52 protein-coding genes (2 of these 52 running past the window's edge) are annotated in these 56,310 nt (G+C 72.1%); 38 read left to right on the top strand and 14 right to left on the bottom strand.

What is annotated here, in order from left to right; all coding sequences use genetic code 11:
• A protein-coding gene (locus BM362_RS24340) for an AMP-binding protein (protein ID WP_093574660.1) crosses the window boundary here: on the bottom strand, positions 1 to 827 show its 5' portion. The gene continues 805 nt to the left of window position 1, outside the view; only the first 827 of its 1,632 coding nucleotides appear in the window; its start codon is at positions 825 to 827; its stop codon lies off the left edge, out of view.
• 193 nt (positions 828 to 1,020) lie between these two features.
• Here BM362_RS24340 and BM362_RS24345 point away from each other — a divergent pair, with 193 nt between their 5' ends.
• The 24 genes from BM362_RS24345 (at position 1,021) to BM362_RS24460 (ending at position 25,992) form a co-directional block, all read left to right on the top strand.
• Positions 1,021 to 2,715 carry a carbamoyltransferase N-terminal domain-containing protein gene (locus tag BM362_RS24345; RefSeq protein WP_093574661.1) on the top strand — a complete coding sequence of 565 codons (1,695 nt, stop codon included), beginning with the start codon at positions 1,021 to 1,023 and terminating at the stop codon, positions 2,713 to 2,715.
• The gene (locus BM362_RS24350; protein WP_167545415.1) at positions 2,712 to 3,908 is read left to right on the top strand and encodes an acyl-CoA dehydrogenase family protein; all 1,197 of its coding nucleotides are present in this window, start codon (positions 2,712 to 2,714) and stop codon (positions 3,906 to 3,908) included. Before BM362_RS24345 ends, BM362_RS24350 begins: the two co-directional genes overlap by 4 nt.
• A gap of 45 nt (positions 3,909 to 3,953) precedes the next feature.
• The gene (locus BM362_RS24355) at positions 3,954 to 4,250 is read left to right on the top strand and encodes a phosphopantetheine-binding protein (protein WP_067588350.1); all 297 of its coding nucleotides are present in this window, start codon (positions 3,954 to 3,956) and stop codon (positions 4,248 to 4,250) included.
• A 7-nt stretch (positions 4,251 to 4,257) separates the two neighbouring features.
• Complete coding sequence (locus BM362_RS24360) at positions 4,258 to 5,976, top strand: carbamoyltransferase N-terminal domain-containing protein (protein ID WP_093574663.1); 1,719 nt, start codon at positions 4,258 to 4,260, stop codon at positions 5,974 to 5,976.
• On the top strand, positions 5,973 to 6,995 hold the full coding sequence (locus tag BM362_RS24365) for a methyltransferase (protein ID WP_093574664.1): 1,023 nt from the start codon (positions 5,973 to 5,975) through the stop codon (positions 6,993 to 6,995). Before BM362_RS24360 ends, BM362_RS24365 begins: the two co-directional genes overlap by 4 nt.
• A gap of 51 nt (positions 6,996 to 7,046) precedes the next feature.
• Positions 7,047 to 7,778: a 3-oxoacyl-ACP reductase FabG gene (fabG, locus tag BM362_RS24370; RefSeq protein WP_067588347.1), complete on the top strand. Its 732-nt coding sequence runs from the start codon at positions 7,047 to 7,049 to the stop codon at positions 7,776 to 7,778.
• Positions 7,775 to 8,179, top strand: a complete 405-nt coding sequence (locus tag BM362_RS24375; RefSeq protein WP_067588345.1) for an ApeI family dehydratase — start codon at positions 7,775 to 7,777, stop codon at positions 8,177 to 8,179. The genes fabG and BM362_RS24375 overlap by 4 nt, the downstream gene beginning before the upstream one ends.
• A complete protein-coding gene (locus BM362_RS24380; protein WP_067588343.1) occupies positions 8,176 to 8,664 on the top strand; it encodes a 3-hydroxyacyl-ACP dehydratase FabZ family protein in 489 nt (162 codons plus the stop codon). Before BM362_RS24375 ends, BM362_RS24380 begins: the two co-directional genes overlap by 4 nt.
• 8 nt (positions 8,665 to 8,672) lie before the next feature.
• Positions 8,673 to 8,936 carry an acyl carrier protein gene (locus BM362_RS24385; protein ID WP_067588342.1) on the top strand — a complete coding sequence of 88 codons (264 nt, stop codon included), beginning with the start codon at positions 8,673 to 8,675 and terminating at the stop codon, positions 8,934 to 8,936.
• A 52-nt stretch (positions 8,937 to 8,988) separates the two neighbouring features.
• Positions 8,989 to 10,191, top strand: coding sequence for a beta-ketoacyl-[acyl-carrier-protein] synthase family protein (locus BM362_RS24390; RefSeq protein ID WP_067588340.1), 1,203 nt, complete (start codon positions 8,989 to 8,991; stop codon positions 10,189 to 10,191).
• A complete protein-coding gene (locus BM362_RS24395; protein ID WP_067588338.1) occupies positions 10,191 to 11,279 on the top strand; it encodes a beta-ketoacyl synthase N-terminal-like domain-containing protein in 1,089 nt (362 codons plus the stop codon). The genes BM362_RS24390 and BM362_RS24395 overlap by 1 nt, the downstream gene beginning before the upstream one ends.
• Positions 11,260 to 12,366, top strand: a complete 1,107-nt coding sequence (locus BM362_RS24400) for a beta-ketoacyl synthase N-terminal-like domain-containing protein (protein WP_067588336.1) — start codon at positions 11,260 to 11,262, stop codon at positions 12,364 to 12,366. The genes BM362_RS24395 and BM362_RS24400 overlap by 20 nt, the downstream gene beginning before the upstream one ends.
• Complete coding sequence (locus tag BM362_RS24405) at positions 12,366 to 13,175, top strand: beta-ketoacyl synthase N-terminal-like domain-containing protein (RefSeq protein ID WP_093574665.1); 810 nt, start codon at positions 12,366 to 12,368, stop codon at positions 13,173 to 13,175. Before BM362_RS24400 ends, BM362_RS24405 begins: the two co-directional genes overlap by 1 nt.
• The gene (locus tag BM362_RS24410) at positions 13,172 to 13,969 is read left to right on the top strand and encodes an alpha/beta fold hydrolase (protein ID WP_067588329.1); all 798 of its coding nucleotides are present in this window, start codon (positions 13,172 to 13,174) and stop codon (positions 13,967 to 13,969) included. The genes BM362_RS24405 and BM362_RS24410 overlap by 4 nt, the downstream gene beginning before the upstream one ends.
• Positions 13,966 to 14,835 (top strand): thioesterase family protein, encoded by an 870-nt coding sequence (locus tag BM362_RS24415; RefSeq protein ID WP_067588326.1) that lies wholly within the window; start codon positions 13,966 to 13,968, stop codon positions 14,833 to 14,835. The genes BM362_RS24410 and BM362_RS24415 overlap by 4 nt, the downstream gene beginning before the upstream one ends.
• The gene (locus BM362_RS24420; RefSeq protein ID WP_093574666.1) at positions 14,832 to 15,521 is read left to right on the top strand and encodes a 2-hydroxychromene-2-carboxylate isomerase; all 690 of its coding nucleotides are present in this window, start codon (positions 14,832 to 14,834) and stop codon (positions 15,519 to 15,521) included. Before BM362_RS24415 ends, BM362_RS24420 begins: the two co-directional genes overlap by 4 nt.
• A complete protein-coding gene (locus BM362_RS24425) occupies positions 15,518 to 16,741 on the top strand; it encodes a cytochrome P450 (RefSeq protein WP_067588324.1) in 1,224 nt (407 codons plus the stop codon). Before BM362_RS24420 ends, BM362_RS24425 begins: the two co-directional genes overlap by 4 nt.
• Positions 16,738 to 17,898, top strand: coding sequence for a steroid 3-ketoacyl-CoA thiolase (locus BM362_RS24430; RefSeq protein ID WP_093574667.1), 1,161 nt, complete (start codon positions 16,738 to 16,740; stop codon positions 17,896 to 17,898). Before BM362_RS24425 ends, BM362_RS24430 begins: the two co-directional genes overlap by 4 nt.
• A gap of 7 nt (positions 17,899 to 17,905) precedes the next feature.
• Complete coding sequence (locus BM362_RS24435) at positions 17,906 to 18,784, top strand: LLM class flavin-dependent oxidoreductase (RefSeq protein WP_093574668.1); 879 nt, start codon at positions 17,906 to 17,908, stop codon at positions 18,782 to 18,784.
• Between the two features lie 104 nt (positions 18,785 to 18,888).
• A complete protein-coding gene (locus tag BM362_RS24440) occupies positions 18,889 to 20,067 on the top strand; it encodes an acyl-CoA dehydrogenase family protein (protein ID WP_067588317.1) in 1,179 nt (392 codons plus the stop codon).
• A 28-nt stretch (positions 20,068 to 20,095) separates the two neighbouring features.
• Positions 20,096 to 20,359: an acyl carrier protein gene (locus BM362_RS24445; RefSeq protein ID WP_067588314.1), complete on the top strand. Its 264-nt coding sequence runs from the start codon at positions 20,096 to 20,098 to the stop codon at positions 20,357 to 20,359.
• A gap of 31 nt (positions 20,360 to 20,390) precedes the next feature.
• Positions 20,391 to 22,124 carry a carbamoyltransferase N-terminal domain-containing protein gene (locus BM362_RS24450; RefSeq protein WP_067588312.1) on the top strand — a complete coding sequence of 578 codons (1,734 nt, stop codon included), beginning with the start codon at positions 20,391 to 20,393 and terminating at the stop codon, positions 22,122 to 22,124.
• The gene (locus BM362_RS24455; RefSeq protein WP_143132473.1) at positions 22,121 to 23,566 is read left to right on the top strand and encodes a class I adenylate-forming enzyme family protein; all 1,446 of its coding nucleotides are present in this window, start codon (positions 22,121 to 22,123) and stop codon (positions 23,564 to 23,566) included. Before BM362_RS24450 ends, BM362_RS24455 begins: the two co-directional genes overlap by 4 nt.
• The gene (locus BM362_RS24460) at positions 23,563 to 25,992 is read left to right on the top strand and encodes an alpha-L-rhamnosidase-related protein (RefSeq protein WP_143132474.1); all 2,430 of its coding nucleotides are present in this window, start codon (positions 23,563 to 23,565) and stop codon (positions 25,990 to 25,992) included. Before BM362_RS24455 ends, BM362_RS24460 begins: the two co-directional genes overlap by 4 nt.
• Positions 25,993 to 26,663: 671 nt before the next feature.
• Here BM362_RS24460 and BM362_RS24465 read toward each other — a convergent pair.
• The gene (locus BM362_RS24465; RefSeq protein WP_093574671.1) at positions 26,664 to 28,964 is read right to left on the bottom strand and encodes a CoA transferase; all 2,301 of its coding nucleotides are present in this window, start codon (positions 28,962 to 28,964) and stop codon (positions 26,664 to 26,666) included.
• Positions 28,965 to 29,052: 88 nt separating this feature from the next.
• On the opposite strand from BM362_RS24465, the gene BM362_RS24470 reads away from it, so the two are divergent.
• A complete protein-coding gene (locus BM362_RS24470; RefSeq protein WP_067588303.1) occupies positions 29,053 to 29,355 on the top strand; it encodes a hypothetical protein in 303 nt (100 codons plus the stop codon).
• A 55-nt stretch (positions 29,356 to 29,410) separates the two neighbouring features.
• On the top strand, positions 29,411 to 29,749 hold the full coding sequence (locus BM362_RS24475) for an MmcQ/YjbR family DNA-binding protein (protein ID WP_167545416.1): 339 nt from the start codon (positions 29,411 to 29,413) through the stop codon (positions 29,747 to 29,749).
• Between the two features lie 84 nt (positions 29,750 to 29,833).
• Here the strand turns inward: BM362_RS24475 and BM362_RS24480 are convergent, their stop codons facing one another.
• Together BM362_RS24480 and BM362_RS24485 are read right to left on the bottom strand one after the other, a co-directional pair.
• Positions 29,834 to 31,270, bottom strand: coding sequence for an amidase (locus BM362_RS24480; protein WP_093574673.1), 1,437 nt, complete (start codon positions 31,268 to 31,270; stop codon positions 29,834 to 29,836).
• 4 nt (positions 31,271 to 31,274) lie between these two features.
• Positions 31,275 to 32,318: a methyltransferase gene (locus tag BM362_RS24485; RefSeq protein WP_093574674.1), complete on the bottom strand. Its 1,044-nt coding sequence runs from the start codon at positions 32,316 to 32,318 to the stop codon at positions 31,275 to 31,277.
• 214 nt (positions 32,319 to 32,532) lie between these two features.
• Between BM362_RS24485 and BM362_RS24490 the strand changes: the two genes are divergently transcribed.
• Positions 32,533 to 33,891: a cytochrome P450 gene (locus BM362_RS24490; protein WP_067588290.1), complete on the top strand. Its 1,359-nt coding sequence runs from the start codon at positions 32,533 to 32,535 to the stop codon at positions 33,889 to 33,891.
• Between the two features lie 55 nt (positions 33,892 to 33,946).
• On the opposite strand, the gene BM362_RS24495 is transcribed toward BM362_RS24490, so the two are convergent.
• On the bottom strand, positions 33,947 to 35,248 hold the full coding sequence (locus BM362_RS24495; protein ID WP_167545417.1) for a condensation domain-containing protein: 1,302 nt from the start codon (positions 35,246 to 35,248) through the stop codon (positions 33,947 to 33,949).
• A 99-nt stretch (positions 35,249 to 35,347) separates the two neighbouring features.
• Here BM362_RS24495 and BM362_RS24500 point away from each other — a divergent pair, with 99 nt between their 5' ends.
• From BM362_RS24500 to BM362_RS24515, 4 genes are read left to right on the top strand one after another with little or no spacing between them, the layout of a single operon-like run.
• Entirely contained in the window at positions 35,348 to 37,006 is a 1,659-nt protein-coding gene (locus BM362_RS24500; RefSeq protein ID WP_067588287.1) for an FAD-dependent oxidoreductase, read from the top strand.
• 21 nt (positions 37,007 to 37,027) lie between these two features.
• Entirely contained in the window at positions 37,028 to 38,413 is a 1,386-nt protein-coding gene (locus BM362_RS24505) for an NAD(P)/FAD-dependent oxidoreductase (protein ID WP_244287271.1), read from the top strand.
• A 26-nt stretch (positions 38,414 to 38,439) separates the two neighbouring features.
• The gene (locus BM362_RS24510) at positions 38,440 to 39,750 is read left to right on the top strand and encodes a cytochrome P450 (protein WP_093574677.1); all 1,311 of its coding nucleotides are present in this window, start codon (positions 38,440 to 38,442) and stop codon (positions 39,748 to 39,750) included.
• Positions 39,747 to 40,157 carry a VOC family protein gene (locus BM362_RS24515; RefSeq protein WP_067588281.1) on the top strand — a complete coding sequence of 137 codons (411 nt, stop codon included), beginning with the start codon at positions 39,747 to 39,749 and terminating at the stop codon, positions 40,155 to 40,157. The genes BM362_RS24510 and BM362_RS24515 overlap by 4 nt, the downstream gene beginning before the upstream one ends.
• A gap of 20 nt (positions 40,158 to 40,177) precedes the next feature.
• Here the strand turns inward: BM362_RS24515 and BM362_RS24520 are convergent, their stop codons facing one another.
• Together BM362_RS24520 and BM362_RS24525 are read right to left on the bottom strand one after the other, a co-directional pair.
• Positions 40,178 to 41,032 (bottom strand): thioesterase family protein, encoded by an 855-nt coding sequence (locus BM362_RS24520; RefSeq protein ID WP_093574678.1) that lies wholly within the window; start codon positions 41,030 to 41,032, stop codon positions 40,178 to 40,180.
• 4 nt (positions 41,033 to 41,036) lie between these two features.
• Positions 41,037 to 42,476, bottom strand: a complete 1,440-nt coding sequence (locus tag BM362_RS24525) for an MFS transporter (protein WP_067588277.1) — start codon at positions 42,474 to 42,476, stop codon at positions 41,037 to 41,039.
• 83 nt (positions 42,477 to 42,559) lie between these two features.
• On the opposite strand from BM362_RS24525, the gene BM362_RS24530 reads away from it, so the two are divergent.
• Positions 42,560 to 43,018 (top strand): VOC family protein, encoded by a 459-nt coding sequence (locus tag BM362_RS24530; protein WP_067588604.1) that lies wholly within the window; start codon positions 42,560 to 42,562, stop codon positions 43,016 to 43,018.
• Here the strand turns inward: BM362_RS24530 and BM362_RS24535 are convergent.
• The 3 genes from BM362_RS24535 to BM362_RS24545 are packed head-to-tail and all read right to left on the bottom strand — an operon-like array spanning position 42,993 to position 45,744.
• Entirely contained in the window at positions 42,993 to 43,457 is a 465-nt protein-coding gene (locus BM362_RS24535) for a PaaI family thioesterase (RefSeq protein WP_093574679.1), read from the bottom strand. The two genes, BM362_RS24530 and BM362_RS24535, sit on opposite strands and share 26 nt — an antisense overlap.
• Positions 43,454 to 45,043, bottom strand: coding sequence for a (2,3-dihydroxybenzoyl)adenylate synthase (locus tag BM362_RS24540; protein WP_067588269.1), 1,590 nt, complete (start codon positions 45,041 to 45,043; stop codon positions 43,454 to 43,456). Before BM362_RS24540 ends, BM362_RS24535 begins: the two co-directional genes overlap by 4 nt.
• 17 nt (positions 45,044 to 45,060) lie before the next feature.
• Entirely contained in the window at positions 45,061 to 45,744 is a 684-nt protein-coding gene (locus BM362_RS24545; RefSeq protein ID WP_167545418.1) for a GNAT family N-acetyltransferase, read from the bottom strand.
• Positions 45,745 to 45,951: 207 nt separating this feature from the next.
• Between BM362_RS24545 and BM362_RS24550 the strand changes: the two genes are divergently transcribed.
• The 4 genes from BM362_RS24550 to BM362_RS24565 all read left to right on the top strand — a co-directional run bounded on the left by BM362_RS24550 (position 45,952) and on the right by BM362_RS24565 (position 50,488).
• Positions 45,952 to 46,395: an enediyne antibiotic chromoprotein gene (locus BM362_RS24550; protein WP_093574681.1), complete on the top strand. Its 444-nt coding sequence runs from the start codon at positions 45,952 to 45,954 to the stop codon at positions 46,393 to 46,395.
• Between the two features lie 1,213 nt (positions 46,396 to 47,608).
• Complete coding sequence (locus BM362_RS46910; protein ID WP_143132476.1) at positions 47,609 to 47,851, top strand: hypothetical protein; 243 nt, start codon at positions 47,609 to 47,611, stop codon at positions 47,849 to 47,851.
• 269 nt (positions 47,852 to 48,120) lie between these two features.
• Entirely contained in the window at positions 48,121 to 49,791 is a 1,671-nt protein-coding gene (locus BM362_RS24560) for an Eco57I restriction-modification methylase domain-containing protein (protein WP_093574683.1), read from the top strand.
• Positions 49,781 to 50,488, top strand: a complete 708-nt coding sequence (locus BM362_RS24565) for a PaeR7I family type II restriction endonuclease (RefSeq protein WP_093574684.1) — start codon at positions 49,781 to 49,783, stop codon at positions 50,486 to 50,488. Before BM362_RS24560 ends, BM362_RS24565 begins: the two co-directional genes overlap by 11 nt.
• A 249-nt stretch (positions 50,489 to 50,737) precedes the next feature.
• Here the strand turns inward: BM362_RS24565 and BM362_RS24570 are convergent, their stop codons facing one another.
• Complete coding sequence (locus tag BM362_RS24570) at positions 50,738 to 51,667, bottom strand: PaeR7I family type II restriction endonuclease (RefSeq protein ID WP_093574685.1); 930 nt, start codon at positions 51,665 to 51,667, stop codon at positions 50,738 to 50,740.
• Between the two features lie 626 nt (positions 51,668 to 52,293).
• Between BM362_RS24570 and BM362_RS47605 the strand changes: the two genes are divergently transcribed.
• Positions 52,294 to 52,434 carry a hypothetical protein gene (locus BM362_RS47605; RefSeq protein ID WP_161269793.1) on the top strand — a complete coding sequence of 47 codons (141 nt, stop codon included), beginning with the start codon at positions 52,294 to 52,296 and terminating at the stop codon, positions 52,432 to 52,434.
• A gap of 523 nt (positions 52,435 to 52,957) precedes the next feature.
• A complete protein-coding gene (locus BM362_RS46915; protein ID WP_143132477.1) occupies positions 52,958 to 53,380 on the top strand; it encodes a hypothetical protein in 423 nt (140 codons plus the stop codon).
• A gap of 134 nt (positions 53,381 to 53,514) precedes the next feature.
• Here the strand turns inward: BM362_RS46915 and BM362_RS24580 are convergent, their stop codons facing one another.
• The 3 genes in view from BM362_RS24580 to BM362_RS24590 are tightly spaced (each overlapping or abutting the next) and all read right to left on the bottom strand, a layout consistent with a single transcriptional unit that may run on beyond the window.
• Positions 53,515 to 54,864 carry an MFS transporter gene (locus tag BM362_RS24580; RefSeq protein WP_067588253.1) on the bottom strand — a complete coding sequence of 450 codons (1,350 nt, stop codon included), beginning with the start codon at positions 54,862 to 54,864 and terminating at the stop codon, positions 53,515 to 53,517.
• Positions 54,861 to 55,361 carry a VOC family protein gene (locus BM362_RS24585; RefSeq protein WP_093574687.1) on the bottom strand — a complete coding sequence of 167 codons (501 nt, stop codon included), beginning with the start codon at positions 55,359 to 55,361 and terminating at the stop codon, positions 54,861 to 54,863. The genes BM362_RS24580 and BM362_RS24585 overlap by 4 nt, the downstream gene beginning before the upstream one ends.
• A protein-coding gene (locus BM362_RS24590) for a dipeptidase (RefSeq protein ID WP_067588247.1) crosses the window boundary here: on the bottom strand, positions 55,358 to 56,310 show its 3' portion. 28 nt of this gene lie beyond the right edge of the window; the window shows 953 of its 981 coding nt (coding positions 29–981); its start codon lies beyond the right edge, outside the window; the stop codon is at positions 55,358 to 55,360. The genes BM362_RS24585 and BM362_RS24590 overlap by 4 nt, the downstream gene beginning before the upstream one ends.

A 56,310-nucleotide genomic window follows, 5' to 3' on the forward strand; every position in this document is an offset into this window, starting at 1 on the left:
GAGAAATCGCAGCCGGACAGTTCGGCGGGCCGGACCCGGCGCAGGATGTGTTCGAGGCCGAACGTGGGCATCGCGGTCAGCCGCGCGCCGGATTCGCCGAAGCAGCGCAGGTAGCGCGAAGGCCGCCGGAGGAACTGCTGGGGCGAGCACAGCCACAGGTCGGTCTGGTGGGTCACCGGCGTGAGCAGGCAGCCGATCAGGCCCATGTCGTGGTGCATCGGCAGCCAGGACGCGGTCGGGTCGTCCGGCCCCATCGCCAGCCACTCCCGGATCGCGCGCACGTTCGCGGTGAGCGCGGGGAACGGGACGCGGACGCCGCGCGGGCTGCCGCTGGACCCGGAGGTGAACTGCAGCATCGCGAGGTCGGCGGCGGGGACCGGCGGCACCGGCCCGCCGCCGGGCGCCTCTTCGAGCAGCACCGGTTCCGGGCCGACCGCCTGGCGCACGGTCTCGGCGAATCCCGGTGCGGTGCAGACGAATCGCGGCCGGGCCGTCCCGGTCAGCGAGGCCAGCAGCGTTCGCCACTGCGCGAGATCCTGGCCGAACAGCGGCGGGCTGGCGGGGGCGGGCACCGCGCCGGCCAGCATCGCACCGAAATACCCGGTGAGGAAACCGGGTCCGGTCGGTTCGACCACCAGCACCACGTCGCCCCGCGCCGCGCCGCGCTCCAGCAGTTCGGCGGCGCGCGCGTGCGCGCCGGCGGCCAGCCGCGGGTAGTCCCAGCGGCTCCACTCTTGCTCGTCCCCGGCGAACCGGATCCCGGTGTCCGGCCGCGGTTCCCACAGCCACCGCAGGAGCGCGAGCCGGTCGGTTCTCGGTGCGTCCATGCGGCAATCGTCGCGCACGGGCGTCCCGCGCGTCTCGCGTGCAACCGGGCCGCCCGACGTTGCGGGTGCCGCGACCGGTCCGGCACCGTTCCCTGCGCGCGTCCCGCGCTCGCCGCGGGCGCCCGGCGGGTGTCCGACTGGGGGATTTCCCCACTTGCACGTACCGCCGGCAGTCCTTCAGGGAGGTAGTCAAGTGTCGCGATCGGACGTCGTCTGCGGGCTCAAGCTCACCCATGACGGTGCGGTGGCGGTGATCGGCGGCACCCGGCTGGTGGCTTCGGTCGAGGCGGAGAAGATCGGCAACCGGCCGCGGCATTCGGCGCTCGACGACGCCGCGGAGATCGTGCGGGAGCTCGCCCGCAACGGCTTCGGCCCGGACGCGATCGACCGGGTCGCGGTCGACGGCTGGGCGGCCGAACAGGACGGTCCGCCCGCGGTCGGGTTCACCGTGCTCGACGGGCGGCGGATCGCCCTTCCGGTCGCCGGCTACGCGGACGAACCCGGCCCGCCCGCGCCGCCCGCGGCGTTCTCCGGGACGCGCCCGGTGCTGGGCGAGCGGGGGCCGCGCGGCTACGCCGGCTACACGCACGCCACCGGCCACCTGCTGTCCGGGTACTGCACCAGCCCGTTCGCCAAGGAAGGCCGCGCGGCGCTCGGCATCGTCTGGGACGGCGGGATGCCGCCGTTTCTGTACCTGGTCGACCCGCGCGAGCCGGCGATCACCCCGATCGGGGCGCTCACCGGCGTTTCCGGTGCGCTGTACCCGGTTTTCGCCTCGCACTTCGCGCCGTTCCGGGTGGACCGGCGGACCGCGGACCCGGACCGCCGGTTCGGGATGGAAGCGCTGTTCCCGGTGTCGGGCAAAGCGATGGCGTACGCCTCGCTCGGCAAGCCGATCGAGGCGGCGGTCGACCGGTTCGAAGAGGTCACCGCCGCGACCGCGCCCGCGACCACCCCGATGCGGTGCTACCAGTGGAGCGCGCGGGCCCTGCGCCGGGTGCGCCCGCTCGGGCTGTCCGACGCGGAACTGCTCGCCTCGTTCCAGGAAGCGCTCTACCGCGGGCTCGAACGGGGCCTGCGCGAGGTTTTCGCCGCTCGGCCGGAGCTGGCCGGGCTGCCGCTGTGCGTGTCCGGCGGCTGCGGGCTGAACATCAAATGGAACGCGCGGCTGCGCGGCAGCGGCCTGTTCCCGGACGTGTGGGTGCCGCCGTTCCCCAACGACGCCGGGTCCGCGATCGGGGCCGCCTGCGCCGAAATGGCGCGGACCACCGGGAAATTCGCGCTGGAGTGGACGGAGTTCGCCGGACCGCCGGTGCGCTGGGACGGGGAGGTGCCCGAGGGCTGGTCGGCGCAGCCGTGCGACGTCGCCGGCTTGGCCGCGCTGCTGGCGCGCACCGGGGAGCCGGTCGTGGTGGTCACCGGCCGCGCCGAGCTGGGTCCGCGGGCGCTGGGCAGGCGCAGCATCATCGCGCCGGCGACCGACCCGGCGATGCGGGACCGGCTCAACGAGATCAAGGGCCGGGAGTCCTACCGCCCGGTGGCCCCGATCTGCCTCGAGCACTGCGCGCCGGAAGTGTTCGATCCCGGCACCAGGGACCCGTACATGGTGTTCGACCACACGATCCGGCCGGGCTGGCAGGACCGGGTCCCGGCGATCGTGCACGTCGACGGCAGCGCCCGGCTGCAGACCGTCGGACCGGACAACCAGCCCGCGCACGAACTGCTGTCCTGCTACGAGCGGCTGACCGGGATCCCGGTGCTGTGCAACACCAGCGCGAACTTCTCCGGCCGCGGTTTCTTCCCCGACCCGGGCTCGGCGATGAGCTGGGGCGGCGTCTCCTCCGTGTGGTCGGAAGGCACGCTCTACCGCCGGGACGGGCGGCAGTGAACGGCGAGCTGGCCCCGCTGAGCGCGGCGGGGGAGAAGCTGGCCGGGCTCGCCCACCGGCACGCCGCGGAGTTCGAGCCCGCGGCCGCCCGGCACGACGTGGAAAACTCCTTCGTCGCCGAGAACGTCGAAGCCATGCGGGCGAGCCGGTTCCTGGCCGGCACGGTGCCCGAGAGCTTCGGCGGCCTCGGCGTGCGGTCGCTGCACGACCTCGCGGTCGCGGTGTCGCGGTTGGCGCGCGGCTGCCCGGCCACCGCACTGTCGGCGAACATGCATCTCGGAGCCGCGCTGCTGCTCGCCCGCAGCGCGGACGCGGCCGGCCTCGACCCGGCGCACCAGCGCGGCCTGCGCGGTCTGCTCATGCTGCTCGGCCGGTGCCGGCTGGTGCTTTCGCACGCGGGCACCGAGCCGGGCGCGAGCCTGTTCGCCCCGGCGACCGAGGCGGTACCCGGCCCGGACGGCTACCGGGTGACCGGACGGAAGTCCTTCGCCACCAACGCCGAAGTCGCCGACGTGTTCACGGTTTTCCTGCGTGTGCCCGGCGCCGACGGCGAACCGCGCGCGGGCACCGCGATGATCCGCCGGGACACGCCGGGACTGCGTGTCGAACGCACCTGGGACGCACTGGGCATGCGCGGCACCGGAAGCCACGACGTCGTGTTCGACGGCTGCCCCGTCCCGGCGGACGCGGTGCGGGTGCGCGGCCGGCTCGGGGTCGCCTCGGCCGAGGAATGGATCGGCGTCCTCGCGGTGAACTACCCGATGCTGGGCGCGTATCTCGGGATCGCCGAAGCCGCGGCCGAACGGGCACGGCAGACGGTGCGCGCCAGGGCGCGGCCGGGTTCGGCCGAGCAGCTGGCCGAACTGCGGCTGCTGCTGACCGGGGCCCGCTCCGCGCTGTCGCGCACCGGGCAGCTGCTGGACGAGCACCTCGCCGGGCCGCTCGGGGACGGCGAAGCCGAGCAGCTGATGGCGGAGTTCCAGTGCGCCAAGCTGATCCTCAACCGGGCCGCGGTGGACGCGGCGGACCTCGCCATGGCGGTGGTCGGCGGCCGCTCCTACCGGTCCGGCGACCCGCTTTCCCGGCTCTACCGCGACGCCCGCGCGGGCGGGTTCATGCAGCCGTTCTCGCCGGGCGAGGCGCGCGCCTTCATCGGCGCGGCCGCGCTGGCCGATCCGGGCGAAAAGTGTTGATGCACAGAGGTTTTCGCTGACGCCGGAGGTTCGTAGGATCGCCGTGTGACGACGCGAACCGAAGCGGAGGTCCGCAGCCAGATCCGGGAGATCGTCCTCGAACTGGCTCCGGGCTCGCCGGAAGAGACATCCACCGACCCGATGCTGGTCGAAGAGCTCGAGTACCACTCGCTGGCGCTGCTCGAGCTCGCCTTCGCCCTGGAGGACGAATTCGACCTGCCGCCCATCGACGAGGCCAGCGTGCAGACGATCAAGACGGCGCGGGACATCGAGGACTACGTGCTGAGCCAGCTCGGCAAAGCCGGGTCCGGGGTTCCCGCCGAGCCCGCGCCGGCGGAGTGAGCCCGCGATGGCCGGGCAGGAGATCGTCTGCGGCCTGAAGGCCACCCACGACGGAGCGCTCGCCGTGTTCGAGGGCGACCGCCTGGTGTTCTCGGCCGAGGCCGAGAAACTGGAGAACCGGGCCCGGCACTCGCGGCTGGCGGAGATGTCCGACGTGGTCGCGCTGCTGGCCGCGCACGGGCTCGAAGCGGGCGATCTCGACCGGGTGGCGGTCGACGGCTGGGTGCAGTCGGGCGACGGCCGCAACGCCGTGGAGGTGCTGCACAACGGGCCGCATCTGCTCGACGTCGCCGGATACAGCGTGCTCGGCTCCCCGGAACAGCCGCTGGACGCACTGGTGCGCACCGCGGGCAGCGGGCTGCCGATCGGGGAGAAGACCTTCGAGTACTCCAGCTACCCCCACGCCACCGGGCACGCGCTGGCGAGCTACTGCACCAGCCCGTTCGCGAAGACCGGCGAGCCCGCGCTGGTGCTGGTGTGGGACGGCGGGATGCCCGCCACCGTCTTCCGGTTCGATCCGGATTCGGCGTCGCTGCACTCGTACGGCGCGGTGCTGCCGGTCGCTGGCTCGCTGTACCCGATCTTCGCGTCGTTGTTCGACCCCTTCAAGGTTTCCGGGAAACAGCGCCGGGACAAGGGGGACTTCGGCGATTTCGCCCAGTTGGAGGCGCTGCTGCCGGTTTCCGGCAAGGCGATGGCCTACGCGGCGCTGGCCGAGCCGGACGAGCGCGCGGTCGAGCTGATGATCGAGCACACCGCGAAGGCCGGGCAGATCGGGGTCGCCGGCGCGTTCGTCTGGAGCCACCGGGTGCGCGCGGCGCTGGCCCCGCTCGGCTTGCCGGACGCGGCGGTGCTCGCTTCGTTCCAGGAACACCTTTTCCGGCTGCTGCTGCGCGGGTTGCGCGACGGCCCGGTCGCGCGGATGGTCGCCGACGGCCTGCCGCTGTGCCTGTCCGGCGGCTGCGCGCTGAACATCAAATGGAACGCGCAGCTGCGGGAGAGCGGCGTCTTCTCCGCGGTGTGGGTGCCGCCGTTTCCCAACGACGCGGGTTCGGCCATCGGCACCGCGTGCGCGGAACTGGTGCGCACCACCGGGAATCCGGCCGTGCAGTGGTCGGTGTTCTCCGGTCCGGACGCCGGTCCGGTGCCGGGACCCGAACCGGGATGGCGGGAGCGCGAGTGCCCGATCGAGGACGTCGCCCGGCTGCTGCACGAGGTCGGCGAGCCGGTGGTGCTCGTCAGCGGACGTGCCGAGCTCGGCCCCCGCGCGCTCGGCCACCGCAGCGTCGTGGCCCCCGCCGCGCCCGCGGCGGTGCGCGACCGGCTCAACGAGATCAAGCTGCGGGAGTCCTACCGGCCGGTCGCGCCGATCTGCCTCGAAGCGCACGCGCCGGAGATCTTCGAGCCGGGCGTGCCCGATCCGTACATGCTGTTCGAGCACCAGGTCCGGGCGCAGTGGCGCGAGCGGGTGGCCGCGGTGGTGCACTCGGACAACAGCGCGCGGCTGCAGACGGTCTCGCCGGAACACCCGCTGCTGCACCGGCTGCTCACCGCCTATCACGCGCTGAGCGGGGTTCCGGTGCTGTGCAACACCAGCGCCAACCATCCCGGGAGCGGCTTCTTTCCCGACGCCGCTTCGGCGATGCGCTGGGGCGGGACCCGGTACGTGTGGTGCCGCGACCGGCTCTACCACCGGCCGGACGCGCCGGTGCCGGACGCGCCGTGACCGGCCCGCCGCGCCGGGCGCAGATCTCGCAGCGGCTGGAGATGCTGCCCCCGATCGCGTTGCGGGTGGCCGCGACACTCGGGCTCGCCGACCTGATGGAATCCGGACTGTCCGATGCGGAGGAACTGGCCGCCGCGGCGGGCTGCGACGCGGACGCGCTCGGCCGCCTGCTGCGCTACCTGGCGCAGCTGAACGTGTGCCGGGCCGAGGACGGCGGCTACCGGGTGACGCCTGCGGGGCGGCTGCTGCGCAAGGACCATCCGGCCGGGCTGGCCGGATGGCTCGACCTCGACGCGGCGGGCGGGCGGATGGACCTCGCGCTGACCGGGCTGCTGCACGCGGTGCGCACCGGGGAACCGGGCTACGACGCGGTGTTCGGCCGCTCGTTCTGGGCGGATCTCGGCGCGGACGAGAACCTGTCGGACTCGTTCGACCGGTTGATGGCGGGCAAAGCCGCCGCGGTGGCCGCCGAGCTCGCCGCGCACGCGGACTTCTCCGGCGGCGGCGAGGTGGTCGACGTCGGCGGGGGCAGCGGGCAGACGCTGGCGGCGATCCTGCGGGCCCATCCGGACCTGCGGGGCTGCCTGTTCGACCGGCCCGCTCCGGTGCGCGCCGCCCGGCGGGCGCTCGAAGCGGCCGGGGTCGCGGCGCGGTGCCGGCTGGTCGAGGGCAGCTTCCTCGACGGCGTTCCGGCGGGCGGCGGGGTGTACCTGCTGGTGGACATCCTGCACGACTGGGACGACCGGACCGCGGAACGGATTCTGCGCGCTTGCGCGGCCGCGGCCGGTCCGGGCGCGCGGATTCTTGTTGTCGAACGCATTCCGGACGAGGACATGGGCGGCGACGGCGCGGCCGCGGATCTGAAGATGCTGGTGCTGTTCGCCGGGCGGCAGCGGAACGCTTCGCGGCTGCGGGAACTCGTTGCGGCAGCGGGGATTTCGCCCGGACCCGTGCAACTGCTTCCGTCCGGATTCTCGGTTTTCGAGGGTAGAGTCGAAGCAGCGGCGATCGCCGGCTGAATTCCGCAGAAAACACTTGTCGCGAAGAATTCCGGGGAATGTGAGTGCGCAATGGGTCGAATGCTGGTCACCGGGGCGTCCCGGGGCATCGGGCGCGCGATCGCGGTGCACCTGGCCGGGCAGGGGCACGACATCGCGGGGTGCTTCCGCACCGGGAGCGAGGAAGCCGCCGCCGTCGAGGCCGAGGTGACCCGGCGCGGCCGGCGGGCGTTCTTCGAACCGTGCGACGTCGCCGACGCGGACGCGGCGGACGCGTTCTTCGCCGCGGCGGAGGAAAAACTCGGGCCGATCGACGCGCTCGTGACGAACGCGGGGATCACCCGGGACGCGATGAGCGCGCTGATGTCCCCGGCGGACTTCGCCGAGGTCGTCGCCGTGAACCTCACCGGGGCCTGGAACTTCTGCCGGGCGATGGCGTTCCGGATCGTCAAGCGGCGCGGCGGCGCGATCGTGGCGATCTCGTCCGCGGCGGGCGTGTACGGCCACGCGGGCCAGTCGAACTACGCTGCGGCGAAGGCCGGGATCATCGGCATGACCAAGTCGATCGCCAAGGAGATCGCCCCCTACGGCGGCCGGGCGAACGTGGTGGCCCCCGGATTCATCGAAACGGACATGACCGCCGTGCTCGGTCCGCGATCGCGGGAGCAGGCGAAGCAGGCGATTCCGTTGCGGCGCTTCGGTTCCCCCGGCGACGTCGCCCCGCTGGTGTCCTTCCTGCTCTCGGCGGAGGCCGGCTACATCACCGGCGGGGTGTTCCCGGTCGACGGGGGGATGGTGCTGTGAGCGAGCAGGTCGCCGCGGCGGGCCCGGCGAGCGCGTGGCCGGAGCTGCGCGAGATCGCGGTAGTGCCGGGCGACCCGGTCCGGGTGACCGCGTCCGCGGTCGTGCGTCCCGCCGGGAACCCTTATCTGGAAGCGCATTTCCCGGGCCGGACGATTCTGCCCGGGGTGTTCGTCCTGGAGGCGGTGCGGCACGCGGTGCGCGCGGCGGCCGGCACCGGACCGGAACTGCTGGAACTGACTTCGGCCCGGTTCACGCGCCCGGTGCGCGAGCATGATCGGATCGAGCTGGAAGTGCTGGTCTCGCGGGAAGAATCGGGACGGCTGAAGGTGTCCGCGAGCTGCGGGCTCGCCGCGGGACCGCGCACCGCCACCGTCGAAGCGGTGTTCGGCAGGCGAGCGTGAGCGGCGGCGTGCACCTCGGCTTCGGCGAGATCAGCGCGCTGCTGCCGCACGGGCGGGCGATGGTGCTGGTGGACCGGATCTGGATCGCCGGCGACGGCCGGTCGGCGGTCGCGACGAAAGCCGTCAGCGGCACCGAATACTGCTTCCGCGAGGCGGGAGCCGGATGCGGCTACCCGGAATCGCTGGTGGTCGAGTCGTTCGGCCAGGCGGCGGCGGTGCTGTGGCTGCACGGCCGGGCGGGCGACGGGCGGCTGCCGATGTTCGCCGCCGCCCGCGACTGCGTGTTCGCCGGGCGGGTGCCGCCGGGGACCACGCTCACCCACGAACTGGAACTGGAACACGCGTCGGACGGTTCGGCGATGGTGTCGGGCCGGACGAGGGCGGGCGCGGAGCCGGTCGCGGCCTTCGGGTCGCTGATCGCCGTCGCCCGCGAAGCGCCCGGAACGGACGCGGCGGACGGCCCGCCAGTGCGGGAAGAAAGGTGAGGGCAGGGATGAGCACGGCGAACGAACGGCTGGAGGAACTGCGCGACGTGGTCGCGGAGGTGCTGGAGGTGGAGACCGAGGAGCTCACCGACGAGGGAGACTTCCAGGCCGACTACGAGGCGGACTCGCTGCGCGCGATCGAGATGCTCGCGCGGATCGAGAAGAAGTACCGGATCGAGATCCCGCAGAAGGAACTCGCGGAGATGCGGAACCTGAAGACGGTCTACGAGGTGACGGCCCGCCACGCCGGATGGCAGCCGGTGACCGCGTGAGGCACTGACGGCCACTGCGCGCGCACGCGCGCCGGCGGCGGGCGGGAGGCCCATGAACCGGGTATTCATCACCGGACTCGGCCCGATCTCGAGCATCGGGGTCGGTTCGGCCGCGTTCGAGAGCGGCCTGCGGGCCGGGCACAGCGGCATTTCGCCGATCACGTCCTTCGACACCACGGGTTTCCCGAAGGTGCTGGCGGGCGAGGTGAAGGCGTTCCGCCCGGAGACGGTGCTGCGCCGGCTCGACGTCAAGGCGTGGGGCCGCAGCAGCGTGTTCGCCGCCGCCGGTGCGCGGCTGGCGGTGCGCGACGCGGGCTTCTCGACCGACCAGGCGCGGCCGCACCGGGTGGCCGTCGTCGTCGGCACCACCAGCGGCGAGGCCAAGATCACCGAGGAGTTCGGCCGGGCGCTGGCCGAGGGCGGGTTCCCGGCGGTGCCGCCGGAGGTGTTCGAGCAGTTGCCCGCCGACCGGCTCGCCGCGGCGGCGAGCGAGGAACTGGCGGTCACCGGCGAATCGATCACCTTGGCGACCGCGTGTTCGGCGAGCAACTACGCGCTCGGCTACGCCTACGACCTGATCCGCCAAGGCGAAGCCGACGTCGTGGTCAGCGGCGGCGCGGACTCGGTGTGCCGGTGGGCGCACGCGGGTTTCCTGCGGCTCGGCGCGGTCGCCGACGAGGCGTGCGCGCCGTTCGACCGGGACCGGTCGGGCATGGTCACCGCGGAGGGCGGCGCGATGCTGGTGCTGGAGAGCGAGGACTTCGTCCGGGCCCGCGGCGCCTCGCCGTACGCGGAGGTGCTCGGCTACGCGACCAATTGCGACGCCACGCACATGGTGGCGCCGGACGCCGCGTCGATCGCGAGATGCATGCGGCTGGCGCACGCCAACGCCGGCGTCCGGCCCGACGACGTGGACTACGTGTGCGCGCACGGCACCGGAACTCTGGCGAACGACGCGACCGAAGCGGCGGCACTGTATGAAACGTTCGGCGGCGCGGTGCCGCCGGTGAGTTCGATCAAATCGATGCTCGGGCACGCCATGGGCGCCGCGAGCGGCTTCGGCGCGATCGCGTCGGCGCTGGCGCTGTCGCGGGGATTCCTGCCGCCGACGGCGAACTGGCGGAGCCGGGATCCGGAGATGGCGTGGCTCGATCCGGTGCCCAACAAGGCGCGCGCCGCGGACGTGCAAGTGGCGCAGAACAACGGTTTCGCCTTCGGCGGGAACAACGCGATCGTGATGCTGGGGGCGGTCTGATGGGGGTGCTGGCGATCACCGGGTTCGGCGTGGTGAGCCCCGCCGGGGCGAGCGCGGCCGAACTGGCGGGAGCGGTCGCGGCGGGCCGCTCCACCGCCCGCGCGGTGGAGTGGCCGGAGGTCACGCTGCCCACCGGGACCGCGCACCATCTTCCGGAGTTCAGCGCGCGGGCCGAGCTTGGCCGGCGCGGGACCGGGTTCTTCGACCGGCGCACCGGGCTGGCCGTGGTCGCCTGCGGCCGCGCGATCGAGGACGCCGGCCTGGACATCGGCGAGGACGGCCACCGGACCGGGCTGGTGCTGGGCACCACGGTCGGCAGCGCGCAGGCGGCGGTCGACTACGCGGCGGAGACCTTCACCGAGGATCCGCCTTACCTGGTCAATCCGGCGCTGTTCCCCAACACCGTGCTGAACGGCGCGGCCGGGCAGGCGGCGATCCGCTTCGGATTGCGCGGGGTCAACGCGACGGTCGCGGGCGGGCCGGTCGCGCTGCTGTCCTCGCTTCGCTACAGCGCCAACGCTTTCCGCACCGGCCAGGCCGACGTCCTGCTGGCCGGTGCGGTCGAAGAATTCACTCCGCACGCGGCGTGGCTGTGGGCCGGGCTGGGCGGAGCCGGCGCGCCCGGCGAAGGCGCCGCGGTGTTCGTGCTGCGTCCCCCCGAAGGGCTTGAGCACCGCCCGGACGCGGAGATCCTGGCGACTGCGGCCGGGTTCTGCCCGAGCGGGGAGGACCAGGTGTACGCGCTGGCCGACTGCGCGCGGCGCGCACTGGAGCAGGCTCGCGTCGGAGCGGAGACCGTCCGGACGGTGGCCTCGGCCTCCGGAGCGGACGAGGTGGCCGCCTGGCGGGCACGGAACGAGCTGGAGGGGCTGCTCGGGGTCGAGGGCGCGCACCATCTGGCCGCGGTCGAGCTGGCCGGGAACTCCCCGGCCGCGACGCCCGCGGTCGAGCTGGCGCTGATCCTCGCCCGGCACCGGGCCGAGCCCGCACGCGACGGCGAGATCGCGCTGCTGGTGGCGAGCAGCCCGGCCGGTGCGGTCGCGGCCGCCGTGGTGAGGGGGTGGAGCCGTGGCGACGATCGCGGCTAGCGCGGTGCGCAGCTGCCTCGGCGACGGCCCGGCCACGTTCGCCGCGCTGCTGGCCGGTCGCGGCGGAGCCGCCCCGCTGCGGTACGTCGACGCGGCTCTGGTCAACGTCGGCGCCGCGTACGAAATCGACGAGGAGACTTCGCACCGGAGAGCGGGCACCTGGCTGGCCGGCTGTGTCCGGGAAGCCTTGCGCCAGGCCGATCCCCAGGTGCCGCGGGCTTCGATCCCGGTGCTGGCGGGCACCGGGCTGCGCGAGCTGGGCGCGGCCGAGAAGTGGTCGGCGGGCGCGGTCGAGATGACCGTCGAGGACCTGCATTTCACCGGTGTGCTGCGCGAAACCGACGACCGGCTCGGGCCGGTGGTGACGGTGTGCAACGCCTGCTCGGCGACGGGGCACCTGCTCGCGCTGGCGCAGGACCTGGTCGACAGCGGAGCCGCGCCCGCGGCGGTGGTGGCCGGGGCGGACTCGCTCACCGTGTCGATGCTGGCGATGATCGGGCGGGTCGCGCCGGACCGCACCGAGCGGATCCGCCCGTTCGACGCCGACCGCACCGGTGTGCTGCTCGGCGAGGGCGCGGCCGCCGCGGTCGTGGTGCCCGACGGCGCGGCGGCGGCCCCGCTGGGCCGGTTGCTGGCCACGGGGATGTCCTGCGACGCCGCGCACGAAACCGCGCCCGAGGCCGAGGGCATCGCACGGGCGATGCGCGAGGCGCTGGACCGTTCCGGCCGCAGGGGCGAGGAAGTGGACCTCGTGCTCGCGCACGGGACCGGCACGGAGCTGAACGACCGCGTGGAGGCGCGGGTGCTGCGCGAGCACCTCGGCGAGAACGGCCCGCTGGTGACCGCGATCAAGGGTGCGACCGGGCACACGTCGGGCGCGTCCGCGCTGATGAGCCTTGACGTGGCGCTGCGCTGCCTGGCCACCGGCTGGGTGCCGCCGGTCGCCGGGCTCGACCGCCCGGCCGCGGACTGCGGCGGGGTGCGGCTGGTGCGGTCCGGGCCGGTGCGGGCCCGGCCGCGGCTGGCGCAGGTGGACGCGTTCGGGTTCGGCGGGGTCAACGCCGTGACGCTGGTCGGGGCGGCCTGATGCGGCCGGTCGCGATCCGCGCGTGGAGCGCGCACCTGCCCGGGCGGTCCGGGCCGCTGCCCGGCGGATGGTCGCCGGGCCCGGCATGCCCGCCGGAGCGGGCGGCGGACCTGCTGGGGCGCAAGGGATTGCTGTACAAGCAGCCGGCCGAGCGGCTCGGCCTGTGCGCGGTGCACCGGGCGCTGGGCCTGGCCCCGGTGACCGGGCGCTGGACGCCGCCGGAGCCGGATCCGCGCACCGCGGTGGTCGCGAGTTCCAACCTGGGCAGCCTGGAGACGGTCTGCGCGGTGGCGCGCGCCGCCGGTGCCGGGTCGCTGTCCGAGGTGAGCCCGCTGGACGCGCCGAACGTGTCGAGCAACGTCCTGGCCTCGACGGTGGCGATCCGGTTCGGCTTCGGCGGCCCGAACCTCATGGTGTGCTCGGGACATCCGGCCGGACTGGACGCGGTGCGCCTCGCGCAGCTGCTGCTGGCGGCGGGCCGGGCGGACCGGGTCGTGGTGGTGGGCGCAGAGCCCGCCGACGAGACCGCGGCGGCGCTGGCCGGGCAGGACCTGCGGGCGGGCGCGGCTTGCGTCGTGCTCGAACCGGCCGCCGAGGACAGCGCGCTGGTGCTGCACCCGGTGCACGACCACGCCGATCCGGAGTCGTGCGAGCCGGCCCGGCCGGTCCGGTTGGGACAGTTCTACGGCGCCGCGGGCGTGCTGGCGGTGGCCGCCGCCGCGGCGGAGAACCGGACCGCACGGGTGGTCGCGGGCAGCGACGCCGACGGTTGGCGTTGCGCGGTGGTCGAAACCAAGGGGGAGCGGTGAAACCCGACGCACCCAAGGTGCATCCGTTGAACGAGGGCACCGGCCCGGTGCTGGTTTTCGCGCACGGGCTGGAGGACCACTGGCGCACCTGGAGCGCGGTGGCCGCGAGGCTGCCGCACTGGCGGGTGCTCTCGATCGATCTCCCGTGGCGCGCGGGCAACGACTACCGGTGGCGGTTCGCCGGATCGCCCTCGGACTGGATCGCCGCCGCGCTCGACACCGTCGACGACCCGGCCCCGGTGCTGGCCGGGCATTCCTTCGGGGCCAACGCACTTCTGGAACTGCTGTCGCGCGAGCCGGAACGGCCGTGCCCGGCCGCGGTCCTGGCCATGCCGTTCTACCGGCCGGCGGAGGCGACGGTGACGTGGCGGACGGTGGAACGGTCCCGGGAGACCTTCGAACGGCAGATCCGCGGCGGCCTGCTGACCCGGCTCGGCTCCCGCGCCGCCGGCCTGTGCGGCGAGGTGCTGGAGAAAATGCACGCCAAGACCGCCGAGCGGATCGGCCCGGTCGGGTTCCTCGCGGTGTTCGAGCAGTACGTGGCCAGCGGGCATCTGCCGCTGGCCGAGACGACGGCACCGGCCCTGGTGCTCGGCGGCGAGCAGGACATCGGCTTTTCCCTGCGGGACCTCGAAGCGCTCTCCGGGGCGCTGCCGAGGGGACGGCTGCACTGCGCACCGCACTTCGACCATTTCTGCCATCTGCACAGCGCCGCGGAGGTGGCCGCGATCGTGGACGGGTTCGTCCGCGACCGGGCCGCCGCGCCGGAACGGGAGAGAGGAAGCCGGACATGACGTCGCTGGCCGACGAGCGGACCGGGTTCGCGCTGCGGCCCCGGTACGCGAGCGCGAACATCCGCACCTGGATCGGGTTCAAGCAGTTCATGGCGATGGCCGAGGAAGCGGTGCTGTGCTGGTTCCGCGAACGCGGTCTCGGCCCGCAGGCGCTCTACCACGACCACGGGCTCGGTCTGTCCATTGTGGATTCTTCGGTGCAGCTGCCCGCGGTGCTGGAGATCGACGACGAGGTGCGCGCGCGGGTCGGACCGGCCGGGCCGGGCCGGTTCCGGGTCGTCTTCGAGGCAGCCGGGAACCGGGTGCTGCGCGGCAGGACGACCGTCGCGCTGGTGCGCGAGCAGGAGCCGGCCCGCGCCTGCCCGGACGAGCTCGCGCCGCTTGTCGGACCGGCGGCGGCCGAAAGCGACCGGCCGGCCGAACCGGACCCGGCGGCGTTCTCCTGGGACTGGACCGCCCGCTATTTCCACTGCCAGTTCTCCGACCGCGTCCAGCACGGCGCCTACGTGGCCGCGCTGGAGGAAACGGTCGACCGGTTCCTCGCCGAGCGCGGCCTCGGGGTGCCGCGGCTGCTCGCGGAGCGCGGCTGGATCCCGGTCGTGTCCCGGGCCCGGGTCCGGCTGCTCGGCGACGCGCACATGGGCGAGACCGTGCGCACGACGTTCGCGGTGACCGATTTCGTGAAGGACCGCGCGTTCGACGGCGTCATGGACTGCTGGACGCTGGGCGCGGGCCGGGCCCCGCGGCTGGTGGCGACCGCGAGCATCCTGCACGGCTACGCGGTCAGCCGGGGACCGGGGGCAGGCACGCTGGCGACCCTCGACCCGGACACGCTCGCCGCGCTGGCCCCGGGAGCGCCGCGATGACCCGCCGCCGGACGCCGCGGGTGCACTTCTCGTTCCGCAGCCCGTTCAGCTGGATGGCGCTGAGCGAGCTGTACCGCAGGATGCCGGACGCGGACGAGGTGCTGGAGTTCGTCCCGTTCTGGGACCCCGACGAGCAGACCGCCGCGGCCCTCGCGGACCGGGGCGCGGAGATCCCCTATACCCCGATGAGCAAGGCGAAACACCTCTACATCCTGCAGGACACTCGCCGGCAGGCCGCGCGGCTCGGGCTGTCGATGACCTGGCCGGTGGACGACGACCCGTGGTGGGAGCTGCCGCATCTCGCGTGGCTGCGGGCCCGGCGGCTCGGCGTGGCGCGCCGGTTCTACGAGGCGGTCGTCGAGGCGCGCTGGGAGCACGGGCGCGACGTGTGCGAGCGCCCGGTGCTGCGGGAGGCGGCCGCGGCGGCCGGGCTCGATCCGGAACCGCTGCTGTCCGCGCCGGAGTCGGCGGACATCCGCCGCGAGAGCGTCGACTGCCTGGAGCGGGCGTTCGAGGACGACATCTTCGGCATCCCGTACTTCCGGGTGGGCCGGCACCGGTTCTGGGGCCTCGACCGGCTCGACGGGTTCCTCGCCGAGCTGGCCGTGCCCGGACCGCCCGCGCCGCCGGAGCCGGCGGTGCCGGTCGGCGCCTACGACACCGACACCGCGGGAGGCTGCGGATGAGCACTCCCGGCCAGGTGTCCGGAGCCCCGGCGGTCTTCGACCCGTTCGACCCGGCGCTGATCGAAGACCCGTACCCGGTGTTCGCCCGGCTGCGCGAGGAGGCGCCGGTGCTGCACCTGCCGGACTACGACGTGTGGGCGGTGACGCGGTACGCGGACGTGCTGCGGGTCGTGCGCGATCCGGTCTCCTTCTCGTCCAAGATCGGGATGAGCCCGGAGTTCGCCGCGCGCGGCGGCGCCTCGACCGGCGTCGGCTACCGGATCGGCGCGCCGAAGGTGCGCGTGCTGATCGCCACCGACCCGCCCGAGCACCAGGTGTTCCGGCACGCCGTCGCGGCCGCGTTCACCCCCGCGTCGGTGCGGTCGCTGGCGGCCAAGGTGCGGGAGTTCGCGCGGCAGCGGGCGGAGGCGCTCGTGCGGGCGGGCACCGGCGATTTCTTCGGCCTGGTCGCCGAACCGCTGCCGGTGCTGGTGCTCGCCGAACTGCTCGGCGTGCCGGAGGAGATGCACGAGGAGTTCCGGCACTGGTCGCGGGTCATCACCGGCGACCTGGACCAGGTCGGCCGCACCGAGGAGCACCTCGGCCGGGGCATGGGCATGTTCCGCTACTTCAGCCACCAGCTGCGCCGCCGCCGCGGCGACGGGCGCACGCTGTTCGACTCGATCGCCCGCGCCGGCCGCAGCGGCGTCAGCTCGCAGGAGGTGCTGGCGTTCTGCGCGTTCCTGCTGGTCGCCGGGATCGAGACGACGACCAACCTGCTCACCAACGCGATGGCGGTGCTGCTCCGGGAACCGGAGGTCCAGCAGCGGCTGCGCGAGTGCCCGGAACTCATCGACACCGCGGTGGACGAAGCGATCCGCTACGACACCTCGGTGCAGGCGCTGTGGCGCGGCACCACCGTCGAAACGGAGCTGTCCGGCGTCCGGATCCCGGCCGGGCAGCGCATCCTCGTCGTGTTCGGCGCGGCCAACCGCGACGGCGCGAAGTTCCCCGAGCCGGACCGGTTCCTGCCCGGCCGGGGCGCGACCGATCACGTCGGTTTCGGCGCCGGGCCGCACTTCTGCCTCGGCGCGCGCCTCGCGCGGCTGGAGATCGCGGAGGCGCTGCGGGCGGTGCTCGGCGCGACCCGGTGGATCGAGCCCGCCGGGCGGGGGAAGCGCACGCGCAGCGTGGTGCTGCGGGGATTTCTGGAACAGCCGGTGCGAGCGGAGCCGAGATGACCGGAGAACGAACCGGCGCGGTGCTGGTCGACGCCGTGCGGACGCCGATCGGCCGGCGGGGCGGCGCGCTGAGCGGGCTGCGGCCCGCGGAACTGCTGCGCCAGGCTCTGCTGGCCGTGCTCGACCGCAACGGCCTGCCGCCGGGCGCGGTCGAGCAGATCATCGGCGGCTGCGTCACCCAGGTCGGCGAGCAAGGGCTCAACGTGACCCGCAACGCGTGGCTGTCCACCGGGCTCGACTACGGCGTCGCTTGCTCCACAGTGGACGTCAGCTGCGGTTCGTCGCAGCAGGCCAGCCACCTGGTGTCGGCGCTGGTCTCCAGCGGGGCGATCGAGATCGGGATCGCCTGCGGGGTCGAGTCGATGAGCCGGGTGCCCGCCGGGGCGAACATCCCCGGCGGCCGCGCCGACTACCAGACCCCCGACTACCCGTGGGACGACCCGCCCGGGCTCCAGTTCGGCGGCGCCGAGCGGATCGCGCGGCGGCAGGGGCTCTCGCGCGAGGATCTCGACGCCTACGGCGCGCTTTCCCAGCAGCGGGCGGCGAAAGCCTGGGCGGAGGGACGGTTCGACCGCGAGATCGTGCCGGTGGCCGTCGCGGGTCCCGGCGGCGCCGCGAGGATGGACCGGGACGAAGGGCTGCGCGAGACGACGCGGGAAAGCCTGGCCGCGCTGCGTCCGACGGTGCGCGGGGGCAGGCACACCGCGGGCACCACGTCGCAGGTCTCCGACGGGGCGGCCGCGGTGCTGTGGATGTCGCCCGCCGCGGCGGACCGGCACGGGCTGGCGCCGCGGGCGGAGATCGCCGGGCAGGTCGTGGCCGGAGCCGATCCGTATTTCCTGCTGGACGGCCCGGTGACGGCGACCGAGCGGCTCCTGCGCCGCACCGGGCTGAAACTGTCCGATGTGGACGTCGTCGAGGTGAACGAGGCCTTCGCGGCGGTGGTGTTGTCGTGGCTGGAGCGCACCGGGGCCGATCCGGGCCGGGTGAACGTCAACGGCGGTGCGATCGCGCTTGGGCATCCGATGGGGGCCACCGGATCCCGGCTGCTCGCCTGCGCGCTCGGCGAGCTCGAGCGCCGCGACGGCGAGTACGCGCTGGTGACCATGTGCTGCGGCGGGTCGATGGGCACCGCGACCCTGCTGCGGAGGCGGTGACCCGGCGATGCGGATCGGACTTCTGCTGCAGCGCTTCGGCTGGCCGCCGGGCGCGGCCGGGCCCGCGCTCGCCCGCGTCGGCCGCGACGCCGAACAGGCTGGGCTGTCGAGCATCTGGGTCAACGACCACTTCCGGCAGATCCCGATGTTCGGCGATCCCGGCGAGCCGTTCCTCGAGGCCTACACCGCGCTGAGCTTCCTCGCCGCGGCCACCGAACGGATCGGGCTGGGCACCATGACCACCGCGGTCACCCACCGGCATCCGGCGCTGCTGCTCAAGATGCTCACCTCGCTCGACGCGCTGTCCGGCGGCCGGGTGTGGCTGGGGCTGGGCCCGCCGTGGCACGAGGAGGAACACCGCGCGTTCGGCCTGCCGCTCGGCCCGTGGAGCGAGCGGTTCGAACGGCTGGAGGACACCCTGGCGCTGACCCGGCAGGTGCTGTCCGGGTCGACGGAGCCGTTCGAGGGCAAGCACTACCGGCTGCCGGAGCCCTGGTTCGCGCCGTCGTTCGTGCGCCCGCCGCCCGTGCTCGTCGGCGGCGCGCACGAGCGCCGCGTGTTGCGGCTGGTGGCCCGGTACGGAGACGCGTGCGGCCTGCACGAGGACGGGAACCCCGCGGTGGTCGGGCTGAAGCTGCGGATGCTGCGCGACTGCTGCGCCGAACTGGGCAGGCCGTTCGAGGAGATCACCGTGACCACCTATGGCACGGCGCGGCTGTCCGCGACCGGGGAACCGGGCACGAGCACGGTGGCCGAGGCGGCGCAGCGCTACGGTGAACTGGCCGCGCTCGGCGTCCATCTGTCCATTGTGGATACGGGGGAGACCGCCGGGCCGGAAACCGTCGGACTGCTCGGCGAACTGGCCGCCGCGGTGGCTCCGCCGTGACCGCCCTTGCCCTCGCCGCGCCGGGCGGCCAGACTCCTGTCCGGGGTCCGGCGAGGCGAATTCCGCAGCACGCCAACCACTTTCTTCTGACTGGAGGGACCGGCATGACCGTGACCGTCGAGCGCGCCCGGTCGAGGACCGAGGTCCTGGCCGCAGCAGCCGCATTGGCGCCGCAGATCAGCGATCGGGCGCTGGAGGGGGAGCGGGGCGGGCGCGTCCCGCCGGATCTGCTCTCCGCGATCTCCGACGCCGGCCTGCTCGACCTGCTGCTCCCGGAGAGTCTCGGCGGGCTGGAGATGGACCCGGTGACCGTGCTGGAGACGATCCGGGAGATCTCTCGCGCGGACGGCTCCGCCGGCTTCGCCGCGCTGAGCCTCAACGCCACGTTTTTCGTCGCCTGGCTGGAACCCGAGGTCGCGCGGAGCATTCTCGCCGCGCGGCCGCGCGCGGTGGCCACGGTGTTCGCTCCGCTGGGCAAGGCCGAGCCGCGCCCGGACGGCGGCCTCCTGGTCAACGGGCGCTGGCCGTTCAACACCGGGGCCCGCAACGCCTCGTGGTTCGCCAACGGGGTCATGGTGCAGGACGGCGGGAAACCGGCGATCGTGGCGCCGGGGCGGCCGGACTGGCGGCTGGTGTTCGTGCCCGCGTCCGATGTGGACGTTCTCGACACCTGGCACGTGGCCGGGCTGAAGGGCACCGGGAGCAACGACGTGTCGGTCAGCGACCTCGTGGTGGCGCCGGAGTACACCGCCAACCCGATCTTCGAGCGCGCCCGGCACGAGGGCGCGATCTTCAACTGGTCGTTCTTCGCGCTGATGGGGGTGCTGTTCGCCGGGTTCCCGCTGGGCATCGCCCGGCGCGCGCTCGACGAGTTCCGCGAGCTGGCCCCGAACAAATCGCGCGGCAGCCGTCCGCTGGCCGAGGAGCAGTCGGTGCAGATCGCCTACGCCAGGGCCGAGGCGGGACTGCGCTCGGCCGAGGCGTACGCGCGCGACGTGCTGGGCACGGCGTGGGAGCGCACGCTCGCCGGCGACGAGACGACAATGGCGGACCGGGCCTCGGTGCGGCTGGCGACCGGCCAGGCGATCCGCACCGGCGTGGACGTCGTGAACACCGTGTTCCAGCTGGCCGGAGGCGGCGCGCTGTTCGACCGTTCGCCGATCCAGCGCTGCTGGCGCGACATCAACGCGGGCAGCCATCACGGCTATTTCTCCGAATACCACGAGACCCGGGTGGGCCGGTCGCTGTTCGGCCTCCCGGTGCCGGACCCCTGGATGATGTGAGCGGATTCCGCAGGAGGGAAGAGACACCATGACCACTCGACCGAGCGAGCAGGTGGCCGGCGCGGGAGATCCCGCCCCGGTGGTGGCGAAGGTCGTCAGCGAGGTGGCGGAGGTCGAGGTCGCGCCCGACCAGAGCTTCTTCGACCTCGGGCTCGACTCGATCCAGCTGATGGACATCTGCAACCGGCTGAACGAGACCTACGGCGAGGTGATCGACCTGTTCCTGCTGTTCGAGAACCCGACGGTGACCGAATGCGCGGCGATCATCCGCGAGCACCAAGCCGCGGGCTGAGCGGCGCGGCCGGCGAAGGGCGGAGGACGACATGCCAGAGCACGAGGTCATCTGCGGGCTGAAGCTCACCCACGACGGCGGGTTCGCCGTGATCGAGGGCAACCGGCTGCTGGTTTCGGTCGAGGCCGAGAAGCTGGGCAACAACCCGCGGCACAGCCCGTTCGCGGAGCCCGCGGAGATCGCGCGGCAGTTGCGCGCGCACGGGATCGAGGACGTGCGCGCGCCGGTGTTCGCGGTCGACGGCTGGGCGCGCGGCCGCGAGGGCGAGAGCTGGGTGGAGATCCGCGACGCGCAGGGCGCGGTCCAGCCGGTCGAAGTCGCGCTGTACCACGACGAACCGGGCGCGGGCGCGGCGATGCTGACCGGGGTGACCGGGCAGAGCCCGCTCGTCGGCGGCGAGCCGGTGGCCTTCCGCAGCTTCACCCACACCACCGACCACGTCATGTCCGCCTACTGCACCAGCCCGTTCGCGCGGGAGCGCGAGCCCGCTCTGATGCTGGTGTGGGACGGCGGGGTGCCGCCGGTGCTGTACCGGTTCGACCCGGCCGGACCGCGGCTCGAATGCTTCGGCCCGGTGTGCGGGGTTTCCGGCGCGCTGTACCCGATTTTCGCGTCGCACTTCGGCCCGTTCCGGGTGGACCACGACGCCCGCCGGGCCGCCGACGCGGGTCCGGGGCTCGAGGCGCTGCTCCCGGTCTCGGGCAAGGCGATGGCGTACGCCGCGCTCGGCCCGGCTTCGGAGGAAGCCATCGCGGTGATGGCGGAGGTCGACGCTCAGGTGGGCGAGATCGACGGCGCGATCCGCGCGTACCTGTGGAGCAGGCGGGTGCTCAGCGGCGTGGCGAAGCTGGGGCTTTCCGACGCGTCGATCCTGAACTCCTTCCAGGAGCATCTGTTCCGCCGGCTGCGGGACGGTCTCGGCGAGGTGCTGCGCGCCCGGCCGGAGCTGGCCGGGCTGCCGTTGTGCCTGTCCGGCGGCTGCGCGCTCAACATCAAGTGGAACTCCGGGCTGCGCGCGAGCCGGCTGGCGCCGGAGGTGTGGGTGCCGCCGTTCCCGAACGACGCGGGATCGGCCATCGGCGCGGCGTGCACGGAAATGGTGCGCCGCACCGGGACGTCCTGGCTGGACTGGTCGGTGTTCGCCGGGCCGCCGGTGCGCGAAACCGCCGCGGCCGAACCGGGCTGGACCGCGAAACCGGCGTCGGTCGAGGACCTCGCGGCGCTGCTGGCCGAAGCCGGCGAACCGGTGGTGATCGTCGACGGACCGGCGGAGCTCGGTCCCCGCGCGCTGGGGCACCGCAGCATCATCGCGCCGGCCGGGGACGAGGCGATGCGGGACCGGCTGAACGCGATCAAGGGCCGCGAGTGGTACCGCCCGGTGGCCCCGGTCTGCCTGGAAAACCGGGCGCCGGAAGTGTTTTCTCCGGGCACCCGGGATCCGTACATGCTGTTCGACCACTTCGTCCGCCCGGAATGGCAGGGCAAGATCCCGGCGGTGGCGCACCTCGACGGCAGCGCGCGGCTGGAAACGGTCGGCGCGGACAACCCGTTGCTGGAACGGCTGCTGACCGCTTACGAGGCGCGGACGGGGATCCCGGTGCTGTGCAACACCAGCGCCAACCACCCGGGCCGGGGCTTCTTCCCCGACGCGGCCTCGGCGATGCAGTGGCACGGCACGCGGCACGTGTGGTCGGCGGGCACCCTGTACTCGACTGACGCGGTCCCGGAGTCGTGGTCCCGCACGCCGCGCGGAGCGGCCGGATGAGCGGGACGGCGGCGGCGATCGTCTCCGAAAGCGGGCAGCTCAGCCGCGACGAGCTCGAACGGGAAGTGACCCGCTGGGCGGCGCTGCTGCGGTCGCGCGGCGCCGGCCCGGCGGGCCGGGTGGCCTGGCTGCTGCCCAACCGGCCCGAGGTGCTGACGGTCGCGCTCGCGGCGCGGCGGATCGGCGCGCAGGCGGTCGCCCTCGGCGGCCGCTCCACCCCGGGCGAACTCGCCGGGCGGCTCGCGGTCGCCCAGCCCGCGGTGGTGGTGGCCAGCGGTGCCGCCCGGGAGCTGCTGGAGCTGTTGCACGGCAAGGAAAACGTGCTCGACGCGGACGATCCGCCCGAGCCGGCGGGCGACCCGGGGATTCCCCGCGCGGCCGCGGACGGCGGACGGCTGGGCGCGGGAGCTTCGCTGCTGTTCACCTCCGGGACCACCGGCAGTCCGAAGGCGGCGCTGCGCACCCGCGGCGATCGGCGGCTGTCGGACGCGATCGCCCGCGGGTTCCGGCTCGGACCGTCCTCGCGGTTCCTCGTCGGCGGGCCGCTGTACCACTCGGGCCCGTGGACCTGCGCGCTGATGACGCTGTCGCTCGGCGGCACCGTCGTCCTGCTGCCCCGCTTCGACGAACGGTCCTGGCTGGACTCCGCGGTCGAACACCGATGCGACAGCGGGTTCCTCACCCCGACCCAGCTGGCCCGGCTGGTCTCCTTCGCCCGCGCCCGGCCCGGCCCGCGCCCGCCGCTGAGCCACGTCGTGGTGTCCGGCGAGCCGTTCCCCGACCGGCTCAAGCGCGCCGCCCTGGACGTCTTCGGCGAGGGATTCGTCGAGTGCTACGGCTGCACCGAACTCGGGCCGATGTGCGCGTTGCCCGCGGAGGAGTTCCTGGCCCGCCCCGGGTCGTGCGGACGGCCCTTCGACGGGGTGCGGATCGCCGCTTTCCGCGGCGCCCGGCGGCTGCCCGCGGGCGAGGCCGGGACGCTTCGCGCGCTCACTCCGCTGGCGTTCGACGGTTACGTTTCCGGTCCCGGCCAGACGCCTGCCGGGCGCGACGGCGACTGGGGCAGCGTCGGCGATGTCGGGTTCGTCGACGAAGAGGGCTACGTGCACCTCGCCGGCCGGGACGACGACTTGATCATCACCGGCGGCGTGAACGTCTTTCCCTCCGATGTGGAGGAAGTACTGGCCGGGCACCCCGACGTCGAGGCGTGCGCGGTGTTCGGCCTGCCCGATCCGCGCTGGGGCGAGGTGGTCGCGGCCGCGGTGCGCAGCGGACGGCGGCTGGAACTGGCCGAGGTGCGCGACTGGCTGCGCGGCCGGATCGCCGACGACCGCCGACCGCGCCGGTTGTTCCTCGTGGACGAGCTGCCGGTGACCGCAACCGGGAAGCTGGCGAGACGGGTGCTGCGGGAACGCGCGGCGCGGGAGCCGGTGGCCGGGTGAGCCGCGGCTGGACCGGCCAGTGGATCTGGTGCGCCGACGGCCGGATCGCCAAAACCGGGGAGTTCTCCGACGTGCCGCTGGTGCCCGCCGCGGCGCACGATCGGCGGGTGCGGTTCCGGCGCGTCTTCCCGCTCGCTCTGGTGCCCGCCGCCGCCTCGCTGCGGATCACCGCGGACTCCCGGTACACGGTGTGGGTCAACGGGCACGAGGCGGCGCGCGGTCCGGGTCGCGGCGCGGCCGGACGGCTGCTCTACGACGTCGTCGACGTCGCCCGGTGGCTGGTGCCGGGGGACAACGCGATCTGCGTTCTGGTGCGCTTCTACGGCGAAGCGAACGCGTGGTGGCGACCGGTCACGCCCACCTTCAGCCACGGCGCGGGAGTGCTGCTCGCCGAACTCGAGCTGCCGTCCGGGGTGCTCGGCACCGACCGCAGCTGGCGGCACCAGACGAGTCCGGCGTGGACGCCGCAGAAGCCGTCCGGGGTCGGGCACGCGGTGCCGGAAGTGCTCGACGGCGCGCTGTGCGATCCGGCCTGGCTCGAACCCGGCTTCGACGACACCGGCTGGGCGCCCGCCCGCGTGCTCACCACGCTGCACCTCGGCGGCACGGCCCGGTCCACGCCGCCCGCCGACCCGTACGGCCCGCTGCTGGAGAACCCGGTGCCGCCCGGCGAGCCGGTCGAACGCCCGGTCCGGTGGCTGCGCGAGCGGCGTGGCCCGGATCCCGGCGGCGAGTACGGACCGGCTGACCTCGTCGCGAACGTGGACGCCGGAGCCGCGCCCGGCCCGGTCCCGGCCGGACTGCCCTTCACGACCGTGCTGGAACCCGGCGTCGCGGTGCTGCTCACCGCGGGCTGGGACGAGGTGGTCGCCGGCACCCTGGTGTTCGAACTGGACGCGCCGCCCGGTGTGACGGTCGACGCCCGGCCCGCCGAGGACCTCGACGAGCACCTGCGGCTGCGCCCGTTCCAGCACGGGTACGCGGCGCGCTACCGCACGCGCGGCAAGTCCGACCGGTTCTGCTCGGCCGATCCGGTCGGCGGCCGGTTCGTGCTGCTGGTGCTGCGCGGCGAGGGCGAGGTGACCGTCCGCGGGCTTTCCGTGCTCGAGCGCCTTCGCCCGCGTCCGCCGGGCCCGTTCTTCGAATCCGGCGACCCGGTGCTCGACGCCGTCTACGAGACCGGGCTGCGCACGGTGGACCTCACCGCGCAGGACGCCTACATCGACTGCCCCACCCGCGAGCAGCGGGCGTGGACCGGGGATTCGGTGGTGCACCAGTCGGTGGACCTGCTGTCCAATCCGGACTGGCGGCTCGCCCGGTGGCATCCCCGGCTGGCCGCGTCGCCGCGTCCGGACGGAATGCTGCCGATGGCGGTCGCGGGCGACTACGAGCACCGCGACGGGGCGTACATCCCGGACTGGGCGCTGCACTGGGTGCGTTCGGTGCACAACCTGTACCGGTGGACCGGCGACGCCGAGCTGGTGGGCGAACTGCTCCCGGTCGCCGAACGGGTGGTGCGCTGGTTCGAGCCGTTCTCGCGCGACGGCCTGCTGACGGACGTGACCGGATGGGTCCTGCTGGACTGGGCGAGCGTTCAGGGTCGGGGCGCGAGCAGCGTGCTGAACGGGCTGTGGGGCCGGGCGCTGCGGGACTTCGCGGAGATGGCCGAGTGGCTCGGCGACGCGGGCCGGGCCCGCTGGGCGCGCGGGCGGCACGGCGAACTGGCCGCCGCCTTCGAGCAGTACTGGGACGAGGACCGGGGCGGCTACCGCGATTGGCTGACCGCGGCCGGGCTCGCGCCGGCGATGAGCGAACACGCCACCGCCGCCGCCGCGGCCGGCGGCCTGATCCCGCCGTCGCGCCATGCCCGGGCACTGGCTTTCCTGCTGGACCGGACAGCTTTGGTGCGGCGCGCGTGGTCGTTCGGCCTGATGCCGCTGCGGGCCGCGCTGGGCCCGCCCGCGCCGGATTGGGACGTGGAGCGGGAAGTCGTCGCCGCACAGCCGTTTTTCCGCTACGTGGTGCACGACGCCGTGGCCCTGCTCGGCGGAGCGGACCACATCGCCGACCTCTGCCGGGACTGGTCGGAACTGGCCGGCGACGGCACGCGCACGTGGCGCGAGGTGTGGCACGGCGGGTCGTACTGTCACGGCTGGTCGAGCACGCCGAGCCGGGATCTGCCGCTGTACGTGCTGGGCGTCAGCCCCGCCGAGCCCGGCTTCGCGCGAGCGAGGATCGCACCGCGGCCGGGCGCGCTGACCCGGGTGGCGGGCGCGGTTCCGACGCCGTTCGGGCTGGTGGAGGTCCGGCTGGACCGGTCCGAGGTGGCGGTGTCGAGCCCGGTGCCGTTCACGGTGGAGCTGGACGGCTGGGCGCGCGATCGCCCGGCGGGGCGGTTCTCGTGGTCGCGGGAGCAGCCTGGCTGAGCGGGGTTTCTCGCCGTGTCAGGGGATTCCCCGCCTCGCGGGGGCTGCCGGGCGAGGAGTTCCCGGTCGTGGCCGGGAAACCTCGCCGGTGAAGGTCCGCAAGGCCCGGTGCGGCTGCCGGGGTGCCGTCGCGACCGCCTCGGCCGCGTGCAGCTGGACCGGTCCGGGGCGGCAGTGTCGTCGCCGGTGGAGCTGGGGTGCCGGGCGCGCGGGGGATTCCCCGCCTCGCGGATCGCGCTGGTCGAGGGTTTTCCCAGCCATGGCCGGGGAACCTCGTCGGCGGAGCTCACGAGGCCCGGCGCGTCTTCCGTACCCGGTAGGGCTGTCGGGGTGCCGTCGCGGTCGCTTCGGCCGGTCCGGGGCGGCGGTGTCGTCGCCGGTGGAGCTGGGGTGCCGGGCGCGCGGGGGATTCCCCGCCTCGCGGATCGCGCTGGTCGAGGGTTTTCCCAGCCATGGCCGGGGAACCCCGTCGGCGGAGCTCACGAGGCCCGGCGCGTCTTCCGTACCCGGTAGGGCTGTCGGGGCACCGTCGCGGTCGCCTCGGCCGGTCCGGGGCGGCGGTGTCGTCGCCGGTGGAGCTGGGGTGCCGGGTGCGCGGGGGTTTCCTGCCTCGCGGATCGCGCTGGCCGAGGGTTTTCCCAGCCACGAGCGGGGAACCCCGTCGACGGAGCTCACGAGGCCCGGCGCGCCTTCCGTACCCGGTAGGGCTGCCGGGGCACCGTCCCGATCGCCTCGGCCGCGCGCAGCGCCGCCAGTTCCTCCGCCGGTGTCCCGAGCCATTCCGTCAGCACCTCGTCGGTGTGCTGGTCGTAGCACGGCGCCGGACGGACCGTCGCCAGTCCCTTCCCGTCCATGCCGACCGGAATGCCGAGGTATCCGCGTTCCCCGGTCACCGGGTGGCGGACCCGTTCGGCCCAGTGCAGCTCGCCGTTCTCGAACAGCTCGCGCACCGTACGCATCCGCTCCGCACGGAAACCCTTCCGTCGCAACGCCTCCACCACCGCCGCGCCGTCGCGCTTTTCCGCCCACCGCGGATCCGCGGCTCCGCCGACGTAGGCCACGTACCCGTCCGCGGTCGCCAGCACGCCGGCCGGGACGTCCGGTTCGCTGTTGCCGATCCGCCGCGGCGGACGTCCTTCGCGGGAAGCCAGCACGATGCCTTCGCCGAACTGCAGCCACAGCGTTTCCTGCTGGGACAGGTCGATCTCGCGGCCCCGCCCGGTCGCCGTCCGCGCCGCCAGCCCGGACAGCACCGCGACCGCCGCGTGCGCGCCGGCCACCGCGTCCGGGTAGTAGGTCGGGCTCACCTCGGCACCGGCGGAGGGCGGGCCGTAACGGGCGGCGAACCCGCCCATCGCCTCGGTCAGCATGCCGAAGCCCGGCATCGCCCGGTGCGGGCCGCTGCTGCCGAGCGCGGGCATGGTGACCAGCACCAGCCCCTCGGCCACCCGCGCGCGCACGTGCGCGGCGACGCCCCGGTCCTCGAGCACGCGGTGGTTCATGTTCACCACCAGCACGTCCGCGGCGTCCACCAGATCGCGGAAGACCCGGTTCCCGTCCGGCGCGGACAGGTCCAGCGACACGGCGCGCTTGTTGCGGTTCACGCTGTTGAACTGGGCCGCGGCGTCCCAGGTGTACTCGTGCGGGTCGGCGCCCTCGGGCAGCGGGGCCCCGGTTTCGGCGAAGCGGAACCGGGTGCGCCAGCCGTCGGGATGCCGACCGGACTCGACCCGCACCACGTCCGCGCCCAGCGCGCCCAGCAGCCGGCCGGCGAGCGGCCCGGCCCAGGCCCAGGTCAGTTCGAGCACCCGCAGCCGGCGCGGGTCCGGCAGCCGGGGCGACCGGCCGCGGGTCGCGCCGGAGCGAAACCATCCGTTGTCCTCGGCGGGTTCGGAGAGCCGCACCGAGCGCGGCGCCGGCGCGGCCGGATCCCGCCACGGCCGCACGATCGCGCGGCCCGCCGAGGCGCCGCGGACCGTGCCGAGGAACTCGCGAGCGGCCAGGTGCGGGTCGTCGAGGGCGTCGGCGGCGTCGAGCACCTTGCCGACCGACCAGCCCGCGGCCAGACCGGCGTCGAAGACCTCGCGCCGGGTGCGCCCGGCGTACCAGCCGGCCAGTTCGCCGCGCAGCAGCTCCCGGTTGGCCCACCGGCGCGCCCACCCGAAGCGTTCGTCGCGCAGCAGGTCGCCGCGGTCGTAGAGCAGGCACTGGCGGTTCCAGTCCTCGCCGCGGACCGTGCCCGGCACCACGAACCCGTCGGCGCAGCGGAACACCCCGGACGGGAACGTGCGGGTCTGGAAGCCGGCCTGGCGCCGTTCCTCCTCCGGATCGGCGGCGTTGGCCGAAGTCGCGGCGTACAGCGCGGCCGCGGCCTGCGACTCCACCGCCGAGGCCGCGGCGGCCCGCCAGGTCGTCTCGGCGTGCCCGCCGGGCCGTCCGGCCAGCGCGGCCGCCGCGGCGTAGGTTCCGGCCAGATACTGCGTTTGCCAGCCGGGGAACCGGTCTGGGCCGCCGTCCTCGTGACAGGTCGCGGCGAGCAGCCCGGAGGCCGCCTGCACCAGCATCTCGTCGGACGGCTCTCCCGCGCTCCCGGCATCGACGCCCCACGCGGTCACCGACACCAGCAGCGGCGGATCGGCGAGGCCCGCGCGCAGTTCCCACGGCCCGAACTCGCGGCGCACCCGGTCGCTGAGCACGACGTCGGCCCATTCCAGCAGTTCCGGGACCGCGGCCGCGTCCGGGGAGAGCAGCCGCTTCCCGGCGTTGAGATGGACGAAAACCGGGCTCGGGTCCCGCTGCGCCCGCCCGTCGGCCGAAAGCCGCCGCGCGGGGTCCCCGCCCGCGGGTTCGACCTTGGCGACCGTCGCCCCGAGCATGGCCAGCAGCCGTCCCGCGTAGGGGCCGGCCACTCCGGTCGCGGTTTCGAGCACCCGGAGCCCGCGAAGCGGCCCGAACTGACTTTCGTGTTCCATTGTCTTCCTTGCGCGATAAGGGAAAGCAGCTGAATGCTGATGACCGTCGAAGTTCTGGTCGATCTCTTACGCGGGGTGAGCAACGAGTATGGATCGGGTTCCGGCGAGTGCGCAAACCTCCACTGTCCACAACGGATCCGCGGCCGCGCGGCTGCGCGCCGAGCTGGCCGCGCTCGCCGAGTCGGCCGCCCTCGGCGCCGGGACCACCGGCGCGGACGACGCGCTGCTGGCCGCGATCCAAGCCGCGCAGCACCTCGCCGACGCGCGGAGCGCGCCGGGCCCGGCGCGTCCGGAATGCCTGCGCGCCGCCCAGCACTGTCTCCGGGCGGCGTCGCTGGCCACCCGGTTCGCCATCGTCGCGGCGGCCGACGACTGCCGCCTGCCCCGATGACCGTTAGGCTCGCGGCATGGGCCGACCGGACTCCGCGACCGCAAAACGTGCACGCGTGACAGAACTCGCCGAGGCGCTCCCGGAAGTGCAGAGCAAGGGCGAGCAGCATGTCGCGTACTCGGTGCGCGGGAAGAACTTCGCCTACTTCCTCGACGACCACCACGGCGACGGCAAGATCGCGATCGCGTGCAAAGCCGCGCCGGGCGCGCAGGCCGAGCTGATCGAGCAGGAGGGGGAGCGGTTCTACGCGCCCGCCTACCTCGGCTCCCGCGGCTGGGTGGCCCTCGACCTGGAAGCGGGCAAGGTCGACTGGACCGAGGTGCGCACGATGCTGGCCGACGCCTACCGGCTGCTGGCGCCGAAGAAGCTGTCGGCACAGCTGGCCGGCCAGTAGCCCCGGCCGGCCGCATCGGTCCGGCAGGCTTCGGCTGGCGCGGCGGACCGGACGCCGCGGCCGCCCGGCACCCTCGGCTCCCGGTCAGTAGCCCGGCGGCGCCTCGAACCCGCCGGTCAGCCGCTCGACGACCCGGGCCACCGCGAGCGCCTTGCGGTCGTGCCACCGGGGCGCGATCACCTGCACCCCGAACGGCAGCCCGGCGGCGCTGCGGCCGAGCGGGACCGTCGTCGCGGGCAGGCCGGACAGGCTGGCCGGGGTCGCCCAGGCCATCTGGGCCAGATACGGCGCCTTCCGGCCGTTGACCTCGAGTTCCCGGGTGAGCGGGGTCCCCGCCGTCTGGTGGGCGAAGGCGGTCAGCGGCGCGGCGGGCGTGAGCACCGCGTCCGCCTCGGCGAACACCGCGGCCCACCCGGCGGTGATCCGGGCGCGCCGCTCGTCCAGGTCCTGCCATTCCCGGTAGCTGAGCGTGACCGCCCGGCCCAGTTCCACCGCCGGACGGCGGTCGTCGGGCGAGGCACGCCGGGCGATCCGCCGCAGCCGCCGGAAAACCGGTTCCGGGAAGCTCGGGGCCAGTACCGCGAGCAGCAGCCGCGCGTAGGTCTGGTGGATCTCGTACAGCGGGCGCGGCGGGCGCAGCTTGCGCAGCACTCGGACGCCGAGGCCGGCCAGTTCCCCGGCGAGTTCGTCGAGCGCGGCCCGGATCTCCGGGTCGGTGCGCAACGCCGGATGCTCGGCCCACACCGCCAGGCGCAGCTCGCCGGTGCGCACCGCGGCGGCGGGGAGCGTCCCGCCGGGCACTCCGGCCAGGTCGGGGCCGACGAGCACGTCCAAGGCGAGTTCGAGATCGGCCACGCACCGCGCCATCGGGCCGGGCGAGCCCAGCGGCGGCACCGCGAGGGTGCCGGGCGCACCGGGAATGTGCCCGCGCGCCGGGACGGCTCCCCGGGTCGGGAGATGCCCGCATACCCCGCAGAAGTGCGCGGGGGAGCGGATCGACCCGGCGACGTCGCTGCCCAGCTCCAGGGGCGTGAGCCCGGCGGCCAGCGCGGCGGCCGAACCCCCGGACGATCCGCCGGGCGTCCGGGCGAGGTCCCACGGATTGCCGGTGGTGCCGTAGACGTCGTTGCAGGACTGGAAATCCCCGGCGTAAAGCGGCGTGTTGGTCTTGCCGAACACGACAGCTCCGGCGGCCCGCAGCCGGGCCACCGCGTCCGCGTCGCGCTCGGGCAGGTGTCCCGCCAGTTCCGGGGCTCCGGCCGTGGTGACCAGGCCGGCGGTCTCGAAAGTGTCCTTCACCGTCATCGGGAGCCCGTGCAGCGGGCCGAGCCGGAGCCCGCGCGCGGCGGCCGCGTCGGCGGCCTCGGCCTGTGCCCTGGCGCCGGCGACGTCGAGAGCCACCACGGCGTTCAGCGCGGGATTGTGCTCCTTGACCCGGCTCAGGAAGTACTCCAGCGCGGCGGAGCTGCTGACGCGTCCGGCGGCCAGGTCGGCGACCAGTCCGGTCGCGGTCGTGCGCACCGGCTCAGTTCGCGACGCAGGCGAACAGCACCGGGTCGACCGGCGATTCCGAGCCGCCCGCGTACTGGCCGGCGATCCGCAGCCCGGCTTCGGCGAACAGGTCGCGGTACTGGTCGACGGTGCGCTCCCGCCCGCCGACGGTCACCAGCATGCGCAGGTCCAGCGCGGTCATCGCGAACCGGTTCGCCGGCGTCACCGGAGCCTGCATGACCAGCACCGTGCCGTGCGATCCGGCCGCATCCGCGCATCGGCGCAGCAGTGCGACCGCGCGCTCGTGCGGCTCCTGGTGGACGATCAGCGAGAGCAGGTAGGCGTCCGCCCCTTCCGGCAACGGGTCGAAGTAGCTGCCCGGCGCGCCGCTCACCCGGTCGCCCAGCCCCGCTTCGCCGAGCGATTGTTCCGCCCTGGCCACGATTTCCGGCAGGTCGACGAGCGTCGCCCGCAAGTGCCCGAAGGCCAGCAGCAGCCGCCGCAGCACCGCGCCGTGCCCGCATCCGACGTCCACCACCTGTTTCGCCGACGCCCAGTCGAACCCGCCGGTCACCGTCGGCTCCGACCACGCGCCGAACATCTCGTGCAGATGCTCGAAGCCGGTCACCAGTTCCGGGTGCGCGACCGTGTCCGTCCACAGCGGAGCGCCGAAGGTCTTCTGGTACCCCGGTTCCCCGGTGCGCACCGAGTGCAGCAGGTTGGCGCAGGAAGAATCGCTGCGCCCGACGAAGGTTTCCAGGTCGAGGGTGGCCCGCAGCCCGGCCGGGTGGTCCTCGCGCAGGACGGCGCCCGCCGCGGTGACCCGGTAGGAATCGCCGTCGGCGGCGAACAGGCCCGCCACGCAAAGGTGGTCCAGCAGTCGCGCGAGCGCGGCGGGATCGGCCCCGGCCGATTCGGCGAGCGCGGCGGCGTCGCGGGAGCCGGCACCGATCAGATCGGCGAGGCGCAGGGTCGCCGCGCAGCGGACAGCGAACGGCGTGACCACGTCGGTCAGCGCGGGGAAATTCACCGCCGGGGCCTCCTCGGATCCGGCGGCGCTGTGCTCGGTGGTCGACATGACACCTCGGTTTCGGCGCGGGAAAACGGGAACTGGCAAGCGAAAGAGCGCGGACCAGGAGAGGCCAGCGTATCGGCGCGGCTGCCCGACTGGGGACAATCAGCAGTTGCACACCGCGCGGTTTTCCGGGGACGGGCGGGTGTTCTACCTTCAGCACCGGTTGTTTGCCGCGGTTCGCGTCCGGCCGCGCCCCTGCAGAGGAAGCGGAAACTCCATGACCTCAGTGCACACGTCCCCGGCCGGTGTCTCGGCCCCGCCCGGGCCGGCCGCGTCGAAATTCGGCCAGACCCGCAATTTCGTCCGGGACCCGATCGATTATCTCGACGGCCTGCACCGCCAGTTCGGCGACATCTTCACGGTGACGCTCGTCGGCATGCCGCCGATCGTCTACGTGGCTAACCCCGAGCTGGCCCGGCAAGTCTTCGCGACCGACCGCAGCGTCGGCGAGGCGGGCAAGACCCGGGCGGATTTCCTGCAGCGCATGGTCGGGGACAACTCGATCCTGGTCGAGGACGGCGAAAGCTGGCTGCGTCACCGGAAACTGCTCGGGTCCGCCTTCCACGCGCGCTACCTGCAGCGCTACCGCGAGCAGATCGCCGAGATCGCCGCGGCGGAGGTGGCGCGGTGGACCCTGGAACAGGAACTGGTGCTGCGGCCCCGGATGCAGGTGATCGCGCTGGACGTGCTCCTGCGCGTGGTGTTCGGCATCCACGACCTGGAGCGGGTCGCGCAGCTGCGCGAGATGCTGCCCCGGCTCACCGCGGCCGCGGCGCGGATGGAGACCGTCGCGTTCGTGCTGTCCCGCGCGGCCTGGACTGGCCTGGAATCGATGCTGCGCAAGATCCCCGGCAGCGCGGCCGCGCGGTTCGCGGTGGCCAGGGCCGACGTCGACCGGATCCTCTACGACGAGATCGAGCGGCGGCGGGCCGCCCCGGACATCGCCGAGCGCACCGACCTGATGTCGCAGCTGCTGCGCGCGTCCGACGACGACGGCGAGAAGATGACCGACCTCGAACTGCGCGACGGGCTGATGACGTTGCTGGAGGCGGGATACGAGACCACCGCGACCGCGATGGCGTGGGTGTTCGAACGGCTGGTGCGCCATCCGCGGGTGCACGACCGGCTCGTCGAGGAGGTCGACAAGGACGACAAGTACCTGGAAGCGGTGATCAACGAAACGCTGCGCACCCGCCCGATCGTCCCGGTGATGCCGCGGGCGCTGTCGGGCGATCTGGAGCTGGCCGGCTATCACATCCCGGCCGGCTGGTGGGTGGCGCCGTCGGTGCCGCTGCTGCACGGGCGCGAGGCGTCGTTCGACGACCCGGAGGTGTTCCGCCCGGAACGGTTCCTGGACACCGACCTGCCGCGCGGGACGTTCCTGCCCTTCGGCGGCGGACGGCGGCACTGCCTTGGCGCGCAGTTCGCGATGCTGGAGATGAAGGCGGTGATCCCCGAGGTGATCAAGCGGGTCCGGCTGCGCACGCGCGCCGGCGCGCCGCCCGAGCAGCAGCGCGGCTCGCACGTGCTGCTGACGCCGTCCGAAGGGTGCTTGGTGATCCCCGGAAAACGGTGACCACGCGAGGAAAAAAGGGGACCTGCGCGGGCAGGTCCCCTTTTTCGCGGCCGGGTCAGCGCAGCGCGGCGGCCAGCTTCGCGGCCGGCGCGTCCGGCGCGGCGAGCATCCCCTCGGCGAGCACGCGATACGAGCGCAGCAGCCCGCGCACCCACTCGCGGTCGAGCTGGTTGCGGTCGTAGGAGAGCCGGACGTCGAACCGGTCCTCGCGGGGGATCACGGTGAGGTTGAGCCCGAACCGGCTCAGGCCGTGGTCCGGGCGGAACGTGCCGATGCGCAGCCCGGTGCCGGAATCGATCGGCGACCACGAACCGGGCTTGCGGTCCGGCAGCATCTGGAAGACCACCTCGTTGACCCGTCCCGGTGTCCGCTGCAGCCGCGACATCGGCAGCATCTGGCAGGGCACCGCCTGGTGGGTGGTGGCGTCGAGCACGGTGCGGCGGGTCGTGCCGAGCAGGTCGGCGAACGGCCGGTCCGGATCGACTTTCGCGCGCAGCACCAGCATGTTCGCGAAGAACCCGACGGTCGAGGTCACCTCGCGGCGGGTCCGGTTGGCGAAGAACGACGCCACCGCGAGGTCGTCCTGCCCGGTTTCGTGGTTGAGCAGCAGGTAGTACAGCGCGAGCAGCACCGAGAACAGCGTGTGCCGCCTCCGCTGCGAAAACTCGCGCAGCCCGCCGGCGGTTTCGGCGGACAGCGAAAGGGTTTCCAGCCCGGGGGAGGGCCGGGGCGAGCCCTCCGGGGCCAGCCACGGCAGCGGAGCCAGCCGCATGCCGTCGAGCTGTTCGCACCAGAAATCCTGGTGTGCGCGCAGTTTCCCGGATTTCTCCTGGCCGGCCTGCCAGGTCGTGAAGTCGGAGTACTGCCACGGCGGAGCATCCGGGCGGCGGCCGCCCAGCAGCGCGATCAGGTCGGCGATCACGATGCCGCAGGACCACGCGTCGGAGACGAGGTGATGCATGTTCACGCACACCACGTGGTCTTCGCGGCCCAGCCGCCACCAGCTGGTGCGCACCGGCTCGCGCCCGGGGTCGAGGCCGGCCGCCTGTTCGGCGCGCAGCAGCGCGCGCATCTCCTCCTCGCCGCCGGAAACGTCCACAACCGACAGTGCGGCGCGGCCGCCGCGGTCGTCGTGCACGTGCTGCAGGAGGTTCCGGCCGTCGCGGGAAAGCGTGGTGCGCAAGGCGTCGTGCCGGCGCACCAGGTCCGCGAGCGCCCCGCGCAGGAGGTCTTCGGAAAGCCTTCCGGAAATCCGGAAGGTGGCGGGGCAGTTGACCGAGGAAGTCTCGGAACGGTAATGCTCGAGAAACCACACCAGCCGCTGGCCGATCGAGGCCGGGAAATGCGCAGTGCCCATTTCCCGGAGTCTAGCCGGAGCGTGCGGCGATTCCGGCGAAGTCGTTGCCCGCCAACCTGAACGCTTCATCGGCGGCCCGCGCGGTGGTACTGATGAGCTATGTCTGATGCCACGCCGGCCGGCCGGCGCACTTCCGTCCTCGTAGTCGGTGCCGGCTACGCCGGACTCACCACCGCGCTCTTCCTCGCCTGGCGGGGAATCCGGGTCACGCTCGTCGAGCGCCATCCCGACACCTCGGTCCAGCCGAAAGCGTTCGGGATCGTGCACCGCAGCATGGAACTGCTCCGCCAGATCCCCGGCCTGGCGGAGCGGATCGCGGCCGCGAACGTGCTCGACTTCGCCGCCGAGGCCACCATCACCATCGGGCGCGACCTGCGCGACGAGAACCAGGTCGAGCTGCTCGTCGGCGGCGACGACGTGATGAAGGAACTGGCGTCGATGACGCCCGCCGCGTTCGGCGCGCTGCCCCAGTCGAAGATCGAATCCGTGCTGCGCGCGACTGCCGAGGAGCAGGGCGCCGAGCTGCTTTTCGGCCACCGCCTCGAATCCTTCGAACAGGACGCCGACCAGGTGCGCGCGCGGGTGCGGGACCTGGGCTCGGGCGAGGAGTTCGCCGTCGAGGCCGACTACCTCGTCGCGGCCGACGGCTGGCAGGCCCCGGTGCGCGAGCAGCTGGGGATCGGCACGCACGGGCTCGGCGAGCTGTGGCGGTGCCGCACCATCCTGTTCAATGCCGATCTCGACGACCTGCTGGCCGGGCGCAAGGCGCTGCTGACCTACCTGCAGAACGAGCACTTCTCCGGCCTGTACTCGTATCTGGAGAACGCGATCGAGGTCTTCGGCGTCTCCGGCGCGCACCTGCTGGGCGTGAACTACTACCCGGAGCGAGGCGACCGCGACGAGGACTTCACCGACGAGCGCTGCGTCGAGCTGATCCGCGTCGCGACCGCGACGCCGGAGCTGGAGGTGGAGATCACCGACCAGTCGACGTTCGTGATCGCGCACCGGGTGGCCGACGAGATGCGCCGCGGCCGGGTGTTCCTGGCCGGCGACGCCGCGCACGTGATGCCGCAGACCGGCGGGCTCGGCGGCGCGACCGCGCTGCAGGACGGCCACGACCTCGCCTGGCGGCTCGCCGCGGTGCTGCACGGGCACGCCGGTCCGGCGCTGCTCGACGGGTACGCCGCGGAACGGCAGGAGATCGGCGAGTCCACCGCGGACCGCCAGCTCGCCCGGCTGGCCGACCGGATGGCCCCGCACCTGCAGGGCAAGTACCCGTTCCCGCCGGAGGTCCCGGCGCAGTGGGAGCACCTGGGCTACCGGGTCGCCTCGGCCGCGGTGCCCGGCGCGGAACGCGGGCGCCAGACGCTGCTGGAGGACCCGGCGACAGCGACCGCGGAGCCGGGCAGCCGGGCCCCGCACGTGCTCGTGGACAAGGACGGCACGCGGATGTCCGTGCTGGACCTGACGGGGCGCGGGCACGTGCTGTTCGTCGGCTCGCCCGGTTCCGGCTGGCTCGCCGCGGCCAAGGAGGCCGCCCGGACGCTGGACGTGCCGCTGCCCGCTTACAGCCTCGGCGGGGACCTGACCGACGACACCGGGAGCATGCTGCGGCGCTACCGGCTCGAGCCCGGGGCCGCGGTGCTGGTGCGCCCGGACGGGTATGTCGCGTGGCGGGCGGACGAGGAGTCCGCGGACGCCGCGGCGGAGTTCGGCCGGGCATTGGCGACAGTGCTGGCCAGGACCGCCGCGGGCTGAGGAGGGCGCGACGTGGTGCGGATGGTCATCGTCGGCGCCGGGATCGCCGGTCTGTCCGCGGCGTTGTTCGCGGCCCGGCGCGGGCACGAGGTGGTGCTCGTGGAGCGCGACGCGGCGCGGCCCGAGGGCGGCGCGGACGAGGTGTTCGCGTCGTGGCGGCGGCCCGGGGTGCCGCAGTTCCGGCATTCGCACAAGTTCCTCGGCCGCGCGGTGGGCGTGCTGCTGGAAGAGGAACCGGCGCTCGTCGCCGAACTGCTGGCCGCGGGGGTCCGCAAGACGCCGGTGAACCGGTTCGACGCGGGCCGCGGCGAACCGGCGGAGTACGCGCTCGCCGCGCGCCGCCCGGTGTTCGAGGCGGTGCTGCGGCGGGCCGTCGAGCGCCGGTCGGGCGTGGAACTCGTGCTGGGGCGCCGGGTGACCGGCCTGCGGGCCGACCGGAGCGGCGAGTCGGTGCTGGTGCGCGGCGTCGAACTGGACGACGGCCGGCGGCTGGGGAGCGATCTGGTGGTGGACGCCTCCGGGCGGCGCTCGCCGGTGCTGCGCCGGATGCTCCGCGCGCGGCTGCCGCCGCCGGAAACGCAGCACTGCGGATTCGTGTACCTGAGCCGGCACTACCGGCTCAGCCCCGGACGCGAGCTGCCGCCGATGGACCGGCCGCTGGCGTTGCACCTCGGTTACGCCGCGGCACTGGTCTTCCCCGGGGACAACGACACGTTCTCCCTGTCGCTGACCTTCGCCACCGAAGACCGGCTGCGGCACGCGTTGCGCGATCCGCGGGTGTGGGACCGGTTCGTCGCCGCGGTGCCGCACACCGCGCGCTGGGCCGAACGGGGCGTGCCGCGCGGCGGCGTGGACGGCATGTCCGGCATCGACAACCGCTGGCAGCGGATGCCCGCCGCGGACGGCCCGGCGATCGGCGGGCTGGTTTCGATCGGCGACGCCGCGATCCAGACGAATCCCACCTACGGCCGCGGGGCCGCGATGGCGATGATGCACGCGCAGCACCTGGCGCGGAGCGCGGGGGAGGCCGAGGGCGATCCGGCGGGCTACGTCGCCGGGTTCGGCGCGTGGACCGAACGGCATCTCGGCGTGTGGTTCCGGGCGCAGCTGGCCGCGGACCGGACCGGCGTCGCCAGGATCGAGGCCGGGCTGCGCGGCGCCCGGCACGAGGACACGCGCGATCCGTTCGCCCGGCTGATGGCGGGCATGGAGGCGATGGCGAGCGAGGACGAGGTCGTGGGGCGGGGGCTGGGCCGGATGGCGCATCTGCTGATCACCCCGGCCCAGCTGCTCTCGGACCGGGAAGTCGTCCGCCGGGTCACCCGCAGGCTGGGCGAGACGGCCGTGCCGGAACCGCGCGCGCAAGGGCCCAGCAGGGCGGAATTCGAATCGCTGGTCGCCTGCTGAGGGCGGCCGCCGGGAAGGACGGCAGCGTGCGCACTGACGAACCGGCGGGGTGCCCGTTCACCTCCGCCGCCGACGAGGACTTCGACCCGTTCAGCGGCGCCTACCACGAGGACCCGGCGGAGGCGCTCGCCGCGGCGCGCGCGGACCGGCCGGTGTTCTACAGCCCGCGCATCGACCACTGGATCGTGACCCGCTACGCCGACGTGCAGCGCGTTTTCGCCGACGCGGCGACGTTTTCCGCGGCCAACGCGATGGACTCGATCCGGCCGCCGGGCCGGCGCGCGCTGCGGGCGCTGGTGCGGCACCGGTTCGCCGGAGCCCCGGTGCTGGCGGTGGAGGACGAGCCAGGGCACCGACAGCGCCGCCGCGCGCTGGCGCGGCCGTTCACCCGGGCCCGGGTGAACGCGTGGGAACCGCGGATCCGGGCGCTCGCCGCCGGGCACATCGACCGGTTCGCCGAGCGCGGGCACGCCGACCTGATGGCGGAGCTGCTGTGGCCGGTGCCCTCGCACGTGATCCTGGCGTTCATGGGGATTCCCGCCGAGGACATCCCGGCGGTGCACGAGTTCTCCGTGTCGCAGGCCCGGTTCACCTGGGGCGAGCCCACCGAGGAGGAACAGGAGCGGTCGGCGGACGCGCTGGGCCGGTACTGGGAGTACACCGGGGGATTCGTGGCCCGGCTGCGCGAACAGCGCTTTCCTCCGGGCTGGATCGGCCACGCGGTGCGCGCCCAGCGGCGCGACCCCGAGCTGTTCTCCGACAACTACCTGCGGTCCCTGGTGCTCAACGGATCGACCGCGGCGCACGAAACGACCGCCGGCGCCGCCGCGCACGCGGTGCGCGAACTGGCGTCCCGTCCCGGCCTCTGGGCCGCCGTGGCCACGGACCCGCGGCTGGCCGCCCGCGCGGTGGAAGAAACGCTGCGCTACCGGCCGGCGGTGGTGTCCTGGCGGCACCGGGCCCGGCACGCCACGACACTCGGCGGGGCGGACCTGCCCGCCGGGGCGAACCTGCTGCTCGTCACGGCCTCGGCGAACCGCGACGAACGGGCCTTCGACCGTCCCGGCGAATTCGACCCGCACCGCTCCGGCGCCCGGCGGCACCTGACCTTCGGCGACGGCGACCACGTGTGCCTCGGCGCGCACCTCGCCCGGCTCCAGGTGCGCGTGCTCGTCGAGGAACTCGCCCGCCGCTTCCCGGACTTGCGCCTCGAACCGGCTGATGCGGCAGGCGACGTGCCCAACACGTCGTTCCGCACCCCGGCGCGGCTGCCCGCGCGGTGGCCGGTCGCACGCCCTGTCCCGGACCCGTCCGGGACTCTAAAATCGTTGCCATGACTGAGAAATCTTCCTTCTTCCCGTGTCTGCTCTACCGGGACGCCGCGGCCGCGATCGACTGGCTCAAGGAGACCTTCGGGTTCACCGAGAACTTCCGCGTGCCCGGCCCGGACGGCAGCGTCGTGCACGCCGAGCTGGGCTGGCGCGGCGACACCGTGATGGTCAACTCGGCGGGCGACGGGCCGCGGCTGGCGACCGAGATCGGCCAGGCGGGCACGTACCTGGTGGTCGACGACCCGGACGCGCACCACGCCCGCGCGGCGGCCGCGGGAGCGGAGATCGTGCGCGAGCTGAAAGACGAGGACTTCGGCGCGTCCCGCGGCTACGCCGCGCGGGACCCCGAGGGCAACGTGTGGGTGATCGGCACCTACCAGCCGGGCACGGTGCCGGTTCCGCCGCCTGCGTGACCGGTCGCCGGGCGGACCGGCTAGAGCCGGTCCGCCCGCTCCCGCACCGCGGTGCCGAGCATCTGCTGCCCGGCCGACGCCAGCAGCCTGCCCTCCCGCGTCCACACCGAGCCGCGGCCGTGGAACGTCCCGCGGTGCGCGGCGGTCCCGGTCGTTTCCACCAGCAGCCATTCGCTGTCCGAGCCGGATCCGTGGAACGCGACGTAGAGGTCGATGCTCGGGGCGAACAGCACCGTTTCCCGCTCGGGGAACGCGTTCATCACGGCGGGCCATTGCAGGCTGTCGAGCAGGATCACCGAGCGCCCGGCGTCGACCCAGCAGTCGTCGAAGCGCCGGCGCGGCTCGAACCGAGCCCAGCAGCGCACCCGGGGCTCGCCGTCCGCCCCGCCGGTGCGCCCGGAAATCTCGCGCAGGGTCACGTTCCGGTGCCAGGCCGGGACTCCGCGTCCTTCGGCGGCGAGATGGGTGCGCAGATCGGGCACGCCGTCCGGCCCGGGAGCCCGCGGGGCGGGCGTCCAGTCCGCGTTGGGCCCGGCCAGACCGGACTGCGCCGCCCAGACCAGCGCTTCCAGCACCGGTCGATCGGCTCCTTGCTCCATCCGCACTCGCACGGCGGTCGCGCGTCGCGACGCCCGCAGCACCTCCGTCCGCACGTGCACCGGCCCGAATCTCGGCCGGGCGAGGAACTGGCAGGACAGGCTGACCGGGAGCGCCTGCCCGGCGTGCGCGGCCGCCGCGCGCAAGGCGATCGCCGCGAGATAACCGCCGTTCGGGCCCATGAGGTCCCAGTCGCGGCTCAGCTCGGCCCGAAAGCGATGTTCGCCGGGTTCCGCGGGCAGTTCGGCGAGTGCGGTGTCCTCGGCCAGGTCTCCCACGCCGTCACTCCGTCGCCGCGGACGCCCGCTCGGCGGGCACCGCCTGGCCCGGCAGCAGGAAAGCCACGAGTGTTCCGGCGAGCAGCAGCGCGCAGCCCACGAGCATCGCCCGGGTGTACCCGGCGGTCAGCGTCTCGGCCGCCGGGCCGGTGCGGCCCGCCGTGGTGGTCGCGGCGACCGCGGTGAGCACGGCGAGTCCGAGCGCGCCGCCGAACTGGCGCGTGGTGGAGATGATCCCGGACGCCAGGCCCGCTTCCGCCGGCTCGATCCCGGACGTCGCCGCGGCGGTGACCGGCACCATCACCAGGCCCATCCCGAGCCCGATGGCGAGCGTGGGGCCGAGCAGGTCGGCCGCGAAGCCGCCGCCGGCGGGGCACTGGGCCAGCCACGCCGTCCCGGCCGTCGCGACCAGCCCGCCCGCGATGAGCAGCGGCTTCGGCCCCCGGGCGGGCAGCAGTTTGGTGGAGATCCCGGTGCCCGCGGCGATGGCGACCGACATGGGCAGGAAAGCGAGGCCGGCCCGCAGCGCGTCGTAGCCGAAGACCCGTTGCAGCAGCAGCGAAACGAAGTAGAACACGGCTACCGTGCCGGCGCCGCCGAGCGCGGCGAACAGGTTGGCCGGCCCGACGTTCCCGCGCCGGAAGATGCCCAGCGGAACGATCGGCCGCGGCGCCCGGGTTTCGGCGACCGCGAACGCCGCGAGCAGCAGCACGCCAGCCACGAGCGGGACGAACACCGCGGGCGCGCCCCACGAATGACCTTCGAGCTGGGTGACCCCGAGGATGACCGCCGCGAGCCCGGCGGTGACGGTGACCGCGCCGGCGAAGTCCGGCCTGCCCCGGTCGCGTCCGGGGACGAACTCGGTGAGCGACCCGAGGGCGAGCAGCAGGATGATCGCGCCGAGCGGCACGTTCACGAACAGCACCCATTGCCAGCCCGCCGCCTGGGTGAGCACGCCGCCGATCACCGAGCCGACCGCGCCGCCCGCGGCGGCGGTCGCGCTCCAGACGCCGATGGCCTTGGTGCGCCAGGCCGGATCGGCGAATCCGGTGGTGACCACAGTGAGCGTGGCCGGAGCGAGGACAGCGCCGCCGAGGCCCTGCACCGCCCGGGCGACGACCAGCCACGTGCCGTTCTGGGCGAAACCGCCGAAGAGGCTCGCCGCGATGAAGAGCACGAGCCCGCACAGGAACATCCGGCGGCGGCCGAACAGGTCGGCGAACCGGCCGCCGAGCAGGAGGAAACCGGCGAAGGCGACGGCATAGGCGTTGACCACCCACTGCAGGCCCGCCGGGCTGAGCCCGAGGCTGTCGCGCATGCTCGGCAATGCCACGTTCACGATGGACACGTCCAGCACGACCATCAGCTGGGCGAGGCACGCGACTGCGAGCACGGCGCCGTTGCGCGCGGGTTTCCCCGCGGGTGTCCGTCCGCTTTCGGCCATGACAGTCCCTCCAGAGGAGATCGGCTTGCCTTATAGTGGCGGCGGAACCGACGCCGCCGCAACGAACGACCGGGGGAATCGAGATGGCAGGCAACGACAATGCCGGATTCCGCGGGATCGGCCCGTACTTGTACTACGAGGACGCGGCGGCCGCGCTGGAATGGCTGGCCGAAGCGTTCGGATTCACCGAGGTCGCGCGGTACGCCGACGAGGGCGGCATCGTGCGCGAAGCCGAAATGCGAGCGGGCGACGCGCCGGTCTCCCTGCACGGCGCGGATCCGGGTTATTGGGCAGAACAGGGCGTGCCCGGTCCGGTGGGGCACATGTGCATTGTGTACGTCGACAATGTGGACGCGCAGTGGGAACGGATTCGCGCGGCCGGCGTCAACGGGGTCGCTCCGGAGGACAAGCCTTACGGCGCGCGGATCGCGATGGTCACCGATCCCGGCGGGCACCAATGGACGTTCTGGCAGCACCTGAGCGACACTGTCGAACTGGACGAGGGATGGAGCGAGATCAAGGCCGAGCGACCCGGGCTTTGAGCCGCTGGGCGGTCGCCGCCGAGAGCACGCGGAACCACGCTTCCGCGTGCGCGCACGCACGCGCGGAATCGTCCGCGATCGTCGCTTCGGCGCGCACTTGCCCCGCGTCGCGGGAGAGCACGGTGCCCCGCACGGAGTAACCGGAGCCGATGCGCAGAGGACGCCGGAAGTCCGTCGTCATCGAGGCCGCCACGGCGAAATCGCCCGTTTCGCTCACCACCGCCCAGGCCATCGCCTCGTTCAGCACTGCGAGCGCGATCCCGCCGTGCACGAAGGTCGGCGCGCCGGACTGGTTCTCGCCGAAGCTGAACCGGGCGTGCACGACCTTCGCGACGTCGTCGTAGTCGAAGGGGATGCGCAGCCCGGATTCGTTGGTGGGACTGCAGACGAAACAGTGGGTTTCCCGATGCGTCGTCCCGGTGAGCCTGTGCACGGTCATGGACGAGCCTCCCGCAGCAACCGTTTCTTGTCTGTTTTGTGCGCGCCGGTCATCGGAAGGCCGGCGACGACGTCAAGCCGGTCCGGCAGTTTGTACGCCGCCGCGCCCTGTTCGTGCAGGAAGGTACGCAGCTCTTCGAGTTTCGGCGGTGTCGCGGCGGGCACGACGAACGCGCGGATCCGTTCGCCGAGCACGGGGTCCGGTTCCGCGACCACCGCTGCTGCCGCCACCCCGGGGTGGCGTTCCAGCAGCGCTTCGAGCTCCTGCGCGCCGACCTTCTCGCCGCCGCGGTTGACGATGTCCTTGATCCGTCCCGTCACTTGCAGCTCACCGCGCGGGGTGAGCCGCACCAGGTCGCCGGTACGGAAGAATCCGTCCGGGGTGAACGATCGCGTGTTGTGCGCGTCGGCCCGGTAGTAGCCGCGCAACGTGCACGGACCGCGGTAGAGCAGTTCGCCCTCTTCGCCTGGTACGACAGCGTTTCCGTCGTCGTCGACCACCAGCAGCTCGTCCGCGGCGAACAGGGGAGTGCCCTGGGTGGTGGCGACGGTGGCGGCCGGGGCGCCGGGGCGAGTGCAGCACAGCACGCCCTCGGCCATCCCGAACCAGTGGGTGATCCGGCAGCCGGCATCGGTCATCTCCCGCGCGAGCTCCGGGCGCAACGCCGCGCCGCCGACCTCCAGCAGCACCTTCTTCAAATCGGCCCCGAACAGCGGGGCAAGCTCGAACCACACCGGCAGAAGTGCCGGCATGAGCGTCGTCAGCGTGACGCCTTCGGCCTCGATCAGCGGCAATGCGTCGTCGGGACTCGGCGTCGGACTGAGCACCACGCGTCCGCCCGCGCGCAGGGTGCCGAGCACGCCCGGACAGCCGAGCGCGGCGTTGTGCCCGGCGGGCAGCGCCGCGAGATACACGCTGTTTTCGCCCGCCGAAAGCACTTCGGCGCAGGCGCGCAGCTGACAGGCGTAATCGTCGTGGGTCCGGGGGATCAGCTTCGGCACATCGGTCGTGCCGCCGGACAACAGCAGGAACGCCACGTCTTCGCCGCGCGGCGAAGGCAGCGGCCGCGGCGGGGCGGAGATGTCGGCGAGCCGGCGGTACGCGCCCGGATCTCCGTCCGTCACGACGAATTCGAGGTCCGGGGCGTTCGCGCTGACCTCTCCGGCCAGTGTCCGGTAGTCGAATCCGCCGTGCTCGGCAGGCCCGAAATACGCGCGGGCGCCGGTGAGTTCGGCAAAGCAGCCGATTTCCAGTGCGCGGTGCGCGGGCAGCGCGAACACCGGCACGACGCCCAGTCGGAACAGCGCCAACGCGACTTCGACGAACGCGACCGTGTTCGGCAGCTGCACGATGGCCCGGTCGCCGGGACGCAGGCCGAGTTCGGCGAGCCCGGCGGCGAGTTCGTCGGCTCGCCGGTCCAGTTCGGCATACCCGACGCGGCGGTCGCCGCTGACGACCGCGATCCTCGCGCCGTCGCGGCGTGCCCAGCCCCGCGCGAGGTCGGCCAGTGTCTCTCCGGTCCAGTAGCCCTCGGCGCGGTACCGGGCGGCGAATTCCGGCGGCCACGGCTGTGCTCCGGCCAGCATGGGCGGTCCCCTCCCGGTCAGCTTGCGGTGATCGACTGCGGAGGACCGGCAGTTGCACGCCCGGCCGTCGCGCCGGGCGCGGTCCGGCCGAGGAACCACAGGTCGATGCCGCTGACGGTGACGGTGCGGTCGAGATTCCAGCCGAGCGCGCGGTAGAAGCGGACATTGGCCTCGGTGTCGGTCTCGCCCCAGGACGCGCTGCCGTCGGCGTCCATGATGTCGATCAGCGCGCGCATCAGGGATTCGCCGATGCCGCGGCCCTGGAACCGCGGTTCGACGCCGACCGGTCCGACGTGCCAGTGCGGTGCGGCGAGGTCGTGCAGCACGTAGTGGGCGCGCACGTAGTCGCCGATCGCCGGATCGCCGGCGGCGGGCGCGGCCCCGGCGGTGATTTTCGCGGCGTCGCCGGGAAAAGTGGTGCCGATGCAGTGTCCCGGCGGACTCGCGGCAGCGGTGCCGACGAGGCAGCCGCGGTAGAACGCGCCGAGCTGCGGGGGCGCCTGCCGGTGGAAGAAGGCGGTCCACACCGCTTGCATCCCGGCCAGCCGGTCGAGCGGCTCCGCCCCGAACATCGCGTACGTAGTGGGGTTGTCGCGCATCGCGCGGGCGGTGAGCCCGGCGGCGGCGAGCCGTTCGGTCTTGCGCAGTTCGCGGATTTCGAGCCGGGGAAGGTCGTCCGGCGGCGGCGGTAGCTGAGGCACCCGGACACGGTAGAACCGTCCGCCGCAGGTGGGCCAGCACTGTGCAAACGGGGAAGACGTTCGCCCGCAACGGGATTCGAGCCGTTGACAGCTGGTGACCGGACTGTCACCGTTGCTGTTTGCCGACATCGGCGGAATGTTGCCAAATCACCGTCGGCGTTCTTGATCAAGAACCTCTCTGTCCCTTGTGAAAGGAGCTTCTCCCGCATGTTTCGCGATCGTCAGAAACATCTGCCCCTGCCGGTGAAAGCGGCCGGTCTGCTCGCCGCCGCGGCGGCCGCGGCCGTCCTCGGCTCCGTCCCCGCGTCGGCGGCCGGCCCCGCGGTTTCGGTGGCCCCGGCGACCGGCCTGGCGGACGGCCAGCAGGTCGCCGCCACCGGCACCGGCTTCCACCCCGACACGAACGCCTTCGTCGGCCAGTGCGCCACGGTCGACTCGAAGATCCTCTGCAACAACGACACACTGACTCAGGTGAAGTCCGACTCCTCCGGAACCGTGAAGCAGTCGCTCGCCGTGCACACCCAGTTCACCGGCACTGACCCGGAAACCGGCAGCCCGGTGAGCACCGTCGACTGCACCAAGGTCTCCTGCCGGATCGGCATAACCCAGGACCACCAGACCGGAGCCAGCGCAGTCATCTCGTTCACCTGACAATGACTGTGCGGCGCGGTCCCCGAACCGCGCCGCACAGCCCCGCTTCGCTGCCCGCAATCCCGAGCGCGGCACGGAACCGCTGCGCGCGAATCGGTACCAGGCCGCGGCAATCTCCGAATCGCGGTATCGGGTTCAGGAGCTGACGGGCGGCGGAGGACTCCGCGAGCCGGCTTGGGGACAGGTCCGGTTTGTGCCGCGCTGCTGCCCTTCGCCGCCGGGTCAGTCATTCGGATTCCGTCTTTTCGTTGTGCGTTCAGCAGGTGAACCGCAGTCCGGTTCCCAGATGTGTCAACGGTTCGGTCAGTCGCTGTTCCTCATCGGACAGGTGTACCCCCGACGAGTCCGGCAACGCCCGCGGCCGGTGCGGCGCCGAGCTGGGCGTGGGGCGAACTGGCGCAGCTGGGGCAGGTTGATGTCTTCTCCGGTGGAGCGCGCGAACCCGAGACGGCGGTAAGTGCCGAGCGTCCGGCCGGTTTGCCGCACCCGAGCTTGCGCAGCCGTGATCGCGGCCCGGTCGTCGTTGCCGTTCAGGTGCTCCACCGGCCAGCGGCGGCCGTCCCCTCTTCGATCGCTGGGGTGCGCAACCGAAAGCCCTCTGCCGCCTCGGGCACGGTGTGGCATCGCCAACGGGTTGAACCGCGACGGGATTCCGTGTCCCTCGGCGCGCATCGTCTCGCGGATGGGCGGCAGAGCAGCACGATCCGGTCAATTCTGGAGTGACGCGGTTCCGGCGCGCGTCGGCCGACCGGGTTGTCTGGTCGCGCAAGCTGGCGCGAGGACCGAAGGCGACGTACGCGTTTCGCGGGCGAGTCCGGTGCGGTCGCTGCAAGCGCAAGCGGAGGGAACGCCAAGGGACGCCCGGATGCTCGTTCCCGGATCACCCGAAGAACATCTACCTGCCGGAAGCGGTGTTGCTCGGGCCGTTGAACAGCTGTATCAACGACGCGTTCTCGGAGGATCAACGTGACACAACTGTGGACGCGATGCTGGGCGTCGCCGGCGAGGTGAACATCAACCCGCAACGCACGGCGGATGCTCAGCGGCGGCCGCCCAGGCCAAGACCCGGTTGGCGAGGCTTACGCAGGCCATCGAGCCCGGTGCGGACCTGGAAGCGCGGATCGAACCGCTGAACCGCGCGAGGGAAGAACGCGCCGCGGCGGCAGAGGAGCTGGCGAGGACTCCGGCCGGTTCAGAGCTGGGGAGAGCGGATGTGGAAGCGCTGGCCGACTCACTGGCGGATGCGATCAGCGCGAGCCCGGCCCGGCTGCAAGAGCTGTACGTGGAAATCGGCGTGGAGCTGGTCTATGACGCGAAAGAGCGGATGGTCGTTGTGACCATCCGTCCCCCCGTGGGGTTAATGCGTGTGTCCGTGGGGCGAGTTGCACGCTACCGGCACGCCTCCAAATCGCCACTTGAACGGCGGAGATCTGCGGTGGGGTTCGTCCGGGCCTGACTGGCTGTGCGCGCGGGGGCTCTGACGCCGGGTAAGGGCCGTATCGGCATGTGGCGTTATCCAACCTGTGCGAGCACGCTGGCCGGTTCATTGGCGCGCGGCTGACGACTCTCTACCGCCAAGTCGACGCAGGTCGTGACTATGAGTTACATCACTGCTCGGTCGAAAGGTGCCTCAGCTGGTGAGGCGTTCATGTGGTTGACGGCCGGGAGACCCGTCCCCGTCGTGTCGGCCGCAGAACTGTCAGTGGTCGTCTCTAGAGTGGCGGGGTGACCGTGACCGCTTCTGTACCGACGATCAACTACGGCGAGATTTTCACTCGTCGCTGGGTTGTCGACGTGCTGCTCGACCTCGCCGGCTACACCGTCGATCGCGACCTCGGCTCGCTGCATCTGCTCGAACCGTCGTGCGGATCCGGGGCGTTCCTCGGCCCGGCGGTCGAACGTCTGATCTCCTCGGCGCAAGCCCGAGGCCGAGACCTGGCGCTGCTCGGCGACGCCGTCCGTGCGTATGACTTGCAGCCGGAGCACGTGAAGACCGCTCGTCGCCTTTGCCGTGACTTGCTGGCGGCCGCAGGCGCGTCGAAGGGCACAGCTGACGGGCTCGCGAAGACCTGGGTGCGCCAGCAGGACTTCCTGCTGCCTGGCGTAGACGACTTGGCCGCGGATGTCGCCGTCGGCAACCCTCCGTATATCCGTTACGACGATCTGGACGTCAGCACGGCGGCCGAGTATCGCCGCGCCTGGAAGACGATGAAGGGTCGTGGAGACATCTACGTGGGCTTCTACGAGCGATGCCTCGCGATGCTGAAACCTGGCGGCCGGGTTGGCTTCATCTGTGCCGACCGCTGGATGCGGAACCAGTACGGCGGGGTCTTGCGGGACCTGGTGTCGTCCCGGTATTCGGTCCAGCACGTCTGGACTATGCATGACGTTGACGCGTTCGAGTCCGAAGTCTCAGCCTACCCGGCGATCACGGTGCTGGCCAATCACCCGCAGGGCACGGCGGTCGTAGCGGACACGACTGCTGCGTTCGGCGAGTCTTCGGCGCAGGCGCTGGTGAAGTGGTCGCGTGACGAATCTCTGACGCACTTCACCGACACTGGAGTTCGTGCCCACTGCCTTCCCCATTGGTTTCCGTCTGGTGAGATGTGGCCGACCGGTTCGCCGGCGCGCCTGGCCCTGATCGAACGGCTCAACGACGGCTTCGCTTCGCTGCACAACGCGGCCACCGGTACGCGCGTTTCCATTGGTATCGCCACTGGTGCCGACAAGGCATACGTCACAAAGGACGCTGACGCGGCGGAGGAGTCCCGAATGCTGCCGCTCGCGATGCGGCGAGACCTGATGTCGGGTTCGTTCGAGTGGCAGGGCAACTACCTGGTGAACCCGTGGGACGCTGAGGGCAACCTCGTCGATCTTGCCGACTACCCGCGTCTCGCCGCCCATCTGAGCGCGTACCCGGCGATCAAAGATCGATTCGTCGCGAAAAAAAACCCTGGCAGTTGGCATCGCACCATCGATAAGGTGAACGCTTCAATCATCGGCAGGCCGAAGCTGCTGCTGCAGGATATGAAGGCGCGTATCCACCCGGTTCTGGAAAACGGTAGGCACTACCCGCACCACAACCTCTACTATGTCGTTTCGGACACGTGGGACATGGAGGTTCTGGGGGGGATCCTGCTGTCCCGGATCGCGCAGGCCTTCATCGAGGCGTACTGCGTGCGGATGCGCGGCGGAACCCTGCGGTTCCAAGCTCAGTACCTCAAGCGCATTCGCGTTCCTGACCCGGCCATGATCGACGCTGACGACGCTGATGAGCTGCGGCGGGCATTCAAAGCCCGCGACGTCACTTTGGCGACGACTGTTGCAGCGAAGGTCTATGGAATCGACCCCGCGAAGTACGAGCTCGACGAAGGTGGAGGCACCGATGTCGCCTGATGTTATGCCTCTTCTGGTTAACTGGTGGAAGGCTAAGAGTGCGGCAGTTGCGAAACTCGATGCTCAAGGTCGATCGGGCATCGGTGCCCAGGCTCGCGACGCCAAGCACATGCAATCGCTTGCTGTGTTCGTGCGTCAGATGTTCATAGACGCCGGCCTCAGTGAAGACGAAGTCACGACAGATACGGTGATCCCGGGCTACTTCCGGAGGTCGAAGAACTGGGATGTTGTGGCACTTCATAAGGGTCATCTGGTAGGCGTCGTGGAGCTTAAGTCTCAGGAGAATAGTCCGGGAAACAACGCGAATAATCGCATTGAGGAAGCCATTGGCAGTGTCGTTGATGCGAAAACCGTGCAGGACATTAGCGAGAACTTCGGTAAACTCGGAGTCTGGGCCGCATGGTGCATGACGTTCAATCGTGACTGCGAGCCCCGGCGTCGCAACGGAGTGCGGTCGAAGCATTTCCCTCTCGACCCTGAGTTCGTGCCATTTTCATATGCCAGTCAATATGGAAAAGCCATCGAGAGACTGATCGCTAGGAATCTTTATCAGGCGGGCTGGATGGTCAGAACATGGGTGAATGACGATGGCACTGTCGGCTACGACGAGCCGATTTCCACAGCCACAGCAGAAACGCTGGCGATGCAGATTGAATCGCGGGTCAAGTTCGCGGTCCAGGCTCTGCGGGACGAGTAGATGATCACCGCATAAGTGGCAATGGCACGTTGAATGTGCTGGCCAAGTCGACACGCGGTCCATTGTCGAACTGGCAGCCCAGGGGTGGTGTCGGGATATGCGGGTGCCGGAGCTTGGGTAAGTTGAAAGCGTGGCCGCACGCTGACCGTTGCCCGGTTTTCAAGTCAAAAGTCTGCTAAATCGGATGCATGGAGGGTTGCTCGGTAGATATTTGGTGTCTGTGCATGTCAGATCAGTGGCCAAAGACTGCTACTCGGTCTGATCGTATAAGGTGGGCGCGCGCGGATCCCAGTTCTCCCTGAAGTGGTTCTCCTTCCGGTCAAGGGAGCAGTGGTGTCGAACGACTGCCGTCAGGGAGTCGATGAATCCGGAGTATCCGATGAGTTCTTGATCAAGCTCTTTGAAGCCGAATTCATGCACGTGGTTTCGATCTTTAAATTTCTTGGTAAAATACGAGCACGGAGTGCTTTCCTTGACGCTTTTCGTGGCATGCTCGTTTGGGCAGTACGGCCTTTTTGTTGCGATTGCCCACGTATTGTCGTAGACGCGTTCCTCTTTTAAGCGGCGGCACAGAATTCGAACTCGATCCTGATAAGATGTTTTGTTAAATATTTCGTCCTTGGGGTGGAGGATTCGATCCCGCTTCCCGCTGCTTTTTTCGTTTGATGCAGGATCGTCTTCTATGACGTAAACATAGCCGATCCATGGCATTTCGGGCAGTAGTCCATTCTTGACTGCCTTGGCTAGATCGGTTGCTGTACCGATGGCCTCTTCGGCTCTGTTGTTCGCGTTATTTCCGAAGGAGGGCCCCAGTTGGCTCTTGAGTTCGATCGCCACGATAGGTCGTTTGTTGGCTCGAACCACGACATCCCACATCTTGGTAGGCCGGTAGAAGCCTGGAAGGGTGAATCCGGGGGAGATGGAGCCGGGTGCCACGACACTGCTGTCGGTGACCTCTTTTGGGGCTTTGTAGTAGACGTTAGTCGGTGCTGCGCCGGCTGCGATACATGCGTTGGCAAGCATGTGAGCGACATGGTCGAGGTGCCCGCCTGCCGTGACGCCAGCTCGTTCGCCGGGTTCGGCCACGCCACGGCTGGTTTGCGCATCCCGCGCCTTGCTTCGCACTTCCCAGAAAGAACGCATCGCCGCTTCCACTTCAGCATGCTGCTCAGGTGTCATGCCGCGAACTACCCCCAAGGCCTATCGCTCGTGATTAGCGGACTCTACCGAAGATGCTGGCCCGAACCCGACCCGGCCGAGTTCGAAGGTGATCTGGTCGAGTCGGGCGTCGTGAGTGCGCGCGCGGTGCAAGCGCAGCGCGCGATGACGTGCTTGCGTGGTGACGGCCGGGAGCCGACGGATCAGCCACAGGGGCGGGATGGCCATGTCGGCTTGCTTCGACGCCGGGCGGTCGTCGTGGACAGTGGATTAACTTTTCGCGCCCTGCCTCGTGATGCTCCGACGCGACCTACGCCGATACCAGCTCTCGCAGCGGGCATGGACCGGCCGTGCTCTCGTGTCGTCGCCGCTCCCGGTCGTCGTGGGCGACCGCGGCTTGGTCAACCGGGCCGTGATGCCGTTCTCCCGGCAGATCTGTAGTCGTGTGACACGACAGGGGCCCGAGGCCAGCCGCAGCTGAGACGGTCCAGAACCCCGGGCCTCGCCACGCAGACTGTGTCCGCCTGTGCCGGTTCGGCCGGCCGCGGCACGTAGCCGCATGAACCGACGACTGGGCCTGACCCGTTTCGACGGACATCCAAGATCAGGGCTGACGCCCTGCGCAAGGACGTTCCATCATGGAGGCCATGGGCAGGAGGAAGCCTCGGCCTCGTCGTTCGTTCACGCCGGAGTTCAAGGCCGAGATCGTCGAGCTGTGCCAAGGGGCGACCGGTCTCGGCCAGATCGTGAAGGACTTCGACCTGACCGAGACCGGCGTGCGCGAGTGAGTCAAACAGGCCGAACGCGACGCCGGGAGCCGCACCGGCGGCGGTCTGACCAGCGACGAACGGGCCGAACTGGCCCGGCTGCGGCGGGAGAACCGCCGCCTGTCGGAGGACGTGGAGATCCTCAGGCGAGCGACGGCTTTCTTCGCGAAGGAGACCCGGTGAACGCCGGCAGCGGCAACGTCAAACGTGCCGGCGAACTGCTCAAGCTCTCCCGAGCCGCCCACCGCGTAGCCACCCTCCCCAGCGCGAACGCGATGACGCGCAGCTGACCGAGGAGATCTTCGCGCTCCACGGCGAGCCGGGACGGTGCCTGCGGAACACCCCGGGTTCACGCTGGACTTCGCGCCCGCGGACGGCGGCACTTCCGCAAGCGGATCGCCCGGCTCTCGCGCACCGCGGGCTTGGCGGGGCGGACCCCGAAACGGTGGCGGACCACAACCACACCCGGCCCCGCAGCGACCTTGCCCGCCGACCTCATCAAGCGTGATTTCTCCTGCACCGCAACAAGCATCGAGACCCGCTGGTGCGGGGACGACACCTACATCCCCGCCTGGGAAGGCTGGCCGCGGTCATCGACCTGGACTCCTGCCGGGCGGTCGGCTGCGCCACCGCGGATCACCTGCGCACCGAGCTGGTCGCCGACGCCCTGCGCACCGCCCTCGCCCAGCACCGCCCCGAACCCGGAGTGGTTTTCGGTCCGACCGCGGCTGCCAGTACGCCTCCGCCCAGTCCAACGCGCTCGCCGACGCAAGGCGTACGGTTATCGGTGGGACGCAAGGGACAATGCCGGGACAACACGGTCGCCGAATCGTTCTTCGCGATCAGCAAAGCCGAACTGCTCGACCGGCGGGACTGGCCCGCCCGCGCCGCCGCGCACAAAGCGGTCTTCGAGACATCGAAGGCTGCCTCAGCCCCGCCAGCAACGAAACAACCACGCGTCACGTAGCCTGACCTGACCTCAGCGGCCCTGTCGGTCAAAGCGGGTCAACCCCAGTCCCGCTGGCGGGGCTGCAAGCCCTCCGGCGTGATCGAGCGGCCACTCTCGAAGGCCGCTCGGGACCCTCTTGGGCGGCTCGGCCCTCATGACGGGGCGACCGCGTCGCCCTCGGCCGGGAGCGTTGAGACGGATCCGGCCGGATGCTTCAGCCGGAGTCGCCCGACTGAGGCCGCGATGACGGACACGAGCGCGACGGCCGACAGGTAGACCCCGAAGACGTACTCGCTTCCCACCTGCGAGTTCAACCAGACGCCAAGCAGCGGCCCGCTGCCGCCGAAGAGGACAACGGTGGCGTTGTAGGCGAAGGATCCGGCGGTAACCCGGGTTTCGGTCGGAAACATGTACGCGATCGCGAGCGCCGCCGGGACGGCGAGCATCCCCTTGCCGGTCGCCAGGATGACACCGCCCACGATCCCGCCCACGTATCCTTGGGCGGCGATGACGAACGCCGGGACGCTGAAGACGGCGACGAAAGCTGCCCCTCCCACCATCAACCGGTGCAACCCGACGCGTTCCATGATCCTTCCGCCCGCCAGTGCGGCGACTACCAGAATGCCGTCCGTGATCAGGGTGATGCTGTAGGCATCGCTGCTGGACATCTGCCCGGGGCCCTTCAGGAACGTGGTGAAGTACGAGGACACGGTCGGCGTGATCAGCGCGTATACCGCGACCACGAAGAAGAACACGAGCATCGTCTTCCACTGCTGCCCAAAGGCGTCCCGGATGGGCGTGGCCCGCTGGTTCCGGCTTCCTCGGGCGTGGGCGAGTTGCCGAAACTGGGGAGTTTCCTGGACCCGCAAGCGCACGTAGATACCGATCGCGCCGAGCGGCAACGCGAGCAGGAACAGGATGCGCCACCCCCAGGCGTCAAACGCGGCGTTGCCCAGGACGGCGCTGGTCAAGCTCGCCACTCCGACAGCGGCGAGCACCCCGAGGAAGGTGCTGGCCACGAGGTAACTGATGTTGCGGGCGCGGGTGCGCGGAGAGCTGTGCTCGTAGAGGAAGCTGGCGGCCGAGCCGTATTCTCCGCCGGCGCCGAGGCCCTGCAACAGTCGACAGGCCAGCAACAGAGCGGGTGCGCCGACGCCCATGGCGGCGTAGGTAGGCAGCACTCCGATGAGCGCCGTGGCGGTGCACATGAGGACGATGGTGATGGTCAACGACGCCCGGCGTCCCCAGGTGTCGCCGATCCAACCGGCTACCAGGCCGCCCAGCGGCCGGCTCACGTAGGTGAGCGCGAAAACCGCGTAGGTGCTCAGAAGCGCCGTGGTCGGGTCGCCGGACGGGAAAAAGTGTGCCGCTACCGAGGAAGCGACGACCCCGTAAACGCCGAAGTCGTACCACTCGGCGAAATTGCCGGCGACGGCAGCGCGGATCAATTGTCCGCGGGTCTGGCTGGTGAGCTCTGTCCCGGAGTCAGCTTCGGTGTTCATCGGTCCTCCTGTGTGCCCCGCTGCTGTGCGATGCTCGCCGGGGTGCCGGACTGGGGACGCTGGACGAGCTCGATGCGGAGGTTGTCCGGCCCCAGCGCATAGGCGATCAGGCCGCCTGCGTTGCGGCCGGAGTCGATGCGGTTGGGTGCGGAGGTGAACCGCACGCCGCTTGCGGAGCTTCGGCGGTACAGCTGCGCCAGGTCGGTGACTTCCAGCGCCAGGTGAGCCGAACCTGGCTGGGCAACGGGTGCGAAGGCCCCCGGGAGGGCCGGTACCACGTACTGCAGAAGCTGTAGCTCGCACCCGTCGACATGGCCGGCGGGAGTGAGGATGGCGTTGTCGACCACCGCATCGGGGACTCCCACCGTGGCTCTGGTGTAGTCGTTGTCCTGCAGCTGCCGATGCCGCAGGACAAAGCCGAAGTGCTCGGTGAAGAAGGCTATCGCGGCGTCCAGGTCGGAAACGGTGTAGCCGACATGGCCCAGGGCCAGGCTCATGACCGAGTCCCTCCGGTCGCCCCTTCGCGGAACACAGCGTCGTACAGCCGGAGCCAGTTTCCTCCCGCGACAGCCGCGAGGGCCGGCTCGTCGAAGCCGACCGCGCGCAGACCGTCCAGCAGGACCGGGAAGTCCGCGGCGGTGCCGAACCAGTCCTGCCAGCGAGGCCAGCGCGCCGGCTCCGGGTCCGGGTTCAGCCGGCCGTTGCGCAGCGTGACCAGATCCGCATCGGTCCACTCCCGGGACAAGTCGCTGCCCAGCGCGACATGGTCCACCCCGATCTGGTCCACGAGCGTCGCCACCATCGTGCAGAATTGGCGCAGCGTGACCTGCGGGCCGCCGATGAACGTGGGGTAGGTGGTCACACCGACGACGCCGCCGCGGTCGGCGACAGCCGTGAGGATGTCGTCGGGGGTGTTGCGGGGATGATCGCAAAACCAGCGGGGATTCGTGTGGGTCAGCGCGATCGGGTCGCTCGAGGCGTCGACCGCCTCGCGGGTGCTGCGGTCGCCCACGTGCGAGCAGTCGACCAGCATTCCCAAGGCGTTCATTCGTTCCACGACCCTGCGGCCAAACAGCGAAAGACCAGAGTCGTGCGGCTCCAGGCAACCAGCGGCGACGGCGTTCTGCACGTTGTAGGTCAGCTGGACCACCCGAACACCCAGCTCGTGATAGAGGTCCAGCAGGCGGGGGTCGTCTTCGATCGGTGCGGTGTTCTGAAACCCCAGCAAGACCCCGAGCCGATGACTGTCCGCGGCCGCGCGGATGTCGTCCGGAGAGCGGACATGCACCAGCCGGTCCGAGTACTGCGCGAACCGTTGCCGCCAGCCCATCAGCCGGTCCAGCGTACCGCGCGCGTCCTCCCACACGGCGCAGGTGGCCTGTACCGCGCCCACGCCTCCCTTGGCGAGGTCATCGATGACCTGCGGCGTCCAATTGTTGATCTCGC

It is taken from the genome of Amycolatopsis rubida (assembly GCF_900115345.1).
GTDB lineage: Bacteria > Actinomycetota > Actinomycetes > Mycobacteriales > Pseudonocardiaceae > Amycolatopsis > Amycolatopsis rubida.

Bases quoted from the DNA above. Each gene is read 5' to 3' on its own strand.
- BM362_RS24430 (WP_093574667.1), top strand. From the start codon at position 16,738: ATGACCGGAGAACGAACCGGCGCGGTGCTGGTCGACGCCGTGCGGACG.
- fabG (WP_067588347.1), top strand. From the start codon at position 7,047: ATGGGTCGAATGCTGGTCACCGGGGCGTCCCGGGGCATCGGGCGCGCG.
- BM362_RS24535 (WP_093574679.1), bottom strand. From the start codon at position 43,457: ATGACCGTGCACAGGCTCACCGGGACGACGCATCGGGAAACCCACTGT.
- BM362_RS24490 (WP_067588290.1), top strand. From the start codon at position 32,533: ATGACCTCAGTGCACACGTCCCCGGCCGGTGTCTCGGCCCCGCCCGGG.
- BM362_RS24440 (WP_067588317.1), top strand. From the start codon at position 18,889: ATGACCGTGACCGTCGAGCGCGCCCGGTCGAGGACCGAGGTCCTGGCC.
- BM362_RS24570 (WP_093574685.1), bottom strand. From the start codon at position 51,667: ATGACACCTGAGCAGCATGCTGAAGTGGAAGCGGCGATGCGTTCTTTC.
- BM362_RS24485 (WP_093574674.1), bottom strand. From the start codon at position 32,318: ATGTCGACCACCGAGCACAGCGCCGCCGGATCCGAGGAGGCCCCGGCG.
- BM362_RS24360 (WP_093574663.1), top strand. From the start codon at position 4,258: ATGGCCGGGCAGGAGATCGTCTGCGGCCTGAAGGCCACCCACGACGGA.
- BM362_RS24405 (WP_093574665.1), top strand. From the start codon at position 12,366: ATGCGGCCGGTCGCGATCCGCGCGTGGAGCGCGCACCTGCCCGGGCGG.
- BM362_RS24515 (WP_067588281.1), top strand. From the start codon at position 39,747: ATGACTGAGAAATCTTCCTTCTTCCCGTGTCTGCTCTACCGGGACGCC.
- BM362_RS24500 (WP_067588287.1), top strand. From the start codon at position 35,348: ATGTCTGATGCCACGCCGGCCGGCCGGCGCACTTCCGTCCTCGTAGTC.
- BM362_RS24495 (WP_167545417.1), bottom strand. From the start codon at position 35,248: ATGGGCACTGCGCATTTCCCGGCCTCGATCGGCCAGCGGCTGGTGTGG.
- BM362_RS24425 (WP_067588324.1), top strand. From the start codon at position 15,518: ATGAGCACTCCCGGCCAGGTGTCCGGAGCCCCGGCGGTCTTCGACCCG.
- BM362_RS24505 (WP_244287271.1), top strand. From the start codon at position 37,028: ATGGTCATCGTCGGCGCCGGGATCGCCGGTCTGTCCGCGGCGTTGTTC.
- BM362_RS24435 (WP_093574668.1), top strand. From the start codon at position 17,906: ATGCGGATCGGACTTCTGCTGCAGCGCTTCGGCTGGCCGCCGGGCGCG.
- BM362_RS24390 (WP_067588340.1), top strand. From the start codon at position 8,989: ATGAACCGGGTATTCATCACCGGACTCGGCCCGATCTCGAGCATCGGG.
- BM362_RS24585 (WP_093574687.1), bottom strand. From the start codon at position 55,361: ATGAGCCTGGCCCTGGGCCATGTCGGCTACACCGTTTCCGACCTGGAC.
- BM362_RS24455 (WP_143132473.1), top strand. From the start codon at position 22,121: ATGAGCGGGACGGCGGCGGCGATCGTCTCCGAAAGCGGGCAGCTCAGC.
- BM362_RS24470 (WP_067588303.1), top strand. From the start codon at position 29,053: ATGGATCGGGTTCCGGCGAGTGCGCAAACCTCCACTGTCCACAACGGA.
- BM362_RS24580 (WP_067588253.1), bottom strand. From the start codon at position 54,864: ATGAACACCGAAGCTGACTCCGGGACAGAGCTCACCAGCCAGACCCGC.
- BM362_RS24415 (WP_067588326.1), top strand. From the start codon at position 13,966: ATGACGTCGCTGGCCGACGAGCGGACCGGGTTCGCGCTGCGGCCCCGG.
- BM362_RS24550 (WP_093574681.1), top strand. From the start codon at position 45,952: ATGTTTCGCGATCGTCAGAAACATCTGCCCCTGCCGGTGAAAGCGGCC.
- BM362_RS24465 (WP_093574671.1), bottom strand. From the start codon at position 28,964: ATGGAACACGAAAGTCAGTTCGGGCCGCTTCGCGGGCTCCGGGTGCTC.
- BM362_RS24530 (WP_067588604.1), top strand. From the start codon at position 42,560: ATGGCAGGCAACGACAATGCCGGATTCCGCGGGATCGGCCCGTACTTG.
- BM362_RS24525 (WP_067588277.1), bottom strand. From the start codon at position 42,476: ATGGCCGAAAGCGGACGGACACCCGCGGGGAAACCCGCGCGCAACGGC.
- BM362_RS24445 (WP_067588314.1), top strand. From the start codon at position 20,096: ATGACCACTCGACCGAGCGAGCAGGTGGCCGGCGCGGGAGATCCCGCC.
- BM362_RS24540 (WP_067588269.1), bottom strand. From the start codon at position 45,043: ATGCTGGCCGGAGCACAGCCGTGGCCGCCGGAATTCGCCGCCCGGTAC.
- BM362_RS47605 (WP_161269793.1), top strand. From the start codon at position 52,294: ATGGGCAGGAGGAAGCCTCGGCCTCGTCGTTCGTTCACGCCGGAGTTC.
- BM362_RS24565 (WP_093574684.1), top strand. From the start codon at position 49,781: ATGTCGCCTGATGTTATGCCTCTTCTGGTTAACTGGTGGAAGGCTAAG.
- BM362_RS24385 (WP_067588342.1), top strand. From the start codon at position 8,673: ATGAGCACGGCGAACGAACGGCTGGAGGAACTGCGCGACGTGGTCGCG.
- BM362_RS24395 (WP_067588338.1), top strand. From the start codon at position 10,191: ATGGGGGTGCTGGCGATCACCGGGTTCGGCGTGGTGAGCCCCGCCGGG.
- BM362_RS24450 (WP_067588312.1), top strand. From the start codon at position 20,391: ATGCCAGAGCACGAGGTCATCTGCGGGCTGAAGCTCACCCACGACGGC.
- BM362_RS24420 (WP_093574666.1), top strand. From the start codon at position 14,832: ATGACCCGCCGCCGGACGCCGCGGGTGCACTTCTCGTTCCGCAGCCCG.